At 62.7% G+C, this 44,098-nt stretch carries 38 protein-coding genes (1 of these 38 running past the window's edge); 19 read left to right on the top strand and 19 right to left on the bottom strand.

What is annotated here, in order from left to right; translation table 11 throughout:
• Window positions 1-10: 10 nt before the first annotated feature.
• From HWE17_RS08935 to tssK, 5 genes are all read right to left on the bottom strand, one after another.
• On the bottom strand, window positions 11-877 hold the full coding sequence (locus HWE17_RS08935; protein ID WP_176388526.1) for an urease accessory protein UreD: 867 nt from the start codon (window positions 875-877) through the stop codon (window positions 11-13).
• Window positions 878-1,014: 137 nt separating this feature from the next.
• The gene (locus tag HWE17_RS08930) at window positions 1,015-3,219 is read right to left on the bottom strand and encodes a GGDEF domain-containing response regulator (RefSeq protein WP_176388525.1); all 2,205 of its coding nucleotides are present in this window, start codon (window positions 3,217-3,219) and stop codon (window positions 1,015-1,017) included.
• A gap of 175 nt (window positions 3,220-3,394) precedes the next feature.
• A complete protein-coding gene (locus HWE17_RS08925; protein ID WP_255206169.1) occupies window positions 3,395-5,554 on the bottom strand; it encodes a HAMP domain-containing sensor histidine kinase in 2,160 nt (719 codons plus the stop codon).
• A gap of 2 nt (window positions 5,555-5,556) precedes the next feature.
• Window positions 5,557-8,634 carry a PAS domain-containing hybrid sensor histidine kinase/response regulator gene (locus tag HWE17_RS08920; RefSeq protein ID WP_176388523.1) on the bottom strand — a complete coding sequence of 1,026 codons (3,078 nt, stop codon included), beginning with the start codon at window positions 8,632-8,634 and terminating at the stop codon, window positions 5,557-5,559.
• 158 nt (window positions 8,635-8,792) lie between these two features.
• Window positions 8,793-10,370: a type VI secretion system baseplate subunit TssK gene (tssK, locus tag HWE17_RS08915; RefSeq protein WP_369681715.1), complete on the bottom strand. Its 1,578-nt coding sequence runs from the start codon at window positions 10,368-10,370 to the stop codon at window positions 8,793-8,795.
• On the opposite strand from tssK, the gene tssF reads away from it, so the two are divergent.
• From tssF to HWE17_RS08880, 7 genes are all read left to right on the top strand, one after another.
• Window positions 10,317-12,122: a type VI secretion system baseplate subunit TssF gene (gene tssF, locus HWE17_RS08910; RefSeq protein WP_176388522.1), complete on the top strand. Its 1,806-nt coding sequence runs from the start codon at window positions 10,317-10,319 to the stop codon at window positions 12,120-12,122. The genes tssK and tssF overlap by 54 nt on opposite strands.
• Entirely contained in the window at window positions 12,122-13,111 is a 990-nt protein-coding gene (tssG, locus tag HWE17_RS08905) for a type VI secretion system baseplate subunit TssG (protein ID WP_176388521.1), read from the top strand. Before tssF ends, tssG begins: the two co-directional genes overlap by 1 nt.
• Window positions 13,112-13,140: 29 nt before the next feature.
• Window positions 13,141-13,395: a PAAR domain-containing protein gene (locus HWE17_RS08900; protein ID WP_176388538.1), complete on the top strand. Its 255-nt coding sequence runs from the start codon at window positions 13,141-13,143 to the stop codon at window positions 13,393-13,395.
• A 12-nt stretch (window positions 13,396-13,407) separates the two neighbouring features.
• Window positions 13,408-16,002, top strand: coding sequence for a type VI secretion system Vgr family protein (locus HWE17_RS08895; protein ID WP_176388520.1), 2,595 nt, complete (start codon window positions 13,408-13,410; stop codon window positions 16,000-16,002).
• Window positions 15,999-17,852, top strand: a complete 1,854-nt coding sequence (locus HWE17_RS08890; RefSeq protein ID WP_176388519.1) for a triacylglycerol lipase — start codon at window positions 15,999-16,001, stop codon at window positions 17,850-17,852. Before HWE17_RS08895 ends, HWE17_RS08890 begins: the two co-directional genes overlap by 4 nt.
• Window positions 17,853-17,855: 3 nt before the next feature.
• The gene (locus HWE17_RS08885) at window positions 17,856-18,983 is read left to right on the top strand and encodes a T6SS immunity protein Tli4 family protein (RefSeq protein WP_255206168.1); all 1,128 of its coding nucleotides are present in this window, start codon (window positions 17,856-17,858) and stop codon (window positions 18,981-18,983) included.
• A gap of 72 nt (window positions 18,984-19,055) precedes the next feature.
• Window positions 19,056-19,535: a GNAT family N-acetyltransferase gene (locus HWE17_RS08880; protein ID WP_176388518.1), complete on the top strand. Its 480-nt coding sequence runs from the start codon at window positions 19,056-19,058 to the stop codon at window positions 19,533-19,535.
• Between the two features lie 4 nt (window positions 19,536-19,539).
• Here HWE17_RS08880 and HWE17_RS08875 read toward each other — a convergent pair whose 3' ends face one another.
• From HWE17_RS08875 to HWE17_RS08850, 6 genes are all read right to left on the bottom strand, one after another.
• The gene (locus HWE17_RS08875) at window positions 19,540-19,728 is read right to left on the bottom strand and encodes a hypothetical protein (protein WP_176388517.1); all 189 of its coding nucleotides are present in this window, start codon (window positions 19,726-19,728) and stop codon (window positions 19,540-19,542) included.
• Window positions 19,706-20,083 carry a DUF2750 domain-containing protein gene (locus HWE17_RS08870; RefSeq protein WP_217916727.1) on the bottom strand — a complete coding sequence of 126 codons (378 nt, stop codon included), beginning with the start codon at window positions 20,081-20,083 and terminating at the stop codon, window positions 19,706-19,708. Before HWE17_RS08870 ends, HWE17_RS08875 begins: the two co-directional genes overlap by 23 nt.
• Entirely contained in the window at window positions 20,073-20,354 is a 282-nt protein-coding gene (locus HWE17_RS08865; protein ID WP_176388516.1) for a hypothetical protein, read from the bottom strand. Before HWE17_RS08865 ends, HWE17_RS08870 begins: the two co-directional genes overlap by 11 nt.
• Before the next feature lies 1 nt (window position 20,355).
• Window positions 20,356-20,745, bottom strand: coding sequence for an Imm1 family immunity protein (locus tag HWE17_RS08860; protein WP_176388515.1), 390 nt, complete (start codon window positions 20,743-20,745; stop codon window positions 20,356-20,358).
• Complete coding sequence (locus tag HWE17_RS08855; RefSeq protein WP_176388514.1) at window positions 20,742-22,382, bottom strand: SulP family inorganic anion transporter; 1,641 nt, start codon at window positions 22,380-22,382, stop codon at window positions 20,742-20,744. The genes HWE17_RS08860 and HWE17_RS08855 overlap by 4 nt, the downstream gene beginning before the upstream one ends.
• Before the next feature lie 68 nt (window positions 22,383-22,450).
• Window positions 22,451-23,020, bottom strand: a complete 570-nt coding sequence (locus HWE17_RS08850; protein ID WP_176388513.1) for a TetR/AcrR family transcriptional regulator — start codon at window positions 23,018-23,020, stop codon at window positions 22,451-22,453.
• Window positions 23,021-23,147: 127 nt separating this feature from the next.
• Here HWE17_RS08850 and HWE17_RS08845 point away from each other — a divergent pair, with 127 nt between their 5' ends.
• From HWE17_RS08845 to HWE17_RS08835, 3 genes are all read left to right on the top strand, one after another.
• On the top strand, window positions 23,148-24,125 hold the full coding sequence (locus HWE17_RS08845; protein ID WP_176388512.1) for an SDR family oxidoreductase: 978 nt from the start codon (window positions 23,148-23,150) through the stop codon (window positions 24,123-24,125).
• A 3-nt stretch (window positions 24,126-24,128) separates the two neighbouring features.
• Window positions 24,129-25,004 carry a Ku protein gene (locus HWE17_RS08840; RefSeq protein WP_176388511.1) on the top strand — a complete coding sequence of 292 codons (876 nt, stop codon included), beginning with the start codon at window positions 24,129-24,131 and terminating at the stop codon, window positions 25,002-25,004.
• A 120-nt stretch (window positions 25,005-25,124) separates the two neighbouring features.
• On the top strand, window positions 25,125-27,434 hold the full coding sequence (locus tag HWE17_RS08835; RefSeq protein ID WP_176388510.1) for a PAS domain S-box protein: 2,310 nt from the start codon (window positions 25,125-25,127) through the stop codon (window positions 27,432-27,434).
• On the opposite strand, the gene ligD is transcribed toward HWE17_RS08835, so the two are convergent.
• Window positions 27,418-29,907: a DNA ligase D gene (gene ligD, locus HWE17_RS08830; protein ID WP_176388509.1), complete on the bottom strand. Its 2,490-nt coding sequence runs from the start codon at window positions 29,905-29,907 to the stop codon at window positions 27,418-27,420. The genes HWE17_RS08835 and ligD overlap by 17 nt on opposite strands.
• Window positions 29,908-30,120: 213 nt before the next feature.
• Between ligD and HWE17_RS08825 the strand changes: the two genes are divergently transcribed.
• The 6 genes from HWE17_RS08825 (at window position 30,121) to HWE17_RS08800 (ending at window position 33,406) form a co-directional block, all read left to right on the top strand.
• Window positions 30,121-30,444, top strand: a complete 324-nt coding sequence (locus tag HWE17_RS08825) for a hypothetical protein (RefSeq protein ID WP_176388508.1) — start codon at window positions 30,121-30,123, stop codon at window positions 30,442-30,444.
• 223 nt (window positions 30,445-30,667) lie between these two features.
• Window positions 30,668-31,045 carry a hypothetical protein gene (locus tag HWE17_RS08820; protein ID WP_099400585.1) on the top strand — a complete coding sequence of 126 codons (378 nt, stop codon included), beginning with the start codon at window positions 30,668-30,670 and terminating at the stop codon, window positions 31,043-31,045.
• Window positions 31,046-31,083: 38 nt separating this feature from the next.
• Window positions 31,084-31,422 carry a hypothetical protein gene (locus HWE17_RS08815; protein WP_176388507.1) on the top strand — a complete coding sequence of 113 codons (339 nt, stop codon included), beginning with the start codon at window positions 31,084-31,086 and terminating at the stop codon, window positions 31,420-31,422.
• A gap of 207 nt (window positions 31,423-31,629) precedes the next feature.
• A complete protein-coding gene (locus HWE17_RS08810; RefSeq protein ID WP_176388506.1) occupies window positions 31,630-32,649 on the top strand; it encodes a serine hydrolase in 1,020 nt (339 codons plus the stop codon).
• A 115-nt stretch (window positions 32,650-32,764) separates the two neighbouring features.
• A complete protein-coding gene (locus tag HWE17_RS08805; protein ID WP_176388505.1) occupies window positions 32,765-33,106 on the top strand; it encodes a hypothetical protein in 342 nt (113 codons plus the stop codon).
• A 45-nt stretch (window positions 33,107-33,151) separates the two neighbouring features.
• Complete coding sequence (locus tag HWE17_RS08800; RefSeq protein WP_176388504.1) at window positions 33,152-33,406, top strand: hypothetical protein; 255 nt, start codon at window positions 33,152-33,154, stop codon at window positions 33,404-33,406.
• A 54-nt stretch (window positions 33,407-33,460) separates the two neighbouring features.
• Here HWE17_RS08800 and HWE17_RS08795 read toward each other — a convergent pair whose 3' ends face one another.
• The 6 genes from HWE17_RS08795 to HWE17_RS08770 all read right to left on the bottom strand — a co-directional run bounded on the left by HWE17_RS08795 (window position 33,461) and on the right by HWE17_RS08770 (window position 41,519).
• Window positions 33,461-33,979, bottom strand: coding sequence for a fasciclin domain-containing protein (locus tag HWE17_RS08795; RefSeq protein ID WP_152598902.1), 519 nt, complete (start codon window positions 33,977-33,979; stop codon window positions 33,461-33,463).
• A 261-nt stretch (window positions 33,980-34,240) separates the two neighbouring features.
• Window positions 34,241-35,686, bottom strand: a complete 1,446-nt coding sequence (locus HWE17_RS08790; protein WP_176388535.1) for an efflux transporter outer membrane subunit — start codon at window positions 35,684-35,686, stop codon at window positions 34,241-34,243.
• 44 nt (window positions 35,687-35,730) lie between these two features.
• On the bottom strand, window positions 35,731-38,931 hold the full coding sequence (locus tag HWE17_RS08785) for an efflux RND transporter permease subunit (protein WP_166446693.1): 3,201 nt from the start codon (window positions 38,929-38,931) through the stop codon (window positions 35,731-35,733).
• A 2-nt stretch (window positions 38,932-38,933) separates the two neighbouring features.
• Complete coding sequence (locus HWE17_RS08780) at window positions 38,934-40,178, bottom strand: efflux RND transporter periplasmic adaptor subunit (protein ID WP_176388503.1); 1,245 nt, start codon at window positions 40,176-40,178, stop codon at window positions 38,934-38,936.
• A gap of 271 nt (window positions 40,179-40,449) precedes the next feature.
• Window positions 40,450-41,310 carry an alpha/beta hydrolase gene (locus tag HWE17_RS08775; RefSeq protein ID WP_176388502.1) on the bottom strand — a complete coding sequence of 287 codons (861 nt, stop codon included), beginning with the start codon at window positions 41,308-41,310 and terminating at the stop codon, window positions 40,450-40,452.
• Window positions 41,307-41,519, bottom strand: coding sequence for a hypothetical protein (locus tag HWE17_RS08770; RefSeq protein ID WP_176388501.1), 213 nt, complete (start codon window positions 41,517-41,519; stop codon window positions 41,307-41,309). The genes HWE17_RS08775 and HWE17_RS08770 overlap by 4 nt, the downstream gene beginning before the upstream one ends.
• Window positions 41,520-41,667: 148 nt before the next feature.
• Here HWE17_RS08770 and HWE17_RS08765 point away from each other — a divergent pair, with 148 nt between their 5' ends.
• The 3 genes from HWE17_RS08765 to HWE17_RS08755 are packed head-to-tail and all read left to right on the top strand — an operon-like array spanning window position 41,668 to window position 44,050.
• Complete coding sequence (locus HWE17_RS08765) at window positions 41,668-42,630, top strand: LysR family transcriptional regulator (RefSeq protein WP_176388500.1); 963 nt, start codon at window positions 41,668-41,670, stop codon at window positions 42,628-42,630.
• The gene (locus HWE17_RS08760; RefSeq protein ID WP_176388499.1) at window positions 42,627-43,598 is read left to right on the top strand and encodes a D-2-hydroxyacid dehydrogenase; all 972 of its coding nucleotides are present in this window, start codon (window positions 42,627-42,629) and stop codon (window positions 43,596-43,598) included. The genes HWE17_RS08765 and HWE17_RS08760 overlap by 4 nt, the downstream gene beginning before the upstream one ends.
• Window positions 43,595-44,050 (top strand): hypothetical protein, encoded by a 456-nt coding sequence (locus HWE17_RS08755; RefSeq protein ID WP_176388498.1) that lies wholly within the window; start codon window positions 43,595-43,597, stop codon window positions 44,048-44,050. Before HWE17_RS08760 ends, HWE17_RS08755 begins: the two co-directional genes overlap by 4 nt.
• Before the next feature lie 3 nt (window positions 44,051-44,053).
• On the opposite strand, the gene HWE17_RS08750 is transcribed toward HWE17_RS08755, so the two are convergent.
• Window positions 44,054-44,098, bottom strand: the 3' portion of a protein-coding gene (locus HWE17_RS08750; protein ID WP_255206167.1) for a DUF1993 domain-containing protein. Its footprint extends 468 nt past the window's final position; the window shows 45 of its 513 coding nt (coding positions 469-513); its start codon lies beyond the right edge, outside the window; its stop codon occupies window positions 44,054-44,056.

Genomic DNA, 44,098 nt, shown 5'->3' with positions numbered 1-44,098 from the left:
GTTCCAGATGCTAAGTGTTCCAGATGCGGGGCACGACAGCGTCGCGTCCCAGCATGGCGGGGCGCAGCAACTGCCAGGCGGCCAGCATGATGCGGCGTGCAGCCTCGCTGTCGCCGCACAGCAGGCGCACCACCACCAGTGACTTCATGTGCGTGGCGCCAAACGCGGCGCCGGCCGGCACGGCGATCCCGCGCACGGCCGCCAGCACGGCGGCAGAAATGGGTGTGCCGATGGCGATCAGGGTGGCGCACACGGTGTGTCCCCCCAGGCCCAGCGGGCTGGCCATCAGCGCGCCGCCGGCCGCCAGCACGCCCTGCTCCCACCACAGCAGCTTGCCGCCGCGGCGGATCCGCACCTGCTGGCTGATGCTGCCCGTATTGAAAATTTCGCCCGAGGCGCTGCGCCCCAGGCAGACGATGTCGCAGCCGATGTAGCTGGCGTCCGGCGCCAGCTCCACCTCGTGGCGCAGGCGCACGCAGGCCTGGTCGAAGAAGATGCTTTCCTGCGGCAGCCACTCGATGGCGGCGCCGCTACCGGCGCGCAGCACGATGTGCTGGCCCGAGACATGGCCGTTGGCGCGGTACCATTTGGCGGCGCCCGGCGAAGTGAGCAAGGCGCGCGCGCCCTCGCCCAGCGTGGCGTCGACGGCCAACTGGTCGCCGCCCACGACGCCGCCCGGTGGATGGATGATGATGGCGTGGCAGACGGCGTCGCCTTCCGGGTACAGGGGCTTTTGCACGCGCAGGGGGCCGCTGTGCGTGCGCTCGACGAGGCGGCTGACGCCATCGTGCAGCGCAAAGCCCAGGCGCAAATGCGCCTGCCAGGCGCTGTGGGCGCTGGCTGGTAAAGGCGTGACGGGACGGGTGCTGTCTGGCATGCGGGGCAATCGCGTAAATAAGCGATTACCTAAGCAGGATATATGCCAGCGTCAGGGGAAGGAAAAGTGAGAATCATGCACCGCGCTGCAGCGGATGCACCGGCATGGTGCATTGGCCGCACCGCAGTGCATGCCTCCTACGCTACGGCCAGCGTACGCCGTTCACGCAGCAAGGCCGTGAAGGCTTCGGCGGCCAGGGGGCGGCTGAAGTAATAGCCCTGCATTTCGTCGCAGCCGTGCTCCGTCAGGAAGTCGACCTGTGCGCGCGTTTCCACGCCTTCGGCGATGACGCGCATGTCGAGGTTGTGCGCCAGCGAGATGACGGAGCGGGCGATGGCCGCGTCGCTGCTGCTGGTGGTGACGTCGTCGACGAAGGATTTGTCGATCTTCAGCACGTCGATGGGAAAACGCTTCAGGTAGCCGAGGCTGGAATAGCCGGTGCCGAAGTCGTCGAGCGAAATGCCCACGCCGATATCCTTCAGGCGAGTGAGGGCCGCCACCGCCTTGTCCGGGTCGCCCATCACCGTGCTTTCCGTGATCTCGATGCCGAGGCAGGCGGGCGCGATGCCGTATTTGCGCAAGGCCGCCTCGACGAACGGCACCGTGCGGTCCTGCGCGAACTGCTTGCCGGACAGGTTGACGGCCACCTTGACGCTGCCCAGGCCCGCATCGTGCCAGGCGCGGATTTGCGCGCACACGCTTTCCAGCACCCATTCGCCGATGGCTGTGATCAAGCCGTATTCCTCGGCCAGCGCGATGAACAGGCCGGGCGGCACCTTGCCCAGCACCGGATTATCCCAGCGCAGCAGGGCTTCCGCGCCCAACAAGGCGCCCGTGCGCAAGCACATCTGCGGCTGGTAGTGCACTTCGAATTCATCGCGGCCGATGGCGCCGCGCAGCTGCTGCTGCATCGCCAGGCGGGCGCGGATATCGCTGCCCATGCGCTCCGTGAAGAAGGCGTAATGGTCGCGCCCCATTTCCTTGGCGCGCACCAGGGCCGTATCGGCGTGGCGCAGCACGTCGTCGAGGCTGTCGCCGTCGGCCGGGCACATGGCGATGCCGATGCTGGTCGTCAGCGCCAGGCGCTCGCCATCGACGCTGAGCTCTTCGCGCAAGCCGGCCAGGATCGTTTGCGCCAGGCCCAGGGTGCGCCCCAGCAGGGCGTCGTCCTGCAGCAGGATCTGGAATTCGTCGCCGCCCTGGCGCACCACCGTGTCACCCTCGCGCACGCAGCCTGACAGGAAACGCGCCACCACTTGCAGCGCCTTGTCGCCCACGGCCTGGCCGTGCGAATCGTTGATGTTCTTGAAGCGGTCCAGGTCGAGGCACATCAGCACCACCTGCTGGCCGTCGCGCTGCGCGTTCGCGCGCGCCTGTTCGAAGCGCTCGCGCAGCAGCACGCGGTTCGGCAAACCCGTCAGCGCGTCGTGGTAGGAGAGGAAATCGATCAGATGCTGCTCGGCCTTGCGCTCGCTGATGTCGAGGAAGACGCCGATGTAGTTGACGACGGCGCCGTCCGGGCCATGCACGGTGGAGACGCTGAGCAGACAGGGATAGGTGTCGCCGCTCTTGCGCCGCGTCTGCACCTCGCCCGACCAGCAGCCGCTGCTGCGCAAGCCCTGGCGCAGGGCCAGCAGCACAGCTTCGCCCGTGTATTCGGCGTGCAGGCGCATGATGTCCGTGCCCACCACTTCCTGCGCCGCGTAGCCGGTGATGCGGGTAAAGGCGGGATTGGCCGTGACGATGACGCCGGCCGCATCGGTGATCAGGATGGCGTCCTGGGTCGCTTCGAAGACCTGGCCCGACAGGCGCAGCAATTCTTCATTGGCGCGGCGGATCTGCACTTCGCGCGCCAGGGTGCTGGCCACTTGCTCCAGTTCAGCCGTGCGTTCGGCCACCCTGCGTTCCAGGTTGGCGCGCTCCTGCGCCAGCTGCAGCTGCGCCCGCGCCAGGCGCACGTGGGCGTCGGTGCGGGCCAGGATTTCCTCGGCCTGGAAGGGCTTGGCGATGAAATCGACGGCGCCCAGCGCGAAGCCGCGCACCTTGTCGTCCGTATCGTACTGGGCCGACAGGAAGATCACCGGCACCTGGCGCAGCGACGGTATCTCCTTCAGGCGGCGACACACTTCAAAGCCGTCGAGGCCCGGCATGCGCACGTCGAGCAGGATCAGCTCCGGCGGACGCGCCTGGGCCGTCCACAGGGCCAGTTCGCCGTTTGGCGCCTGGCGCACGGCATAACCGGCGCCGCCCAGCAAATCGCTCAACAGTTTCAGTGAAGCCGGCGTATCTTCAACGATCAGTACTTCGCCCTTCGAGTTCACTTCCGAAAAATCGCGGTGCATGTAGCAGTTCTCTCAGCTTTGGATGAGGCGCGGCGATCGGTTGCCGCGCTGGACAAGACATTTCTTTGCGATGAACTACGTACTATCATCATAATCTTTATTGCAATTTAGCACCATCCATCGGCGCCACTTAGTCCGTCTTTTCAGCGAATCCGATGTTGTCAGCCCACACTTTTCAAGCGGGCGCCAGCGCGCCCTCACTCTCCAGCAAGTCGCACAGCTGGCGGTACTGATGCTGGTCAAGCATGGCTTGCAGCGGCGCCAGCACGGGCGCCGCTGCAGGCGGCAAGGCGCCCAGCAGCAGGGCCACCTTGGCCAGGTTCAATTCGCGCAACGCCACCAGCAAGGCCGCGCGCTCGTCCCCGGCCAGCAGCAGCAAGTCCTGCGCCCGCAGTGCCGGCGGCGCCTCGGGCGCCGGCGCCACTGGCAACGGCACGGACACCTGCACGGGCGCCTCGGCCGCCTGCGCGGGTATGCTGAAACGGAAGGTGGCGCCCTGCCCCGGCGTCGATTCGACCGTCAGTTCGCCTTTCATCAATTGCACGAATTCGCGCGAGATGGCCAGGCCCAGGCCCGTGCCATCCTTCGGTCCCGCACTGTCGGCCTGCACGAAGGGCTCGAAAATGCGCTGCTGGTCTTCCGGGGCGATGCCGATGCCCGTGTCGCTGACGGCGAACGACAGCATCCATAGCCCGCCATCGCGACGCTCGCCACGCACGCGCAAGGCGATCTCGCCGCCGCCGGCGAACTTGACGGCGTTCGACATCAGGTTCAGCAGCACCTGGCGCAGGCGCGTCGCGTCGAGCACCACGGCCGCCGGCAAGCCCGCGCAATCGAGGCGCAGGGCCAGCCCCTGCTGCTCGGCGCGCATGCCCAGCATGTCCATCACTTCCTGCAGCAGGGGCGCCAGCGCCACCACGGCCGTTTGCGCATGCAGGCGCCCCGCCTCGCCCTTCGACAGGTCGAGGATTTCATTGATCAGGGTAAGCAAATGATTGCCGGAGCGGTGGATGATGGCCAGGTTGCGCTTTTCATCGTCCTGCATGTTGGGCGAGGCGGCCATCAGGCGCGAAAAGCCGATCACGGAATTCAAGGGCGTGCGCAGTTCATGGCTCATGTTCGCCAGGAAGGTGCTCTTGGCGCGGTTCGCCGCCTGCGCCTGGCTGACGGCCACCGACAGGGCGCTGGTGCGCTCGGCCACCAGTTCTTCCAGATGATGGCGGTGGCGCAGCAGTTCCAGTTCGGCCTCGCGGTGCGCCGTGATGTCGTAGTTCGAGCCCACCAGGCGCATGGGCTGGCCCCGCCCGTCGCGGAAGATCACGGCATCGGCCTTGATGTAGCGGATGGCGCCATCGGGCCACAGGATGCGGTACTCGTGCGTGAAAGCCTGGCCGGCGCCCAGCGCGGCGCGCAGGGCCTCTTTCGCGGCCGGCACGTCGTCCGGCACCAGCGCCGCGCGCCAGATCGCCGCCGGCGCAACCGTGCTGTCGGCATCGGCCTTGAACTGCGCGTACATCTGTTCGTCCCACTGCAAGGCATCGTTGATGACGTTCCAGTCCCAGATGCCGATGCTGGCCGCGCCGGTGGCCATCTGCACGCGCTCCTCGCTGCGCTGCAAGGCGCGGTAACGGCTGTCGAGCAGCGCCACCATGTCGCGGATGGAGCGGTACAAGGTGCGCAGTTCGCCCAGGAACCACGCTTTCGGCGGCGTGCCGAATGCTTCTCCCTGCCCCGCCTGGACGCCGGCCGCATACTGGCCGATCGCCTTCAGGGGCTTGAGCATCAGACACCACATGAGCAGCCAGATGCTGGCCACCAGGATCACGTCGAGCGCCACGATCATGGCGCCGATGCCCAGCGCGCGCTGCCGCAGCTGCGCATGCAGCAGCGCCGGCGTCGCATACACGGCCACGCTGCCGATGACTTGTCCGCCCATCGTCACGGGGCGCCGCTGCACCAGCCAGCCCGGTTCGGCGGACAGCGAGGAAAAGCTGTCGATGGCGCCGCTCGCGGTGCGGCGCAGGACCAGCGCCTCCTTGCCGATGCCCGGCGTCAGGGAACTGGCCACCAGGTCGCGCTTGCCCAGCATGCTGCGCATGATGGCCTGCATCTGCTTTTCATCGAGATTCCACAAGGGCAGTTCGATGGCCACGGCCAGCTGGTCCGCGCTCACGGCCAGGCTGCGATGCAGCTGCTGCCAGCGCTGCTCGCGTTCGGACTGGTAAAACAGCACGGCAAACACCAGCAGCAGCGCGGTGACGACGAAGGTCAAGGCCACGCTGACGGCCAGCACGATGGACACGCCGCCCAGGCGCGCGCCTCTGGATGCCTGCATCGTCATGCGTCTTCGCCCTGCGGCTCGCTGGCCAGCTGCGCCAGCAGGGCGCACAGCGGCTGGTACTGATGCTGTTCCAGCATGGCGCCGACATGCGCGGCCAGCTGCGGCAGGCTGGTCGCCACGCCGGCCAGCACGATGGCGCTGCGTCGCAAGTCGAGGGCTTGCACGGATTCGAGCAGCGCCTGCCGCTCGTCCGCGCCCAGCTGGCCCAGCGACTGCCGCAGGTCAAAGGCGACGGACGGCACGCGCGGCGGCATGGCGCCGGTGCGCTGGAAGCGCACGCCCAGTTGCTGCTCCAGTATGGCGAACAGGTGTTCCTGCTCGATCGGCTTGCGCAGGAAGCCGTCGGCGCCGGCCGCCAGCGCCTCCTGCTTTTCTTCCTCGAAGGCGGAAGCGGTCATGATCACCAGGCGCGGCTGCACCAGCGCCGGCTGCGCGCGCAGCCAGCGCGTCAGCGCCAGGCCGTCCATGTCCGGCATGCGCCAGTCGCTGAGCACGATGTCGTAGCGCTGCACCGCCAGCATGGCTTGCGCCTGCACGCCACCCGCCGCTTCCTGCAGCTGGAAGCCCAGCGGCGCCAGCAAGCCGGCCAGCAGCTTGCGGCAGTTGTCGTCATCGTCGACCAGCAGCACCGTGCGCCCGCGCTGGCCCGGCGGCAGGCGCGCCACGCGGCCCGGCGCCAGCGGCGCGGCGGCAGGGCATTGCACGCAGGGCGCGCGCAAGTCGAAGTGGAACACGGAGCCCGCCCCCAGGGTCGATTCGACGCGCAGCTCGCCGCCCATCAGGCGCACGAATTCGCGCGAAATGGTCAGCCCCAGTCCCGTGCCGGCCTGCGCCACGGCGCTGTCGGCCTGCACGAACGGTTCAAAGATGCGTTCCAGGTCGTCTTGCGCGATGCCGCTGCCCGTATCGCGCACGGCAAACGCCAGCGCCACTTGCCCGTCGCCGTCCGCCTGGCACGCCAGCGACAGGGTCACGCTGCCCTGCTCGATGAACTTGAGCGCGTTCGACAGCAAATTGAGCAGCACCTGGCGCAGCTTGGCGCCATCGAGGCGCACCAGCGGCGGCACGCCGGAACGTTCGAGTCGCAGCGCGATGCCCTGGTCGCCCGAACGCATGCGCACCATTTCGAGCACCTCGTCAAGCAAGCCGTTCAAGTCGACGGGACCCGCCTGCAGCTGCATGCGGCCCGCCTCGATTTTCGACAATTCCAGGATATCGTTGATCAAGGTCAGCAAATGGTGGCCGGCGCGGTTGATGATGGCCAGGTTATGCTTTTCTTCCTCGAACATGCTGCTCGAATCGGCCATCATCTGCGAAAAGCCGATCACGGAATTCAAGGGCGTGCGCAATTCGTGGCTCATGTTGGCGAGAAAAACGCTTTTCGCGCGGTTCGCCGATTCGGCCTCGGTGACGGCCACCGACAGGGCCGCCGTGCGCTGCTGCACCAGTTCTTCCAGGTGGTCGCGGTAGCCGAGCAGCTCCTGCTCGCTGTGCTTGCGCTCGGAAATGTCGACGATGCCGCTGCGCACCAGGCGCCGCCCTTCCATCGGCAAGCGCACCAGCCGCACTTCGCAGGGGAAGATGCTGCCGTCGGCGCGCCGCACATTGCGTTCAACGAGGATCGGTTCACCGAGCATGGCGCGGCGCAGATGCTCTTCCATCATCAGTCCCAGCGGCAGGCCATCGGGCTGTTCGCCCGTGTACAGGTCGAACGGTCCACGCGCCAGCAGCGCTTCGCGCGACATGCCCAGCATGCGCTGCGCGCTGCTGTTGGCATCGATGAAGCGGTCCAGGTCCAGGTCATACACGACGATGGCTTCCGGCGCATGTTCGACGAGGATGCGGAAGCGCTGCTCGCTTTCGCGCGCGTCGCTCTCGGCGCGGCGCAGGCGGCGGCGCTGCAGCAGCAGGGCGCTCAGCATGCACGCCATGGCGAGAAACACGGCGCCAACCGACAGCACGGCGACGCGGTGTTCGTGCCACAGCTGCGGCGGGCGGTTGAAGAACAGGGTGTGCGGCGGCAGCCGGCTGAAGTCCGCATCCCAGCGCTGCAGCTGTTCCCAGTCATACATGGGCACCGGACGGACCGGCGGCAGCAAGGCGCCCGGCGCGACAGGCGCCTTGCCGGCCAGCACGGCCAGCGACATCTGCGCCACCTGCTGCGCGGCGCCTTCGATGTGCAGGATGGAGCCGCCGATGATGCCTTTTCCCACGTTCGTGTTGTACATGCCGAAGGCGGGCACATTCGCCAGCCGCGCCAGTTCGCCGGCAAACTGCACCGGCGTGGCGATGGCGCCGTCCACGTCGCGGTTGACGTTACCCGCCACCAGCAGCGTATCGGCGGGCAGGTGCGCCACGGCCACGCGCATCTGCGCCAGGGTCAGGTCATCGAGATAGCGCATGGCCACCTTGCCCTGCCACGCCTGCGCCGCCTGCTGCATGCCGCGCTTCAAGGCCTGGTCGGCCTCGCTGGCGCCGACGGCCATGACGATGGTTTTCGTTTCCGGGAACAGCGCCATCGCTTGCGCCAGGGTGCCGGGAAAATCGACATTCGCCTTTTGCTGCCAGATGGCCAGCGGGCTGCCGGCAGGCAAGGTCTTGCCAGAGGTGTTAATCGCCAGCACGGGCACGCCGCGCGCCAGCGGCGCCAGGTCGGACAGCAAAAAATCGAGCGCCGGCTGCTGCATGGCGATGATCAGGTCGGCCTTGCGCCCCATCATCTGTGTGTATCTTAAAAGCAACAAATCCCGCATCTCGTTGCGCAGCGCCGGGTCGCCCTGGGTGTTCAGGTTCAGGTGCTCGACCATGATGTCTTCGCTGGCCAGGCCTGCGGCGGCCATGGCGGCCACATAGGTGCGCGTGTACGATTCCACGCCGGCGCGGCCGTAATCGTAAGCGTTGAGAAACAGCACGCGTTGACCCTGGTGCGGCGCCGCAGTGATCGTGGCCGTGGCCGGCGTCGCAGCCGGTACGGCGGCAGGGGCCGCGGCAACACACAACGCCAGCAGCAATGCGCGGCCGCAGCGGCGCACCGCTGCCCTGCCCATCCCGCCGCCAGGCACATCACGCATCATTCGCCATGCCCATGCTCACTCTCGCTGTCACCATGTTTCAACCAGGCGCCGACTGCTCAGCCACCGACACTTACAAAAACATGATAACGTCAACTGCAGGGGCAAGTCTATTGCTTAGGGCAATCTTTTGACAAGAAACCCGCTCGCAACACCCACCATCATTGCGCGGCGGCGCCACTGATACCGAACAGTTCCAGCTTCAGCCCTTTTATCCCGGATGGCACATAAATCGCAATCGCCTGGGCCTTGATCATGCTGTCATAAATACTGCCTTTGTTGTCGATCGAAAAGTAATACGTATTGGGCCGCACCGGCACTTCTGAAGGAACCTGGGCCATATGGCGCAACTCGGCCCCCGGAAGTGCCCGGCCAAGCAATAGTTCGATATTGTCCGGAGAGGATATTTTGAACTGCAACGGCACCGTGGCAACCAGTTCCAGCGCCGGCATATCGGCGTTGACAGCAAGACAGAGTTCGGTCTGGCGGTCAATCCGCTTGGCATCGAGCAAGCCGTGATAGTGGGTGTTCTGTTGCGTGTCGTTGGACAGTGCAATCGGGAAGTAACGCGACAGCAGCACCGTATCGATCAGGTCGCGAATGATGCCATCGAGCTTGCCGAAACCGGGAGCCGCGTCGTCGTGACAATACGCCGGCAAGTCGCTCAGTGTGTATTTTTTCGAAAACGTCATCAAGCCACCGGCCAATGCCATCAGTTTTTCAAACAAATACACGGGGTGGTGGCGCCGGTAACTGGCGCAATGACTGAGCGTGGCGCTGGCCGTGCTCAAGGTGTTGAGCATCCAGAACGAGGAGACATCCCCGCCATGAAATTCCACCGTATTTTTGCCGGGCTGACGGTGGCGGCTGTATAGCGCCTCGATTTTCGCGCCCATGCGGTCGATCAGCGACTCGAGCATTTTCTGCAGCGAAGGCTCGGCGCTGACGCTCAGGCCCGGCGCAATGAAGGAGGCATCGATTTCAAAGCCGCCATTGCCGGCGCGGTACAAACGGATCACCGGAATGGCAAGATAGTCATTCAGGGGATCCAGTTGCGACAGCAGATACACGCGTTTCTTCAGGTAAGCCACGTCGATGCTCACTGCCTCGCTGTACAGATCCGGGGTTTCGATATCCGCCTGGACATAGCGCGCGCCGGCAGCGCTCACATTGCCGCCGTGTGCCTGCAGCGCGGGCAGCGCGGCATAAAACGTAAAACTATGTTCGCTGGAAGGCAGCTTGGACAGGTCAACCGCACCGGGCAAGACATCGCCAAGCGGCGCGTCAAACAGTTCGCCATCCTGAAAGACGAGCGACATGGCGTCCGCCCGCAGGCTATTGTTGGCCAGTGCATCCGCATTCCAGCTGACGCCATGCACGCCCCATAAATGTGGATTGATGAGTGAGGCCAGACGTTGCAGGCGCGCTTCATGGTAGCGGTCCAGCTGCTGGAATTGCTGGGGGCCGATGGCCAGCCCCTCGGACCACAGTAATTTGGATGGCAATGTCATGGCGTTCTCCATATTGACCGTTGGAATCATGCTGCCTTGCCAGTCTGATGTTGCCAGCTTGAAAGTCCTTGATGTTGCGCAGCAACCCTGCTCAATTATTGCGCAAACGCAATTTACCTTGGAGCAAACGCTCGGATACTGGCCATTCCGCGTGAAGACACAGGAAAGATCGAGATGGAGGACTTGCTGCCGTATTTCGAACGCGAGCTGGTGATGCTGCGGCGACATTGCCGTGAGTTTGCCGAACGCTATCCGAGAATCGCCGGCAAATTGCACATGTCCGGCGAGTCTTGCGAAGATCCGCACGTCGAACACTTGATCGAATCGGTGGCCATGCTGGCGGCACGCATCTCGAAACGGCTCGATGACGACTATCCGCAATTTACCGAAGCCTTGTTCGAAGCCCTGTTCCCGCATTATCTGCGTCCATTTCCATCGTGCACCATCGTGCACCAGTGCGCCCCAGCGGCTGGAACGGGTGTAGCGCACCTGCCGGCCGGCAGCGAAATGGACGCCACGCCTGTGCGCGGCGTGCGCTGCCGCTTCAAGACGGTCTACGCCATGACGACAGGCGCATCGGTACTGGAAAGCACGGTTTTCGATGCGATGATCAAGCCGCCGCCAGGCGTGCGCCTGCCCGTATCAGCCAGTTCCTCGCTGAACATCGGCATCCGGCATCTTGACGCGGCGCCCGCGTCACTGCGCGTTTTCATCGATGGCGAAGCTTCTTTTTCCGCCGCCTTGCGCGATGCCTTGTTCCTGCATGCAGTCTGCGCTTTTGTGTCCATCGACGCGGTGCAATGGATGGCGTTACCCGCCGTGCCGTTGACGCCCGTCGGCTTCGCCGACACGGATGCCTTGATACCTTTCGGTGCCCGCTCGCAGCCGGCCTACCGCATCCTGAGCGAATATTTTGCGTATCCGGAAAAATTCAATTTCTTCGACATCGATATCGCGGCGCTGGGTGCGGCCCTGCCGCCTGGTTGCCAGCGCTTTACCCTGCATCTGTGCATGGCCGGTTTGCGGCCCGATTGCGCTGCGGCGCGCATGCTGTCCAGCATTTCCAGCGACAACTTGAGGCTGGGCTGCAGTCCTGCCGTCAATCTCTTCCGCCAGGAAGGCGTGCCGATCGCCGTCACCCAGCAGAAAACCGACTACTCCGTGCTGGCCCATGCTACCCATGCCCATGGCTACGAAGTCGTCACTGTCGATGCGGTGCGTTTGCTGCGCCAACGTGGAGGCGAAAGCACGCTGACCGAATTTCGCCCACTGTACAGCCTGCGCCATGGCGAAGGGACGGCGCAACAAGGACACTACTGGGTCGTGCGCCACGACATGGCTTTGGCCATCAACAGTCCTGGCCACGAAAAGAAAATCACGCTGGTCGACAGCGACTTCAATCCCTTGATCAACGAAAAAGCCAGCTTGTCGCTGTCGCTGACGTGCAGCAACCGCGACCTTCCGCTGTCGCTCAAATACGGCCAGCCGCAAGGAGACTTGCAACCGTGCGGCGGCGGACCCGCACTGCACATGCTGCGACGCCCCAGCCAGCCGCGACGCTTTTCACAGGGCGCGGGCCTGCACTGGCGCCTGATTTCGCACCTGACACTGAATCATCACGCGCTGGTCCAGGATGGTCTGCCGGCGCTGCGTGAAATGCTGACGCTGTATGATCAGTCTCAATCGGCAAGCTCGCAACGCCAGATCGGCGGCATCGTCGCGCTGGCGCATTCGCCGACCACGACATGGCTGCGGCACAAGCGCGGCACCTCGCTGGCGCATGGCGTGGAAGTGCGCATCACGCTTGACGAGGAGGCGTTCGTCGGCACCAGCATGCACCTGTTTGTGCAGGTGATCGATCACTTCCTTGGGCTGTATGTGCAAATCAACAGTTTCATCGAACTGGTGGTGCTGTCAGGGCAAAGCGGAGAGGAGCTGATCCGATGCAAACCAAGAAGCGGCCTGCAGAATCTGGTGTAATGCATCACTTGCTGGCCGAGCCCTACCGCTACCAGTTCGTGCAGGCGGTGCGTATTCTGCTGTGCTGGCTACGTAGCCAGAACGTGTCCCATGTGCAAGCCTTCGGCCAGGTGTTGCGCTTCAAGAACAGCGTGTCTTTGAGTTTTCCCGCCAGTGAAATCGAACAGCTCTCGCTCGACGAGAATGAACAGCTGATCCTGATACCCAGGTTCATGCGTTTTCTGGGCGTCGGCGGCACCTTGCCCTTGCACCACTCGGAGCGCATCGCCGCCTACCGCTTGTCGAGCAAAGACGCTGGCGTCTCGGCCTTCCTCGATATCTTTTCGCACCGCATGCTCACGCTGTATTACCAGGCGTGGGAAAAGTATCGGCTGGAATCCACGCTGCAGACCCAGGCCACGGATGTACAACTGCCTTTGCTGACGGCACTGGCCGGCGTGCGGCGCGCTGCGCTGCCGCCGGGCGGCGAAGCTGATGCCGTGACGCAGGACGTCGCGGCCTGGTACGCGGGCCTGCTGCGCTGCCGCCCCGTCTCCGCGCAGGCGATTGGACCCGTGCTGGCCGAATACTGCGGCGTCCCCGTCACCGTGCAGCAATTTGTCGGTGGCTGGGACTATCTGGAAAGAAACCGCCGCAGCCTGCTCGGCAGCGTCAACTTTACCCTGGCGCGCGGCGCAACGCTTGGCCTGCGGCTGTGGCGCCAGGACATGCGCGTCTGCCTGCATATCGGCCCGCTCGATCCCGCTGGCCTGCAACGCTTCCTGCCGCGCAGCGCAGGCGCGGCGGCGCTGGCAAAGATGCTGGCGCTGTTTGGCGTACCGGACTTGCAATATGAAGTGCGGCTGATACTGAGTCCGCCATGTATTACCCCCCTGCTCCTGAGCGCCACCCCGTCAGAAAGACGGCGCCTGGGCTGGACGACGTTCTTGCAGACAGCACAAAACAAGGTCCGCGGCGCGGAAGTGCGTTATCTGCTGCAGCTGGCTTGAGCAGTTCATCCCTGGAAAGCGAGGCAAGCATGAAACATGCGGGACGCGGCGTCATCCGGCTTGGAGACGCAACCGATCACGGCGGCAAGGTCACCAGCGCATCGTCCGGTACTACCGTGATGGGGAAGACGGCGGCGCTGGCCGATGACACCACGTTCTGCCCCAAGTGCAAGGGCAACTTTGCCATCACGCCCGATGGCGCCGGCGCAAAACACATGGGCAAGCCCTACGCCTATGACGGCGATGCCACCGCCTGTGGCGCTCATCTGATCACATCGCTTTAACGGAGGCAGGCCATGCATGCAAGCATCCAGGCGGCACTGTCGGCTTTCGACCTCGCCGCGCAAGAACGGCGCCTGCTGAAGATCGATTTCCCCCATGCAGATGGACCAGGTGGCGCCATCGTGCTGGTCAATTCGCTGACCGCCAGGGAAGAAGTGTCGCGCGACTTCCGTTTCGAGGCCGAACTGCTGTCCGATGATGCGCACATCGCACTCAAGGCCATGCTGGGCCGCATGGTGACCATTTCCATGGTGCGCGACGATGGCACGCTGCGCTACTTTAACGGCTATGTGGGCGAGTTTTGCCTGCTGCGCGCCGATGGCGGCTTTGCGTGGTACCGCATGGTACTGCAACCATGGCTGGCCTTCGCCCGGCTGCGCCAGGACAATGTGTCCTTTCATGGCCAAAGCGTGATGCAGCTGACCGAAACGACCTTTGCCCACTACGAACAGCGCGACTGGAAAACCAGCATCCACGGCGACGACCCGCAAATCACCTGCGCCAACCAGCACAATGAAACCGACTACAACCACCTGCACCGGCGCTGGGAGGCGCTGGGCTGGCATTACTGGTACGAACACCGCGCCGATGGCCATACGCTTTGGCTCGCGGACAACAGCACCCTGGCGGACATGGTCGCCACGGCGGCCGGCGATGGCGCCATGCGCTTCCACTCCGAGTCGGGCTCCATGGAAGACGATGGCTTGCAACAGTGGCAAGCCGTGCGCCGGATCGGCTCCGGGCAAATGACACTGGCCAGTTTCGACTATAAAAATCCCCAGCCACGCCTTGCCAGCGGCTACTCCCTGAATCGCCAGGGTGATGTATTTGCCCACGAACTGTACGAAAACACGGGCGCCTATGGTTATAAGAATGTCGATGATGGGGAGTCTCTGGCACAGCGCCGCATGGAAGAAAGCGACCATTTGCGCCAGTATTTCGAGGCGGCCGGCAATCACCGTGGCGCGCAACCCGGTCTTTGTTTCCGGCTCGATGGCCATTTCAGCGCCGAGGAAAAACGCTATCAGCCTGGCCAGAAGCGTCCGGACAGTATTGCCGAACGCGAATACCTGATTTTGTCAGCCGAGCATAGCGCCAGCAATAACTATCAGATTGGCCCCAGCGCGCCCTCGCACTATGCGAACAAACTGGTGTGCGTGCGCCGGGACATCCGCTGGCGCCCGGGACGCGGCTACAACAGCACGCCGTGCATCGTTGCCGGGGTGCAGACGGCGCTGGTGGTCGGGCCGGCCGGGGAGGAAATCCATACCGATGCGCTGGGACGCATCCGCCTGCAATTTCACTGGGACCGCCTGGGCGAATTCGATGAGCGCAGCTCGCCATGGATACGAGTCATGATGCCGATGGCGGGGCCGCAAATGGGACAGATCGCCCTGCCGCGCGTGGGCCAGGAAGTCGTCGTGCAATTCCAGGACGGCAATATCGACCATCCCATCGTCATCGGCGTGGTCTACAACAGCGCCAATCCGCCGCCGTGGCAGCTGCCGCAGCAGCGCGCCCTGTCCGGCTTGCGCAGCCGCGAACTGGGCGCGCGCAGCGCCAACCATCTGGTGCTCGACGATACCAAGGGCGCGATCCAGGCGCAGCTGCGCAGCGAGCACCAGGATAGCCGGCTTTCATTGGGCAGCATCACCCGCATCGACGACAACGCCGGCCGCAAGGAAGCGCGCGGCGTCGGTTTTGAATTGGCCAGCAGCGCCTGGGGCGCCTTGCGCGCAGCCAAAGGCATGCTGATCACTACAGAAACATCAACGGGAACGGGATCAGTCAAACAGCTCGACGAAACACAGGCCCGCCTGGCGCAGGCACGCCAGCTGCAGCAAGGCTTGGCCGGCATGGCCGTCGACGCGGGTGCGCAAGACAGCGCAGCACAGCAAGGCGCCGTGGCCGAGTCCATCCAGCGGCAAAACGCCGCCATCAAAGGCGCCGGTGGCGATTTCCCGGAGCTGTCCGAAGCGCATTTGCTGCTGGCCAGCCCGGCCGGCATCGAGCTGAGCACGGCCCAATCCATCCACCTGGCCGCCAGCGAGCATGTGGCGCTCAGCAGCAGCAAGCATATTTCACTCGCCAGCGGCGACAGCATGTTTGCCAGCATCGCCAACACCTTCAGCCTGTTCGTGCACAAGGCCGGCATGAAACTGATCGCCGCCAGCGGCAAGGTGTCCATCCAGGCGCACAGCGACGAGGTGGAAATCCTCGCCCAGAAAGTGCTGTCGCTGATCAGCGAAGCGGACTGGGTCAACATCAAGGGCAAGAAAGGCGTACGCCTGCACGGCGCCAACCACATGCTGGAAATCAGCGACAAGGTGCAATTCTTCACCTCATCCCCCGTACTCTTCAACGGCAACCTGGAAACCCTGGCGCCGAAGAGCGTGTCGCAGGAGTTGAATGAACGGCCACACAGCAGTTTTGATCAGGAAGTGTTGCTGGTGAATGCCGACGATACGCCAGCTGTTGGCGTTGCTTTTGAAATCCTGCGCGATGACGGCAACATGGCCGGCAAAAGCGCGGAGGACGGTTCCACGCAACTACAAAAATCCACCGGCATGGATAGTTACATCATTCGCTATAAGGGAGAACTGCCATGAGCAAATGTGATGACTTGAATAACCGCGGCAATCATCCTGAGAAGTTTGGTCAAGGCGTGGGAGGCTGGGCAGAACTCGCCGTCTCGATGACGGAAACAAAAGATACCGCCCGACATGACGTCACCCTACCGCCAGGAAAGGTAATTCCTGTCATTTTCCTGCCAGGCGTGATGGGTAGCAATCTAAGGATGAGCAAGGTTCGCCAGGAAGAATTGGGCCGTCCAGACAATCGGGCCTGGCGGCCAGACGATATGATGGGTGCGGGAGGCAAGGCCGCTGTCCTCACAAACAATGGCTTGGGTGGCTGGTTCAAAGATGCGTCGCCACGGCAGCGTCAATTGGTGTTTGATCCCAATGAAACCGAAGTGGAATACTACCATTACACCGAAAGCAACAGTCGTTTTGATCCAGATGGTGCGGAAACCAAGGCTGCAGATGCGCGGCATCAAAATGTGCCAGACAGTTTTACACCTATTCCTCCTTTAATGGGAACCAACAGGATCGCGACAACAACACGTCCGAATCAAGGTAAAGCCTGCTCGTATCAAAGTCCAGCACAAATAGCCCGTTGGAGAGGATGGAGTGAAGTGTTATTTGCTGGTGCGTACGGAACAATGTTGCGGGCAGCCGAATTGCATCTCAATAATATGATTTTCGACGGTAAGCCACATCCTCTCTGGCGTCAAACAAGTGGCCTTGGCGCACTGCTTTTGCAAGATCCAACAAATTTTGGCGCGTCATCTGGCAAAGCCATTAATGTCAACGACTTGAAGAAAATTTCGCCCTGTTGGTATCCAGTGCACGCGATGGGCTACAACTTTATAAAGAGCAATGGTGAATCTGCCATCATCATTGCAAAGAGACTACGCGGCCTGGTCAAAGGCTACCAGGAACGCGGATTCAAATGTAACGAAGTCATCATCGTCACGCATAGCATGGGGGGCTTGCTGGCCCGTGCATTGATACACCCCAGCTATGGGAAGATGCTTGATGATAAAGATGTGAAAATTCTGGGAATTTATCACAACGTGATGCCAACCATTGGTGCCGCAGGGGCATATAAACGCATGCGTTTTGGCTTTCAGGAAAGAGAAGGTTCTATAGCAGAAATAGAAGCCAGCATTCTAGGCATCGACGGTGCGCACGCAACCGCCATTCTGGCAAACGCACCGGCGCCACTGGAAATGATGCCAGGCGCGGCATATGGCCAGGATTGGCTGAAAATTGTGGATGCACAGGATAAAATTCTATGGAGCTGGCCTCGCGATAAGGCCACTGCACTGGAGAGCATTTACCTTCAGCCACCCAATGCGTGGTGGAGGCTAATCAATCCAAACTGGGTAAATCCCGCAGACATCCCTCGTGAAAAAGGTGGCGGCATAGAAAAAACAATGAGGCGAATAAAAAACGCCGCAGAATTCTTATCATCCATAGAGAAAACCTTCCATACAAATACTTACGCAAGCTATTGTTCATCCAGAAACTTTTTAAGTTACGGTGATGTGGTATTTAAATTAATTGAAGGTCTTCACAGTGGTTCAAATGACCCCTGGAATAAATTCGAGCCGTTACCTGAAAAATGGAAACTACTTGAAGATGATGCAAAGGGACAACTCTTGGTCCAGGCCGGAGGTAAATTCTTAAAGTTAAAGCTACAGCCAGCCAGTGCACGTGGTGATGGAACGGTGCCGTCAGACCGTTCTGCCCGGCACATCGCAGGCACACTTTTCGTACATGGCATGGCGGAAGCGAATGGTTATGACCACCAGAACAGCTATGCCGATACAAATGTAATGGCATCCATGCTGTATTCCATCGTACAAATTGCCAAGACGGCAAAATGGGATTAATCCATGAATAATAAGATAAAAAAAACAATTTTTCTCACGATCACAGTTATTGCGATGGGATTTCTATCCGTCTACGCGAAAAAAAATTCAGCCAAGGAGATCATAATGCCTGAAAATTTCAAACTCAGCAAACGCCTGGAAACACTATTTTTAAAAACAAAAATTGTATGCTTCGGGCGCTATGCCCTAGAGGTTCCGCGAGAAGTGCAGTTGATATCAGGAGGAACAACACTCCTTTCGGAAATCAAGACCATACAAGGTGGAATAATAGAAAAAAACGAACGCATAGCAGAAGAAATTGAAAAAATAAAAAAAAGTGATCCAACATCTGAAATTACATACAATGGAAAAGGGCCAATAGAAAATAGCTGGCAACTTCAATATTATGATGGGAAATTTTCCAAGGAAGATGGTGATCTATTCTTCAAGACCTACGTCATAAAAGGAAGCCATATATTTATTCTTGACGGATCAAGAAGAAAAGATGAAACAATAGCGGATGCCACACGAAATCAAATGGTCCGCGCTAACAACTTACGTCTGCGCGATGAAAATGAAGTTCCCAAGGAGCCTGGCTATTGCATCAAAAATGGTTTTATGAGTGACAACAAATATGATAGCCAGGAAATGGCGGATGCAGGCCTGTATTTCCCCAGCTTTCCAGACGTGACTTTTTCCATCACTGCGAATAAAAATGCATACGGCGACTATCCTCCTGCTGAATATGATGCAAAAGTACGTGGGAAATTATCATTACTTGCTCGTATCCAGGAAGCAAAAGACCAGCAAGGCAAGAACTACCCTCCTCGTACTCTGCTACGCGAGGGCAAGCGTGACGTGCAGCACTGGCATGGCGAGGAATCGTTGATACGGCGTACCGATGGCGTGCATGATTTTGAATGGACACTGGTGGGTACGCCGCGCGATATCGCCTATCCAGCGGTATTGGAGGCATCCATGTACACCAAAGTCGCCCACAACATGGTCGGCGCCGCCGAAGCCGCGTCACTGACCGACGAAGAGGCCATCGCCTTGTGGGACAAGCTGCTGTCCGGCTTGAAGTTCCGGGTGAAAGTGCCGGGTGCGCCGCCGGGTTCGTACTATATCGATCCCGACAAGCCGGCGCAGTGACAGCTGGATAAGCTCATGCTGGCGCCATGCCGGCCATTGCGCTAGCATGAACCTTTTGCCCGGAAAGCGTCCATGCCCATCACCCTGCGCCCCGCCCTGCCCCTTGACATCGACGCCCTGTGGGCTCTGCGCACGGTGGCCGTGCGCGTCGGTTGCGCCACGCATTATGCGCCGGAGCAAATTACTGTGTGGACGGCCTCGCCTGTACCGCCAGCGTATGCCGCCATGCTGGCTGCGGGTGGCGGCATCGTGGCGATGCAGGACGAGGCCATTGCCGGCTACGCCATGCTGGATGTAGATAAACATGAAGTAGACGCTGTCTTTGTCGATCCCGCGCGCGCGGGACTCGGCATCGGCAAGCGGCTGCTGGCGGCGCTGGAAGACCTGGCGCGCGGGCGCGGCATTGCGCGGCTGCACCTGTCCGCGTCGCTGAACGCCGTGCCGTTTTACGCGGCGGCCGGCTTTACGGCCTTGCGCGAGGAAGCGTATGCACACCCCAGCGGCATCAGCCTGGCCAGCGTGGCGATGGAAAAGGCGCTGGAGGCCGCCTGAGCCGTCAATCTTTTGTAGCCGCAGCTTCGGACTCGGCCAGGCATTGCTGCAGCTTCGCGATCAGAGCGCGCACTTCGTCGTCGCCCAGGTCCAGCGGGTCGCCCTGCGCGCCGACGGCGATCAGGCAGATGGCCGAGCCGTCGTACCAGGCGTCGAGGCGTTCCTTGCCCTCATTCATATTGCTCTGACTCATGTCGCATATCTCTCAGTAAATCAGCCGGTGCCGCGATGCTGGCACCGCCTTGCGGCACGGGAAACACGGAAGCCAGCTGGCCATTGCTTGCCATGCCAGGCAACCACTTGCTCAGGAAATCACCAAGCGCGATGGCGCGTGGCTGGAAATGTTCCCAGTCACCGCTGGCGCATGCTTGCGCAAATGCGGCTTCCGGCCAGAACGGGATGGCGACGTGGCCATGGGCTTGCGCCGTGGCCCAGCCTGCATGATACAAGCCCCACACTTCTTGCGTATCGGCTACCTTGCGCACAAAGTACGCATGGCGTTCGCCGGACGGCAGGCCCATCACCTGCTTGAACTTTTCAGGATGCACGGTTTTCCCCTACCCCGTCCCATACCCGCAGCTGCGGCGTACACCAGCCCGTCACCATGTCGAGGGCATCCAGTATCACGTCTTCCAGCGGCCCCTCCTGCGTGGCTGGGCGCAATTCCTGCAGCAAGGCGGCCACCTGATCCGCCGTCACGCCGCTGGCCTTGTAGCGCAGCAAGATGGCGCGCAGCGTGAGCAAACCTGCCCTGGCGTCCAGCGCGGCCAGCAAATCCTTGTCGATCTCGTCGATGATGGTTTGCGTGGTTTGCAGCACCTCAATCCGCTTCCCACGCGATGCCGGCCGGCTGCGCGCCGCCTGTCTTGAAGAACGCGATGAAAGCCTGCTGGCATTGTTCCACATCCACGCACCACGCTTCCGGATACACATCCACCTGGCCATTCGACAGCAGGTAGCTGCATTCCCCCGTTTCCTCTTCGTCGCCCAAGGAGTGAAAGCTCAGCTCGTCCTGACCCGACAGATACATCAGCCAGGCATTGCCGCCATTGCGCAGCATGCACAGGGCCGGGCCCTGCTCGGCATCCGTGGCCATGGTCAGCCACAGTTCGCACTGGGCCAGCGCACGCGCGTCCAGCAGCGCCTGCTCCAGCATGGGCACGCTATCGACCACACGCGGCTCGCCATGCAGGTTCAGTTCCATCGTCATGCTTTTTCTCCGTTCAGGTCATCCATGGCCAGCGCCGTGCTCAGATACAGCTTGCCGCTCAGGTCGTGCAGCAGGCTGCTCTGGCGCAGGCGGTCCATCACGGGCCCCTTCACTTCGGCCAGGTTCAGGCTGATGCCACGCTTGCTCAGCGTGCTGTTGAGTTCGATCAAGCCCAGCAAGGCCGTGCTGTCAATCTGGTTGACGGCCGACAGCACCAGCACCAGGTGGCGCGCCGTCGGGTGGCCCCGCAACTCGTCTTCCACCCTCTCCGTGACGGCTTCGACGTTGCCGAAGAACAGGCCCGCATCGATGCGCAGCAGCAAGACGTCCGGCAAGGTTTGTGCTTCGTAGCGCTCCACGTTGCGGAAGTGTTCGCTATTCGGGATGCGGCCCAGCACGGCGATATGCGGGCGGCTGGCGCGCCAGATCAGGGTGCCCATCGACAACAGCACGCCGATCACGACGCCCGCTTCCACGCCCAGCACCAGCACGCCGGCCGTCGTCGCCAGCAGGGCCAGCGCATCGCTGCGGTCGTAGCGCCACGACAGTTTCAAGGTGTCCCAGTCCAGCAGGCTGCTGACGGCAAAGATGATGGTGGCCGCCAGCACGGGCAGCGGCAGCAGGGCCAGCCAGCCCGTGGGCGCCACCAGCGCCAGCGCCAGCAACCCAGCCGTGATGATGCTGGCCAAGGGGGTGTTAGCGCCCGCCTGGAAGTTGACGGCCGAGCGCGAAATGGAGCCCGTGACGGGGAAGCCGCCCGACAGCGCGCTGGCCACATTGGCCGCGCCCAGGCCCAGCAGTTCGCGGTTCGTGTGCAGCTTTTCACCGCGTTTTTGCGCCAGGGTCTGGGCGGCGGACATGCTCATCAGGAAGATGATGAAGGCAATCAGCAGCGCCGGCGACAGCAGGGTGCGCCAATGGGCGCCAGAGGTGGCCAGGTTCAGGCCGGGCAAGCCGCTGGGCACGTGGCCCGTCGTCTGCACGCCCATCGCTTCCAGGCCGCCATAGGCGACCAACGCGATGCCGGCCAGCACCAGCGCCATCGGCGCCAGGCGCGCACCCACGTCGGCCGCCACCTGGTTCAAACCGCAGCGCTGCAGCAGGCGCGACAGATAGCGCTTGGCCAGCCACAGGAACAGCAGGCCGGAGAGTCCCAGCACGAGGCTGGGCGTGTGCCAGTGGGGAAGCGTCGCGCCCAGCAAGGGGGTGATCTGCCCCCAGATGATCAGGATCGCGGCGCCATTGCTGAAACCGCTGATCACGGGACGCGACAGGAAACTGGCCATGAAACCCAGGCGCAGCACGCCGCACAGCAGCAGGACGAGGCCGCTGATGAAGGCCAGCTGGGCGGCCAGCACGATATACAGCGAGGAGCCGGGATCGGCCAGCGGCGCCAGGGCGGCGGCCGTCATCAGGGAAACGATGGCCATGGGACCCACCGATTGCGTCATGCTGCTGCCGAACAAGGCGTACAGCACAGGCGGCAGGATGCTGGCGTAGATGCCCACCACGGGCGGCAAGCCGGCCACCAGGGCGTAAGCCATGCCTTGCGGCACCATCATCATGGCGACAACGATACCGGCAGTGATGTCCCCGGCCAACAGAGGACGCCGGTATTGTCTGAGCCAAAGCAGCATGATGAGATCCCAAAATCTGAAAACCGAAGCCTATCATGCGACGCGGCCGGCTGACAGGGGGGGAGTGATCAGTCTGGCAGCAATTGCGCCTTCACAGCGTCGAGGATTTCCGCCGACAGGGCTTCGTCATCGACGGAACGGGCCAACACCATGGCGCCCACCATGGCGGCAAACGTCGAAATGGCCTGCTGGCGCCGCTCTTCCGGTGCGCCGTCGGACAGCAATCCTTCCAGCAGCGCGAACTGCTGCCGCGTCGCCTTCGTAAACGCGGGACGCGCGCCGGGCGACATGCGCGCCACGTCGACGCCCATGGCCGCCGCCGGGCAGCCGCCGCCGGGCTGGTCGCGGTGCCGGGTGGTCAGATAGCTGCCGACGATGGCGGGCAGCGCCTGCTGCGGGTCGCGCGCGATCTTCGCCCGCCAGCCTTCCAGCGATTTCTCCAGGGCATGCTGGCACGCCTCGATCATCAAGTCTTCCTTGGACGCGAAATGGCCATAGAAGCCGCCATGCGTGAGGCCCGCGTTCTTCATCAGGTCGGCCACGCCGATGCCGTCGTAGCCCTTTTCGCGGAACAATCTGGCCGCCACCTCGACGATGCGCTCGCGGTTCAGCGCCGCCTGTTCCCTGCTTACCTTCATGCTGCCCTCCCATATTTATGTCAATCATCATATAACTTTGCGTCCGTTTGTGCCACTCTGTTAGCAAGCGCACCGTTTGATGCGGATGCCGCGCCGATACTGAACCCTCGTTTCCAGGGAGGCCAGCATGAACGAGAACAAGGACCAGTCCGCCGGTAACTTGCAGCGCAGCATCCAGCAAGAGCAGGATCAACGTGATACCGCCAAACCCGCCGAGCAGAAAAGCCAGCAGCCCGTGCAGACGAGCCAACGCAGCCAGCCTGCCCCGCCCCTGCCCGCCCAGCACTTGGACAAGCCTGGCATCGAAGGGCAGATGCAGCTGCAACCACGCTTCCTGGCGCCCGACTATTGCGGCAGCGGCAAGCTGGCCGGCATGGTGGCCGTCATCACGGGCGGCGATTCGGGCATCGGCCGCGCCGTGGCCGTGCTGTACGCGCGCGAAGGGGCCGATGTGGCCATCATTTACCTGAACGAACACGCGGACGCCCACGAAACCAAGCGCTACGTGGAAGCGGAAGGCCAGAGCTGCCTGTTGATTGCCGGCGACGTGCGCGACCAGGGCTTTTGCCAGCAAGCCGTCAGCCAGGTGCTCGATAAATTCACGCACATCGACGTACTGGTCAACAACGCCGCCTTCCAGGAACATGCGGAATCCTTGCTCGACCTGAGCGAGGAGCGCTTCGACCTCACCATGAAAACCAATGTCTATGGCTACTTCCACATGGCCAAGGCCGTGCTGCCCCATTTGCAGCGCGGCGCCTCCATCATCAATACGGGCTCCGTGACGGGCTTGCAAGGCTCGAAGCACTTGCTCGACTATTCCACCACCAAGGGCGCCATCCATGCGTTTACCATGGCGCTGGCCGGCAACCTGCTCGACAAGGGCATCCGCGTCAACGCCATCGCACCCGGCCCCGTCTGGACGCCGCTCAACCCGGCCGACAAGTCACCCGAGGAGATCCAGAAATTCGGCCAGGACACGGACATGCGCCGTCCGGCCCAGCCGGAAGAACTGTCGCCCGCCTACGTCTTCCTGGCCTCGCCCGCCTGTTCCAGCTACATCAGCGGCATCGTCCTGCCCATCACCGGCAGCGTGGGGGAATAAGCGATGGCGCGCGCACTGTGGAAAGGCGCCATCAGCTTCGGCCTCGTGCACATCCCCGTCGAGCTGATTTCCGCCAGCCTCGACCATGAACTGGACTTGTCCATGCTGGACCGGCGCGACTTCGCCCCCATCGGCTACAAGCGCTACAACAAGCAGACCGGCAAGGAAGTCGAGTGGGATGACATCATCAAGGGCTATGAATACAAGACGGACGAGTACGTGGTGCTGTCCGAGGAAGATTTACGGCAAGCCAATGTGAAGGCCACGCAAACCATCGACATACTGGCCTTTGTCGATGCGCTTGAGGTGCCGCTGACCTTTTACGAGCACCCGTATTATTTGCTGCCCGCCAAGGGCGGCGAAAAGGTCTATGCCTTGCTGCGCGAAACCTTGCGCAAGGCGAATAAAGTGGGCATCGCCAGCGTGGTCATGCGCACCAAGCAGCATTTGTGCGCGCTCGTGTGCGTGGGCGACGCCATCGTGCTCAACACCCTGCGCTACGCCGATGAGCTCCGTCCCACGGATGACCTGGACTTGCCTGACAGCAGCCTGAAGGCGGCCGGGATTTCCGACAAGGAACTCAAGATGGCCCTGTCGCTGGTCGAAGGCATGAGCGAAGCGTGGGAACCCGGGCAATATCACGACAGCTACCGCGAAGACGTGCTGGCGCTGGTCAAAAAGAAAATCAAGGCCAAACAGACCAAGACCATCACCCCGCCCGCGCCCGAACCGGCAGAAGAGCAAGGCAGCAACGTCATCGATCTGGTGGCCCTGCTGCAGCAAAGCCTGGGCAAGAAAGCGCCGGCCGCCGCGCCCCGCAAACGTAAAGCCGCGTCCACCGTGCGCAAACCGGCGCCCGCCAGGCGCAAAGCGGCCTGAAGCACGCTTCGCAGCCAGGAGAACCTTGCATCATATAAATGAATTGACTTTGATCAAGCTTCTCGCTACGTTATGCACAGGCCTGCCGCCCGGCAAGCCCTGTCATGCGTGCGGGAAAAAATGGATGCCGAGTTAGATCAGCTTATCCTCAACGGCGCCCCTGGCGGCGTTGTCATCACGAACGAAGAGCATGCCGTCGTGCGCTGGACGGCCGGGGCGCAGCGCATTTTCGGCTATGCCAGCGACGAAGCGCTGGGCCACCAGCTGTGGGAACTGATCTCGCTGCCAGGACAGGCCGAGGCAGACCCGCAGATCGACGAGCAGCTGACCTTGCACGGCAGCTACGACCGCGAATCGCTGCGGCGACGCAAGGATGGTGAACTCATCTATGTCGACGTGGCATGCCAGGCCGCCCACGCGGCGCCGGACGGCCCCCGCTACCTGATTTCCACCATGAAGGACACGACCTTGCTGAAGGCGGCGCGCGACGCCCAGTTCGTCGACGTGCGCTACCGCGTGCTGTTCGAATCGACGCCGGACAGCGTCATCATGGTCAATGCCACGGGTGCCATCGTGCTGGCCAACCAGCAGGCGCAGCGCCTGTTCGGCTATGCGGAAGGCGAATTGAGCGGCAGGCAAATCGATAGCCTGCTGCCGCAACGCCTGCGCCATTCGCACGTGGCGCACCGCTCGCGCTATTTCGACCAGCCGCGCACGCGCACCATGGGCGCCGACCTGGAATTGCTGGGCTTGCGCAAGGACAACGTCGAGTTCCCCGTCGAAATCAGCCTGTCGCCGATCCAGACGGAGATCGGCACCTTCGTCATCAGCGCCATCCGCGACGTCAGCGACCGCCGCCGGGCCGAGCAGAAGTTCCGCGGCCTGCTCGAATCGGCGCCGGACGCCATCGTCATCGTCAACGGCGATGGCGAGATCGTGCTCGTCAATTCGCAGACGGAACGCCTGTTCGGCTACTCGCGCGCGGAGTTGCTGGGGCGCAATGTGGAAGTGCTGATCCCGGCCCGCTATGCACACGACCATCCGCACCACCGCCAGTCCTTTTCCGCGGCGCCGCGCGCCCGCTCCATGGGCGCGGGCCTGGAACTGTACGGTTTGCGCCGCGATGGCACCGAGTTTCCCGTCGAAATCAGCCTGTCGCCGCTGGAAACGGACGAAGGCGTGCTGGTCTCGTCGGCCATCCGCGACATCACGGAGCGCAAGCGCATCGAACGCACGCTCAACGAACAGAAAATCGAACTCGAGCGGGCCAGCCAGGCGAAGGACCGCTTTCTCACCAGCATGTCGCATGAATTGCGCACGCCGCTGAACGCCATCCTCGGCTTTGCCCAGCTGCTGGCCAACGAAGCCCTGCCCGCGACCGTGCCGCAAAAGCGCGCCTTCGTGCAAAACATCGTCACCTCGGGCCGCCACCTGCTTACCCTGATCAATGAAATCCTCGACCTGGCGAAGATCGAATCAGGCAGCCTGAGCCTGTCAATGGAAGCGGTGACGCTGCCCGCGCTGATCGAGGAAGTGCGCGTGATGGTGGAAGAGCAGGCGCAGCAGCGCCAGATCCTCCTCGTCTTTCCCGCCTGCGAGCCGCTGACGCTCAGGGCCGACCATACGCGTCTCAAGCAAGTGCTGCTGAACCTGCTATCAAACGCCATCAAGTACAACCGCCCTGCCGGCAAGGTGGAACTGGAAATTTCGCAGCCCGGGCCGCAACGCGTGCGCATCGCCATCCGCGACACGGGCAAGGGCCTGGACGAGGCGCAACTGGCGGAACTGTTCCAGCCGTTTAACCGCCTGGGACAGGAGGCGGGCAGCGAGGAAGGCACGGGCATCGGCCTGGTCGTCACCCAGCGCCTGGTCGAGCTGATGGGCGGCAATATGGGCGTGCACAGCTGCGTCGGCGTGGGCAGCGTGTTCTGGATCGAACTCGATACGATGGCCGCGCCGCCCGCCGGGCAGACGGAAGCGGAATACCTGCCCGAGCCCGCCGGCGACGCCGGGGACGAGGACGGCGGGCAGGCACTGCTGCTGTACGTGGAAGACAATCCGGCCAGCCTGCGCCTGGTGGAAGACATCGTCAGCTTCCTGCCTCATCTGCGCATGATCTCGGCCACCGACGCCCGCCAGGGCATCGCGCTGGCGCTGGAGCGCCGCCCCGATGTCATCCTGATGGACATCAACTTGCCCGGCATGAATGGCAACCAGGCGCAGCGCATCCTGCGCAACGATGCGCGCACCGCGCACATCCCCGTAATCGCCTTGACGGCCAATGCCATGAAGGGCGATATCCGGCATGGCCTGGCCGCGGGCTTTTTCCGCTACCTGACCAAGCCCGTCGAGATCACCCTGCTCAACGCGGCCATCGAGGAAGCGCTGCAACTGGCGCGCGCCGTCCTGCCGTTCAAGCCGGAGGAGTAAAAGCCAGCTTTTTCATGGCAGAGTCGAGTCCTTTCGCGCTGCGCGCATAGCCATCCCACGGTGTGTTGCCAACATCGAGACGGCTGTGGACATTGCCCACATTCCACTGGTCGCCCGCCGTCAGTTCGTCGAGCTCTTCCCAGGCCAGCGGGACGGAAATTCCCAACCCCGAACGCGTGCGGGCCGACCACGCGCACACGGTGGTGGCGCCCCGGCCATTGCGCAAATAATCGATGAAAATCTTGCCGACGCGGTTGGCGGGACCGCTTTTCAAAACGAAGCGCTGCGGAATGAGCTGCGCCATGTGCGCCACGATGGCTTGCGAAAACGCTTTGACCGTGTCCCAATCGTGCTTGGGCCGGATCGGCACGACCACGTGCAAGCCCTTGCCGCCGCTGGTTTTCAGCCAGGCGGGCAAGCCCAGCTCCGTCAGAAAGGCGCGCAGCAGCACGGCCGCCTCGCGGATGGCGGGCCAGGCCACGCCCTTGCCCGGATCCAGGTCGAACACCAGGCGGTTCGGCGTGTCGTAGGCGCGGGCCAGCGCGTTTTGCGTGTGAAATTCCACCACATTCCACTGCGCCGCCGACAGCAGCCCCTGCTGGCTGGCCACTTCCAGCATGGGCGGGTGTTCCGGGTCCAGCCGTGCATCGAGCTGTCTGACGCCGGGCATGGTCGACGTATCGGCATGCTTCTGGAAAAACAGCTCGCCACCGACGCCGGCCGGCGCGCGCACCAGCGACACGGGCCGCCCGCGCAAGTGCGCGAGCATCAGCTTGCCCACCAGCGCGTAATAGCACACCAGGTCGATCTTCCTGGCGCCGCTGTCCTTGTCGATCACCCGGTCCGCATGGCTGACCTTGAAACTGGCCGGCAAGACGCTGTCCGGCATGGATTTGCTCTCCATGGTCTTCTCCCTGTCGATGTGCCGCGCCCGCTCGCGCACGATGGCGGCCGGCTGTTTATCCTCGCGCAAGCCGTGAAACACGGCGTGGCGCACGGCTCCGCCACTGGTCCATTGCGCAAAACTCACTTCGGCCACCAGCTGCGGCTGGACCCAGATAGGCTGGCGCACGCCGCCCGCCTTGCCTTCAAACGGACTCGTTTCGATGGCCAGCGCGTCGAGGCGGCGCCGCAAGTCGCGCAAGGCCGCATCGTCAAAGCCGCTACCCACATTGCCCGCATAGCGCAGCTTGCCCTGCGCATCATGCACGCCCAGCAACAGCGAACCGATTCCTTCGCGCGCGCCCTGCGGCGCCGTATAGCCGCCGATGACGAATTCCTGGCGCAAGCCGCATTTGAGCTTGATCCAGTCGCCCGAGCGGCGCGTGACGTAGGGCGAACCGCGCCGCTTGCCGATCACCCCTTCCAGTCCCAGCCGGCAAGCGTGGGCCAGCAGCCGCTGCGGTGCGGCGTCGAGCGCGTCGCTGAAGCGCACCAGGGGCGACGCGGGCAAGCTCTGCAGCAACTGTTGCAGCAGCGCCCTGCGCGCCTCGACAGGCTGGCCGCGCAGATCGTGGCCATCGAAATACGGCACGTCAAACAGGTAATACACGATCTCGCTGGTCGTTTCCGCATCGAACGCGCGCTGCAAGGCGCCGAAATCCGGGTGGCCGCCGGCGTCGTTGACGACGATTTCACCGTCATACCAGCCTGGCGGCAAGCCAAGCTTTTCCAGCGCCTGCCGCAGCTTCGGCAGCTTCGCCGTCCAGTCGTTGCCATTGCGCGTCATCAAGCTGACCTGCTCCCCATCGCAACGCGCGAGGATGCGGTAACCGTCGAATTTGACTTCGAAAATCCACTCTTGCGCATCCGGCGGCGGTGCATCGACGAGGATGGCCAGCTGGGGCGACAGGGCGGTGGGCAAATCGGCATCGGGCGGCGCGGCGGCCACCTTGCGCTTGGGCATGGCCTTGTTCCTGACGCTGTCGGGCAATTCGTCCACGACAGAAAACTCCGCTGCCGGCCGGGCATAGTCGTCTTTTTCCTTGATCAGCAGCCAGGCCGGCTGCTTTTCGCTGCGTTTTTCGCCCCTGCCTTTCATGCGCACCAGCACCCAGTTGCCGTGCATCTTGTGGCCGTGCAGGGTAAATTTCAGTTCGCCGGCCGCCAGCGCCTTGCGCGCATCGGGCGTGGCCGGCTGGGGCTGCCACGTTCCTTTATCCCAGATGATGACCTTGCCCGCGCCATACTGTTTTTCGGGGATCGTGCCTTCAAAGCTCGCATATGCAATGGGATGGTCTTCCACCTGCACGGCCATGCGCTTGTCGCGCGGGTCGTAGCTGGGCCCTTTCGGCACGGCCCAGCTTTTCATCGTGCCATCGAGTTCCAGGCGAAAATCATAGTGCAGACGGCTGGCCCAGTGCTTCTGAATGACGAAGGTGAGCGCATCGCCCGCTTCCTCGCCGCCCTCCGCAGGCTCGGGCGTGACGGCGAAATTGCGCTTGGCTTGATAGGTTTTCAAGGCGGCTTTCATGGCGGCCCCATGCGGTAACGATGGCCTTGAGTCTAGGCCGCTGCGGTCCCTGGCGCGGTACGCCAGCTAACAGAGTGCCTGTCCCGGCAAATGTAAGTGTTTGTAATTAGCTCGAATCGCTGTCAACGCTATTGCCGCACGGCGCGTTTTTGCCTCAGTGACAGGGGAAATACATCTCCTGAACTACAACCCCACTTCTCGAGGAACTGCATCATGAAAAAACGCATTGTCAACCTGACTGCTACTCTGATCGCCGGCTTGTTCGCTACCGCAGCCTTTGCTCAAACGCCAGCCGCGCCTGTCAAGGCCGAAGCCAAGCACACCAAGGAAGTGGCCAAAGCGGAAGCCAAGGAAACCAAGGCCGTAGTCAAAGCCGATGCCAAGGAAGCCGCCGTCGTCGCCGATGCGAAAGCCGATGTCGCCAGCGCCAAGGCCGACGCCAAAGTCACCAAAGCCAAAGCCCATCACAAAGCCACCAAGGCCAAGGCAAAAGCCGCCGAAGACAAGGCTGAAGCGACCCCAGCAGCAGCCAAATAATCCCCCAGCGCGTTTTTTGCGCCACACAAAAAAGACAGCTTCGGCTGTCTTTTTTGCTTTTTCACGCTTTCTTCTTTCATTAACGTCGCTTAAATCACCTGATTGTAAGAAAGTGTAAACAAGGTCAACCGTAACCTTCCGGGCCGCGTTTTCTGCTCAGTGACACGGGAATCATCCCGCCACCAACGGACATACCAGACAAACCACCACTGAGGACTGCACCATGAAAAAAGTAATCGCTACCCTGATCGCCGGCCTGTTCGCAACTGCAGCCTTCGCCCAAACCCCGGCAGCACCTGCGGCCGCTCCAGCAGCTCCAGTACCGGCGAAAGTGGAAGCAGCCCACACCAAAGCCGTCGTGAAAGCGGACGCCAAGGAAGCGCAAGCCGTCGTCAAAGCCGATGCCAAAGAAGCGAAAGCAGTCGTTGCCGCCAAAACGGACGTCGCCAGCGCCAAAGCGGAAGCGGCCACCACAAAAGCCAAGGCCCATCACAAAGCCAAGCACACCAAGGCCAAGGCCGATGCAAAACTGGCCTCGGCCACCGCTGCAGCATCTACACCTGCTCCAGCACCGGTAGCGGCACCAGCAGCAGCCAAGTAATCCCCCACACAATCACTTACCACTCGCCAGGAACTACAATGAAAAAAGTTATCGCCACCCTCATCGCCGGCCTGTTCGCTACCGCAGCCTTCGCTCAAACCCCTGCCGCTCCGGCAGCATCGGCAGCAGCGCCCGCCAAGGCGGAAGCGGCCCACACGAAAGCCGTGGCCAAGGCTGAAGCCAAGGAAACCAAGGCTGTCGTGAAAGCCGACGCGAAAGAAGCAGTCGTCGCCGCCGATGCGAAAGCCGATGTCGCCAGCGCCAAGGCCGACGCCAAAGCCACCAAGGCCAAAGCGCATCACAAGGCGACCAAGGCCAAGGTGAAAGCGGATGCAGCCAAAGCAGACGCGGCAGTTGCTGCCACGCCGGCAAAGTAAGCCCGAACGACGTCACGCGAGCGCGTCCGCCGGGTCTGCGCTAGCGTGACCACGTCGAGTACCAGGGACAGCTTCGGCTGTCCTTTTTGCATGGTGCTCTTCCACCGCGCCTTCATGCAAACTTCATCGAACAGGCCAGCTTGCACGCGACAAAACGAAGCACATGAGGGACACTGGCACTCCGACCATCGCCGCGAAGCCTATCCCATGCGCCACCTGCCCTTGCTCCTGATTACCGCCCTGTGCCTGCCTTGCGCCGCCAGCGCCCAAGACACCCCCGCCACCGTCGCGCAAGTCCTGCAAGCCCAGGACGGCGACAGCCATGGCGACTTGCGCGCCGTCGTCGTGCTGCGCGATGGCGCCGTCGTGGCCGAGCGCTATTACAACGGCGAGACGGCCGATACCCTGCACGACATCCGCTCGGCCGGCAAGAGCATCACCGCCCTGCTGGTGGGCGCGGCCGTGGCGCGCGGCCAGCTGACGACAACAAAAACGGTGGGCGACTACTGGCCCGAAGTCGCCGGCAGCCCTGCAGGCAAGGTGGTCCTCGACGACTTGCTGACCATGCGTTCGGGCCTGGCCGCCTTCGATGAAGACGAGCAGTCGCCGGGCAATGAAGACAAGCTCGATGAAGCGTCCGACCCCGCCGCCTTCGTGCGCGGCGTGCCGGCGGCAACAAAGCCGGGCAGCATCTACCGCTACAACTCGCTGGGGTCGTACATCGCCGGACGCGTGGTGGAAAACGCCAGCGGCGCCGACCTGGAAGATGTCGCCGCCAAGGTGCTGTTCGCGCCACTGGGCATCACGCGCTGGAACTGGGGCCGCGACGTGGCCAACCATCCGAAGGGACAGGGCAATCTGTCGCTGCGCGCGCGCGACACGGCGAAAATCGGCCAGATGGTGCTCGACGACGGCGTAGTTGACGGCAAGACGGTGATCGACAGTGGCTGGATCAAGGCCGCGCTGGCGCCGCGCGCGGCCATCGGCGCCGTCGACCGCTATGCCGACAGCTACGGCTATTTCTGGTATGCGAAGACGCAGGACATCGCAGGACAAAAGATCGCCGTGCATTTCGCTTCGGGCAATGGCGGCAACAAAATCTACGTGATACCCGCGCGCCGCATGGTGGTCAGCATCGCCTCCAGCGCGTATGGCAAGCCTTATGGACAGCGCCGTTCGGAAGACATCCTGAAGGCGATTCTGAAAGCGGATGCCACGCAGATGTAAGCGTTTGTAATGACCGTCAACGCATGCGTCCGGGGGCGCGTTTTATGCTCAGTGATACGGGAATCATCCCGGCACCAACAGACATACCAGACAAACCACCACTGAGGACTGCACCATGAAAAAAGTAATTGCTACCCTGATCGCCGGCCTGTTCGTAACCGCAGCCTTCGCCCAAACCCCGGCAGCACCTGCGGCAGCTTCGGTACCTGCCAAAGTGGAAGCGGCCCATACCAAGGCCGTCGTGAAAGCGGACGCCAAGGAAGCGCAAGCCGTCGTCAAAGCGGATGCCAAAGAAGCGAAAGCCGTCGTCGCCGCGAAAACGGAAGTGGCCAGTGCCAAAGCGGAAGCGGCCACCACGAAAGCCAAGGCACATCACAAGGCCAAGAAAACCAAGGCCAAGGCTGACGAAAAGCTGGCATCGGCCACCGCTGAAGCCGCACCTGCAGCAGCCAAGTAATTCACTCTCATTGCGTCAACCCGAAAAAACACCAAGGATCTCATCATGAAAAAAGTCATCGCCACCCTGATCGCCAGCCTGTTCGCCACCGCCGCTTTCGCCCAGACGCCAGCCGCTCCTGCCGCCACGCCAGCAACACCTGCCGTCGCAGCGACACCGGCAGCCAAGGCCGAAGCGCCGGCAGCCGCCGTCAAGCCAGCGGCGCACAAGAAAGCCAAGCATCACAAGGCGAAGAAAGCCGCTCCTGCAGAAAAAGCAGCGCCGGCCACACCTGCAGAACCAGCAGCGCCAGCCAAGTAATCACGGCGGCATACATGAAAAAGACAGGGTTTTCCCTGTCTTTTTTTCGCCCGCTTATTTTGGCATCAGCACCGAGTCGATCACATTGATCACGCCATTCGACTGGTACACGTCATAGGTACTGATGTTGGCGCTGTTGCCGCCCTCGTCCATCACCACGATGTTATGCATGCCGTTCATGGCGAACATCAGCTTGCCGCCGCTGGCCGTGGGCAAGGTGGCTTTACCGTCATGCATCTTGATTTCCCTGGCCAGCGCCTTGAAGTCGTATTTGCCGGGCACCACGTGGTAGGTGAGAATTTTCGTCAGGGTCGCCTTGTTTTCCGGCTTGACCAGGGTCTCGACGGTGCCGGCCGGCAGCTTGCCGAAGGCCGCATTCGTCGGTGCGAACACGGTAAATGGGCCCTTGCCTTTCAGGGTATCGACCAGGCCGGCCGCCTTGACGGCGGCGACCAGGGTCGTGTGGTCGGCCGAATTGACGGCGTTGTCGACGATGTCCTTGGACGGATACATGCTCTGGCCACCGACCATGGTCGCCATGTCGGCGGCAAACGGGGCGCTGGCGGCCAGCATGGATGTGATGAACAGTGCTGCGGGAACGAAGGTGCGCATGATGATGTCTCCTGGATGACGGCGTTTGCGTGATTGCAGGAGTATTTACGTGGTGGGTCGGGGATTGGATTCAATTTATTTTTTTTGGTCTGGCCTTGATTGAGGACGCGGGTGGTGTCGGCTTACGCGCTATGCGCTAAGCCGACCTACGCAAGCATAAAAAAACGGCGCCGTGCAAAGCACGACGCCGTTTTCGACAGGCTTATCGCCGAAGGCAGGAAACTAGTTGGCCGCGACCTGCGGCTCCGTTTCGCCCCAGCCGCCGCCCAGGGCGCGGATCAGCGCCACCGTCGTGACGGCGCGGTTGCCGCGCAGCTGCACGGCATTACGCTCGATGGCCGCCAGGTTGCGCTGCGCGTCGAGCAGGTCCAGATAGCTGGAACGGCCCGCATCGTACAGCTTTTGCGCCAGGTCGGCCGAGCGGCGCGCCGAGACGACGGCTTCGTCGATCTGCTGCGTCTGGCCAGACAGGATGCGCAAGCCGGCCAGGTTGTCTTCCACCTCGGCGAAGGCCACCAGCACGCTCTGGCGATACGTCGCCACCGATTCTTCCAGCTGCGCTTCGCTGCGGCTCACGGCTGCCTTGTTGCGGCCACCATCGATGATCGGCATCGACATCAGAGCGCCCAGCAGCCAGGAGCGGCTGCTCCACTTGAAGATGTCCGAGAAGGTATCGGATGCGCCGCCGCCGGAAGCGTTCAGGCTCAAGGCAGGGAACATGGCCGATTTCGCCACGCCGATGCGCGCATTCGACGCTTCCATGGTGCGCTGCGCCGACGCGATGTCGGGACGGCGCTCCAGCAGGGACGACGGCATGCCGGCCGGAATCACGGGCAGGAAGCCGCTATCCTGCAGCGGGTTGACGGTCGCCGTGAAGCTGGCGGCAGGTTTACCCAGCAGGACGGCCAGCGCATGTTCGCTGGTGGCACGCTGGCGCTGCAGGCCGATGGCTTCGGCGCGCGTGGTCGACAGCTCCGTGCGGGCACGCGACAAATCGAACTCGCCGATGTCGCCCAGGTCATAGCGGCGCTGGTTCACATGCACGCTTTCCTCGCGCAGGCGCACCGTCTGTTCCAGTGTCGCCAGTTCGGCATCCGTGGCGCGCAGCTGGAAGTACGTTTGCGCCACATCGGCCTGCAAGGACAGCAGCACCGAGCGGTACGTCGCTTCCACGGCCAGCGCATCGCTGCGCGAGGCGCTGACGTTAGCTGCCACCCTGCCGAACAGATCGACTTCGTAGCTGGCCGTCAGGTTGGCCTGGTAGACGTTGGTCGCCGCCACCGGCGCGCCGTTCGGCAAGCCGAGCGACACGGCGGAAGCGCGGTTGCGCTGGCCGCCCACGTTCACGCCCACTTGCGGGATGCGGTCCGCTTCGGCGATGCCGGCAATCGCCCTCGCCTGCTTGACGCGGGCGGCGGCGACGGCCAGGTTGGCATTGGCTTGCGTGGCTTCGTTGATCAAGCTGGTCAGGGCCGGATCATTGAAGGCCAGCCACCACTCGCCCCGCGCCTGGCGCTCGGCTGGCACGCCCTGCTTCCAGCGCGTGCCATCGGCCGCCGTCTGCACGGTGGGCAAGGTCTGCGCTTCCTTGAACGCGGCCGGCGTCTCGATCTGCGGCTGCTTGAACTCCGGCGCCGCGCAGGCGGCCAGCAGGACTGCGGCAGCCATGGCGCTCAAGACGGGCTTGACGCGCCAGATGATTTCCTTGGTTTTCAATATATATCTCCTTCCAGGTCCAGCGCTGGCGCGGCGACAGGCTTGGCGGCAGCGGCGGCTGGTTTTTTCTCAAAACGCTGCGCCAGGGTGCGCAGCAGTACGTAGAACACGGGCGTCAGGAACAGGCCGAAGAAAGTCACGCCCAGCATGCCGGCGAAGACCGCCACGCCCATGGCATGGCGCATTTCCGAACCGGCGCCGTTCGAGAACACCAGGGGCACCACGCCCATGATGAAGGCGATCGACGTCATCAAAATCGGACGCAGACGCAGACGGCACGCTTCCAGCGCCGCTTGCACGACGGTGCGGCCATGCTCTTCCAGTTCGCGGGCAAATTCCACGATCAGAATCGCATTCTTCGACGCCAGCCCCACCAGCACGAACAGCGCGATCTGGGTAAACACGTTGTTGTCGCCGCCGGTCAGTTTCACGCCCAGCAGTGCGCAGAGGATCGACATCGGCACGATCAGGATCACGGCCAGCGGCAAGGTCCAGCTTTCGTACTGGGCAGCCAGCACCAGGAACACCAGCAGCACGCACAGCGGGAAGACATAGATCATGGTATTGCCGGACAAGATGTCCTGGTAGGTCAGCTCCGTCCATTCATACGAAATCCCCTGCGGCAGTACTTCCTTGGCGATGCGTTCCAGCGCGGCTTGCGCCTGGCCGCTCGATACGCCAGGTGCTGCGCCGCCATTGAAGTCGGCTGCGGCATACGCGTTGTAGCGCTGCACGCGGTCCGGGCCATAGCTGTCCTTGACGCGCATCAGCGACGACAGCGGGATCATCTCGCCCTTGTCATTGCGTACCTTCAGTTGCGCGATATCCTGCGCATGCGAACGGAACGCCGCATCGGCCTGCACGCGCACCTGGTAGGTACGGCCAAACTGATTGAAGTCGTTGACGTACAGCGAACCGAGGTTGATCTGCAAGGTCTGGTAGATCGTTTGCAACTGCACGCCCATCTGCTTGGCTTTCACGCGGTCGACGTCGGCGAACAGCTGCGGCACGTTGATCTGGTAGCCCGAGAACACGCCCGCCAGTTCCGGTGTCTGGTACGCTTTCGCGGCCAGCGCCTGGGTGGCGTTGTACAGCGCGTCGTAACCGAGATTGCCGCGGTCTTCGATCATCATCTTGAAGCCGCCGATGGTACCGAGGCCGTTGACCGGCGGTGGCGGGAAGACCATGATGAAGGCATCCTGGATACCGCCCAGGCGCTTGTTGATCTCGGCCGCGATGGCGCCGCCCGACAATTCCTTGCTGGTGCGTTCGTCGAACGGTTTCAGGGTGGCGAAGACGATACCGGCATTCGGCGCATTGGTAAAGTCGTTGATCGACAGGCCCGGGAAGGCGATGGTCGATTCGACGCCAGGCACCGATTTGATGACGTCGGACATGCGGCGCACGACATCTTCCGTGCGGTCCAGCGAGGCGGCGTCAGGCAATTGCGCAAAGCCCACCAGGTATTGCTTGTCCTGCGCTGGCACGAAGCCGGCCGGCACGGACTTGAAGGTGAAGATGGCGGCAACCACCAGCAGCGCATACACGCCCAGCGAGGCGCTCTTGCGGCCCAATACGCCTTTTACGCCAGCCTCATAGCGGTGCGAAGCGCGGCCGAAGAAGCGGTTGAACCAGGCGAAGAAGCGGCCGAAGACCATGTCCATGCCGCGCGTCAGCGCGTCTTTCGGCGCATCGTGCGGTTTGAGCAGCGCAGCCGACAGGGCTGGCGCCAGGGTCAGCGAGCTGAATGCCGAGATCACGGTCGAAATGGCGATGGTCAGCGCGAACTGGCGATAGAACTCGCCGGACAAACCTGGCACGAAGGCGATCGGCACGAACACGGCGCACAGCACCAGGGCGATGGCGACGATAGGACCGCTGACCTCTTTCATGGCCTGGATGGTGGCGTCGCGCGGCGACAAGCCTTCCTCGATGTTGCGCTCGACGTTTTCCACCACCACGATGGCGTCATCGACGACGATACCGATGGCCAGCACGAGGCCGAACAGCGACAGGGTGTTGATCGAGAAGCCAAAGCCCAGCATCACGGCAAAGGTGCCGACGATGGAGACGGGAACGGCCAGCAGCGGAATGATCGATGCGCGCCAGGTTTGCAGGAAGATGATCACCACCAGCACCACCAGGGCGATCGCTTCAAGCAGGGTATGGATCACGGCTTCGATGGACGAACGCACGAACTGCGTCGGGTCGTACTCGATGCGGTATTCCACGCCTTGCGGGAAGTCTTTTTTCAGTTCGTCCATCTTGGAGCGCACGTCGGAAGACAGTTGCAGCGCGTTGGCGTTCGGCGCTTCGAAAATACCCATGCCGACGGCCGGATTATTGTTCAGCAGCGAACGCAGCGAGTAGCTGTTGGCGCCCATTTCCACGCGCGCCACGTCCTTCAGGTGCGTCACGGCGCCGTCGGCATTCGTGCGCACGATGATGGCGCCAAATTCCTCGGGCGTCTGCAGACGGCCCTGGGTGTTGACGGTCAGCTGGAAGTCCGAGTTCTTCGCTGGCGAGGCGCCGATCACACCGGCGGCCACCTGCACGTTCTGCTCGCGGATCGCGTCGACGACGTCATTGGCCGTCATGCCGCGCGCCGCCACCTTTTGCGGATCGAGCCAGATGCGCATGGCGTAGTCGCCGGCGCCGAAGATCTGGATGTCGCCCATGCCGGGCAAACGGGCCAGCTGGTCCTTGACGTTCAGCACCGCGTAGTTACGCAGGTACATGTCGTCATAGCGCTTGTTTGGCGAGACCAGGTGCACCACCATGGTCAGATTCGGCGACGATTTCACCGTCGTCACGCCGATCTGGCGCACTTCCTCGGGCAGGCGCGGCAAGGCGCGCTGCACGCGGTTCTGCACCTGCGTTTCAGCCTGCTCGACGTTGGTGCCGATCTTGAAGGTCACGGTCAGCATCATCGCGCCATCGGACGTGTTTTGCGAGGACATGTAGAGCATGTTCTCGACACCGTTGATCTGCTCTTCGAGCGGCGCGGCCACGGTTTCGGCGATCACTTTCGGGTTGGCGCCCGGGTATTGCGCGCGCACCACCACGGATGGCGGCACGACGTCGGGATATTCGGAAATGGGCAGGCCGAAAATCGACAGCAGCCCGGCCACGAATATGACGATCGACAGCACCGCCGCGAAAATCGGCTTGTCGATGAAAAAGCGGGAAAAGTTCATGTTTATTCCTTGGAAGTCGATGCTGCTTTCGCGGCGATCTTGGCGTCTTTTGCTTCAGGTTTTGCGGGAGCGGCAGGCGCGGTCGGATCGAAATCCATGGCCACCATCTGCGGCGTCACCGGGGCGCCGGGGCGCACGCGCTGCAAGCCGTTGACGACGATCTTCTCGCCCGCTTTCAAGCCTTCGCGCACCACGCGCAAGCCGTCCGAGGTCGGGCCCAGCTTGACGGCGCGGTATTCGGCCTTGTTGTCGGCGCCCACCACGTAGACGTATTTGCGGCTCTGATCCGTGCCGACGGCGCGGTCGCTGATCAGCAGCGCCGTGCTTTGCGCCTGCGGGCCGTTGCCGCCGTCAAGCTGGATGCGCGCGAACAGGCCAGGCACCAGCTGGCGCTCGGCGTTGGCGAAGGTGGCGCGCATGCGCACGCTGCCAGTGGCCGGGTCGAGCTGGTTGTCGACGAATTCGAGCTTGCCTTCGTGCGGGAAACCCGTTTCGTTGGCCAGGCCGACCTTGACGGTGACGGGCGTGCCCTTTTGCGCCGTGCCGGCCACGCGCAGATACGTATCTTCATCGCCGTCGAAGCTGGCGTAGATGCGGTCCGTCGACACCACGGAAGTGAGGATGGCGGAAGCGTCGATCAGGTTGCCGACGGTGATTTCCGCCTTGCTGACGCGGCCGCTGATCGGCGCCTGCACCTGCGTGTACGACAGGTTCAGTTTGGCCGCTTCATACGCGGCTTGCGCCGAGCGTGCATTCGCGTCCAGCTCTTTCAGGCCCGACGCTTTTTCGTCGAATTCGCGCTGGGCGATGGCTTTTTCGGCCAGCAGCTTTTCAGCGCGCGACAGTTCCAGCTTGGCCAGTTCCGCCTTGGCGCGGGCCGAGGCCGCCGTGCCTTCGGCGCGCGACACTTCAGCCTGGAATGGGCGCGGATCGATGACGAACAGCACGTCGCCCTTTTTCACTTCGCTGCCCGGCTTGAAGTTGACGGCCGTGATGAAGCCGCCGACTCTCGAGCGGATTTCCACGCGCTCGATCGCTTCCAGGCGGCCCGAGAATTCCTGCGTTTCCGTGATCTGTTTTTCAACGACGGCGGCGGCCGAGATGGGCGGGCCGCCGGCCGCTGGCGCGTCGGGCACCTTGCTATTGGCCGAATCGCAGCCAGCCAGGCTCACGGCCACCAGTCCGGCCAGCGCGAGCGAGGCAGCCAGGGGCTTGAGCAGAGTGGAAAATTGTTGAACGTTTTTCATTTTATTTCCCTGTTTTATGAAAATTTCTAATGATATGGGCGGCAGGAAGCAACCCAACTGAAAAAGTGAATGGTGGTGCCATGGCGCCCGACGGCGCTCGATCAAAGGTAAACAGGCCGCCAGCTGTTTAAAAGCGGACGGGGACGACAAAGCTGGCTGTGCGAGCGCACAACTCAGGCAAGATGGGAACTACACTGCATAGTGTAGCAACCGAAACTCAAAAAGTAAACTGATTAGTGTAAGTTTTTTTGCGGTGCCGCGGATGGCGGCGTCATGACTCGGGCTCCTGCCCCAGTCCAGCGACAAAGCTGGCGATTTCACTCAATACCTGCACCTTGCAGGCGCACTCGTTGCGGGCGGTAGCGTCTTGCAGCGGCGCGGCGGCCATGCGCCGCACGGTGGTCTTGATGCCGCAGGCGATCAATTTGCTGCCGTATTGTTCAGCTTCGTCGCGCAATGGGTCGTCTTCGCTGGACAGGATGAGCGCCGGCGGCAGGTTTTTCAGACGGCTCGACTGCAATGGCGACGCGTACGGATGGGTACGGTCAGCGGCATTCGGCAGGTAGCCGCGGTAGGCGGCGGCGCACTGGTCCGCCACTTCCGCCAGGTCAGGACAGGTCGGCAAGTTGCGCATCGAGCAGGTCGACAGGCCGGGGTCGAGCATGGGCATGATCAGCACCTGGCCCGCGAGGGGCGGTCCGCCCCGGTCGCGCGACATCATGGCGCACACGGCGGCCAGGTTGGCACCCGCTTCGATGCCCGACACCACCATCTGCTTGCCCGTCCAGCCCAGCTTGGACTTGTTCTTTTTCGCCCACAGCAGCACGGCATGCGCGTCTTCCACGGCGGCGGGGAATGGACGCACCTTCGCCAAGGTGTAGTTCGCGGCCAGCACCACATGGTCGGGGTTGCTCAGCACGAGGCAGCGCAGGAAGTCGTCTGCATCGTCCAGGTCGCCGTCGACAAAGCCGCCGCCATGGAAGAAGACGATTAGGCTCGACTGCCTGGCGCCCGGTACGCCGGCCGTGTAGACGCGCGCGCCGAGCGCATCCTGCGCGCCCTGCACCTGGATGTCGCGTATCTTCAGCGCCTGGCCAGGTGCCAGTTCGGCCGCGGTGTCGGCAACGCTCATTGCGCCACCACCGGCTGCACCGCAACATCGAGCACCGTGTCGTTCAGGCACAACAGGGCGGCGCCGCCCACTTCATGGGTCAGGGCGCTATACCCGCTGGCTTCGCTTTGCGCCGCCAGTGAATACGCATCCGTCGATACCATCACGGCCAGAGCGAGCGCAACCGCAACCAAGGCGGGTACTGCAAAGTGTCCATTCCGATGACCCATGATATTTCTCCTGTTGTACTGCCTGCGGCATCACATTTATGCTGCAGTACAACAACTATAGACTTGATCTACAATCTGATAAAGAGTGCAATGACGAATTGATTGTTCAGGATTCTGAATAATCGCGCATAAAGTGATAGGAATTCAAGTGAACAAGCTGCAAGCCATGGAAGTTTTCATCCAAGTCGTCGATGCGGGCGGCTTTACGCGCGCGGCGGAAAACATGCAGCTGCCGAAAGCCACCGTGTCGACCCTGATCCAGTCGCTGGAAGCGAGCCTGTCGGTCAAGTTGCTCAACCGCACCACGCGCCACGTCAGCATCACGTCCGACGGCGCCGCCTATTACGAACGCTGCGTGCGCATCCTGTCGGACGTGCGCGAGGCCGAGGAATCGCTGTCGCGCACGCGCCTGAGCCCCAGCGGACGGCTGCGCGTGGATGCGCCCACGGCCCTGGCCAGCGAACTGATCATCCCTGCCCTGCCCGATTTTTTTGCCCGCTACCCGGACATTTCGCTGGAACTCGGTTGCAGCGACCGTCCCGTCGACCTGATCGAGGAAGGCGTCGACTGCGCCGTGCGCGGCGGCGAATTGGGCGACCTGAACCTGATCGCGCGCCGGGTCGGCGTGCTGCATTTCATGACCTGCGCCTCGCCCGGCTACCTGGCGCACCACGGCACGCCGCTGCATCCGGACGACCTGTCCCGCCACCGGGGCGTGAATTTTTTCTCCGCCAAGACCGGTAAAACGTTTGACTGGGATTTCACGCGTGCCGGCGAACGCATCCAGGTTGCCATGCCCAGCCATATCGCCCTGAACGATTCAAATGCCTACTCGGCCGCCGGCCTGGCGGGCCTGGGCATCGTGCAAATGACGCATTTCATGCTTGCGCCGCTGATAGAACAGGGCAAAATGGTGGAATTGCTTGGCGAATGGGAATCCGACCCGCTGCCCATCCACGTGATCTATCCGCCGAACCGCCATCTGTCCGCCAAGGTCCGCGTGTTTGTCGAATGGGTCGCCGATATGTTTACCAATCACCCGGCCACGCAGCTCAAGGGCAGAAACACCAGCCCGAGCGCGCGCGCCACCCTGACCGAGGCCCAGCCATGACAACAGCAAGCACATCGCCCCACCGCATCGTCTTCCTCGACCGCGACAGCCTGATCGCCACCGTGCGTCCGCCCGCCTTCACGCACAGCTGGGAAGAATATCCACACACCAGGGGCAGCGAACAGACGGTGTCCCGCCTGCAAGGCGCCACGATCGCCATCACGAACAAGGTGCCGCTGCGCGCGGCCGAGCTGGCGCAATTGCCGGACCTCAAAATGATCGCCGTGGCCGCCACCGGCACGGATATTGTCGACCTGGCCGCCTGCCGCGAGCGGGGCATCGTCGTGGCGAATATCCGCGACTATGCGCGCGCCACCGTGCCCGAACACACCCTGGCCCTGATGCTGGCCCTGCGCCGCCAGCTGGTGGCTTACCGCGCGGACGTGGAAGCGGGCCTGTGGCAGGCGTCGGAACGCTTCTGCCTGTTCGGCCACCCGATCCGCGACCTGGCCGGCAGCCGTTTGGGTTTGCTCGGCTACGGCGCGCTGGGCAAGTCCGTGGCACAGCTGGGACGCGCCTTCGGCATGCAAGTGCAAGTCCACAACCGTTCACCTGTCGAGGACGACGGCGTGACGCAAGTGAGTTTTGACGAATTGCTGGCCACGTCCGACGTGCTCAGCCTGCACCTGCCCTTGACGGACACCACGCGCAACATCATCGGAGAAAAAGAGCTGGCGCGCATGCAGCCGACGTCGCTGTTGATCAACACGGCGCGGGGCGGCCTCGTCGATGAAGCGGCGCTGGCCGATGCATTGAAAAACGGCGTGATCGCCGGTGCAGGTTTCGACGTGCTCTCCAAGGAGCCGCCGCTGCCCGACAACCCGTTGTTGAACTTACGCCTGCCCAACTTCATCCTCACGCCGCACACGGCCTGGGCCAGCGGCGAAGCCATGCAAAAGCTGGCGGACATCCTGATCGGCAACGTGGAAGCGTTCGAACGCGGTGTGCCGACGAACGTGGTGGCATGAGCGTCTTGCAGGAACTCGATGAACTGCTGTGCGGCGACGACGAGGACTACGACCGCCTCGACCTGTTTCAGGAAGCAGACGAGCTGATCGGTCAGCTGCGGATGGACGATGTGCCGGCACTGCTGCAACTGTGGCAGCAGCGCGGCCTGAGCTGGCAGCAACGGTTCACGCAAGCCAGCACCAGCATCGACGGCGCCGTGCTGCGCGCCGTGCTGGCCGGTTTGCTGCAGATCAAGGAGACGCCGTACGGCGTGTTCGAACTGATGTCGCGCCTGCCTGCGACAGCCGACGCCTCCCCGCTTAGCGACGCCCTGCTCGATTACGCCGGGCAAGCCTGGCATGCGGACCCGGCGCGGCAGCGGCAAATCCAGATGAGCTGCTGGAGTTGCGGGCTGTCGGGCCGATTATTGAAGCGGCTCGGTTTGCCGTCCTGGAGGGAAGCGGGCTTGTAGGAACTACGGCGCGGCAGGCCGCTCAAAGCTGAATCCCGGCGCATACGC

It is taken from the genome of Janthinobacterium sp. BJB401 (assembly GCF_013372745.1).
In the GTDB taxonomy this organism is placed as follows: Bacteria; Pseudomonadota; Gammaproteobacteria; order Burkholderiales; family Burkholderiaceae_D; genus Janthinobacterium; species Janthinobacterium rivuli.
Note: the sequence above shows the minus strand (reverse complement) of the source record. Positions and strands in the feature narration are given on the sequence as shown.

Coding starts and splice junctions, on each gene's coding strand:
- HWE17_RS08935 (WP_176388526.1), bottom strand. CDS start 877: ATGCCAGACAGCACCCGTCCCGTCACGCCTTTACCAGCCAGCGCCCAC.
- HWE17_RS08855 (WP_176388514.1), bottom strand. CDS start 22,382: ATGCTGCTTTGGCTCAGACAATACCGGCGTCCTCTGTTGGCCGGGGAC.
- HWE17_RS08890 (WP_176388519.1), top strand. CDS start 15,999: ATGAGCAAATGTGATGACTTGAATAACCGCGGCAATCATCCTGAGAAG.
- HWE17_RS08800 (WP_176388504.1), top strand. CDS start 33,152: ATGAAAAAAGTCATCGCCACCCTGATCGCCAGCCTGTTCGCCACCGCC.
- HWE17_RS08820 (WP_099400585.1), top strand. CDS start 30,668: ATGAAAAAAGTAATCGCTACCCTGATCGCCGGCCTGTTCGCAACTGCA.
- HWE17_RS08825 (WP_176388508.1), top strand. CDS start 30,121: ATGAAAAAACGCATTGTCAACCTGACTGCTACTCTGATCGCCGGCTTG.
- HWE17_RS08925 (WP_255206169.1), bottom strand. CDS start 5,554: ATGCAGGCATCCAGAGGCGCGCGCCTGGGCGGCGTGTCCATCGTGCTG.
- HWE17_RS08785 (WP_166446693.1), bottom strand. CDS start 38,931: ATGAACTTTTCCCGCTTTTTCATCGACAAGCCGATTTTCGCGGCGGTG.
- HWE17_RS08835 (WP_176388510.1), top strand. CDS start 25,125: ATGGATGCCGAGTTAGATCAGCTTATCCTCAACGGCGCCCCTGGCGGC.
- HWE17_RS08920 (WP_176388523.1), bottom strand. CDS start 8,634: ATGATGCGTGATGTGCCTGGCGGCGGGATGGGCAGGGCAGCGGTGCGC.
- HWE17_RS08805 (WP_176388505.1), top strand. CDS start 32,765: ATGAAAAAAGTAATTGCTACCCTGATCGCCGGCCTGTTCGTAACCGCA.
- tssK (WP_369681715.1), bottom strand. CDS start 10,370: ATGTCGCCGCAGCATCACCAGCTCGCGTTCGAAATACGGCAGCAAGTC.
- tssG (WP_176388521.1), top strand. CDS start 12,122: ATGCATCACTTGCTGGCCGAGCCCTACCGCTACCAGTTCGTGCAGGCG.
- HWE17_RS08840 (WP_176388511.1), top strand. CDS start 24,129: ATGGCGCGCGCACTGTGGAAAGGCGCCATCAGCTTCGGCCTCGTGCAC.
- HWE17_RS08885 (WP_255206168.1), top strand. CDS start 17,856: ATGAATAATAAGATAAAAAAAACAATTTTTCTCACGATCACAGTTATT.
- HWE17_RS08860 (WP_176388515.1), bottom strand. CDS start 20,745: ATGACGATGGAACTGAACCTGCATGGCGAGCCGCGTGTGGTCGATAGC.
- HWE17_RS08880 (WP_176388518.1), top strand. CDS start 19,056: ATGCCCATCACCCTGCGCCCCGCCCTGCCCCTTGACATCGACGCCCTG.
- HWE17_RS08900 (WP_176388538.1), top strand. CDS start 13,141: ATGAAACATGCGGGACGCGGCGTCATCCGGCTTGGAGACGCAACCGAT.
- ligD (WP_176388509.1), bottom strand. CDS start 29,907: ATGAAAGCCGCCTTGAAAACCTATCAAGCCAAGCGCAATTTCGCCGTC.
- HWE17_RS08760 (WP_176388499.1), top strand. CDS start 42,627: ATGACAACAGCAAGCACATCGCCCCACCGCATCGTCTTCCTCGACCGC.
- HWE17_RS08875 (WP_176388517.1), bottom strand. CDS start 19,728: ATGAGTCAGAGCAATATGAATGAGGGCAAGGAACGCCTCGACGCCTGG.
- tssF (WP_176388522.1), top strand. CDS start 10,317: ATGGAGGACTTGCTGCCGTATTTCGAACGCGAGCTGGTGATGCTGCGG.
- HWE17_RS08795 (WP_152598902.1), bottom strand. CDS start 33,979: ATGCTGGCCGCCAGCGCCCCGTTTGCCGCCGACATGGCGACCATGGTC.
- HWE17_RS08810 (WP_176388506.1), top strand. CDS start 31,630: ATGCGCCACCTGCCCTTGCTCCTGATTACCGCCCTGTGCCTGCCTTGC.
- HWE17_RS08845 (WP_176388512.1), top strand. CDS start 23,148: ATGAACGAGAACAAGGACCAGTCCGCCGGTAACTTGCAGCGCAGCATC.
- HWE17_RS08790 (WP_176388535.1), bottom strand. CDS start 35,686: ATGGCTGCCGCAGTCCTGCTGGCCGCCTGCGCGGCGCCGGAGTTCAAG.
- HWE17_RS08775 (WP_176388502.1), bottom strand. CDS start 41,310: ATGAGCGTTGCCGACACCGCGGCCGAACTGGCACCTGGCCAGGCGCTG.
- HWE17_RS08895 (WP_176388520.1), top strand. CDS start 13,408: ATGCATGCAAGCATCCAGGCGGCACTGTCGGCTTTCGACCTCGCCGCG.
- HWE17_RS08930 (WP_176388525.1), bottom strand. CDS start 3,219: ATGCACCGCGATTTTTCGGAAGTGAACTCGAAGGGCGAAGTACTGATC.
- HWE17_RS08850 (WP_176388513.1), bottom strand. CDS start 23,020: ATGAAGGTAAGCAGGGAACAGGCGGCGCTGAACCGCGAGCGCATCGTC.
- HWE17_RS08770 (WP_176388501.1), bottom strand. CDS start 41,519: ATGGGTCATCGGAATGGACACTTTGCAGTACCCGCCTTGGTTGCGGTT.
- HWE17_RS08755 (WP_176388498.1), top strand. CDS start 43,595: ATGAGCGTCTTGCAGGAACTCGATGAACTGCTGTGCGGCGACGACGAG.
- HWE17_RS08780 (WP_176388503.1), bottom strand. CDS start 40,178: ATGAAAAACGTTCAACAATTTTCCACTCTGCTCAAGCCCCTGGCTGCC.
- HWE17_RS08815 (WP_176388507.1), top strand. CDS start 31,084: ATGAAAAAAGTTATCGCCACCCTCATCGCCGGCCTGTTCGCTACCGCA.